Source organism: Microcoleus sp. FACHB-SPT15, assembly GCF_014849525.1.
Taxonomy (GTDB): Bacteria; Cyanobacteriota; Cyanobacteriia; order Cyanobacteriales; family Coleofasciculaceae; genus Symplocastrum; species Symplocastrum torsivum.
In genome coordinates, this window is sequence record NZ_JACJNU010000044.1 from 115,344 (window position 1) to 173,014 (window position 57,671).

Here is a 57,671-nt window from a genome sequence, read left to right on the forward strand (position 1 = left end):
TAATTAATCCATCAATCACTGGTTGAAGAATGAGGCGGATTTGAGTTTCAATCACATATTCTTTGGCTTGAGGTTTAACCAGAGCGTGACTCCTAAAGAGTTGAAGGTTATCAGGTTGAAAGTTAGCAAGTTTATTAGAACTTTCAACCTTTAAACATTCAACCTTTAACCCAATAATTTCTTCACAAATCTGCTCAATTAATCGAGTAATCACGTACTCCATGACTACAGGTTGTTGGGTAAATCGAGCGTTGTTTTTTTCAATTAATGACCGATGTTGCAATGAGCCTAGTGCCTGTAGGAGTTCGCTGGCTGATACGGGAGAGATAAAATCCTCTTGCAATTCCTCTAACAACACTGGTTCGCGATTGATGGCTAACCAGTACATAATCTCTTGTTCTATATCGCTCAGTCGCTGAAACTGCCGCTCTAACAAATCGCGGATATCATCAAAAATAAACGAACCTTGGTTTAAAAATTCTAAAAAGCGAGAAATACTGCTATCAAAAAAATCTGTTACCCCTGAAGCTACTATTTTTAAAGCTAAGGGATTCCCGCCATAGCGTGAAATCACGCTTGTCCATTCATCTTCTGACCCAGTAAAAGACCCCTTCGCAGAGAAAATTTTTCGTCCTTGAACTTCGGGTAAACCTGTCACTTGTAAGCAGCGAACCGGTAGTGTTTCGCCCTCTAAGGCGGCTAATCCTTGTGGTTTCTCGCGACTGGCTAGTATCAAGCTGCTGTGGTGATTTGTTTCCCCAACACATTTAAGTAACTCACCGTAACCTTCATATCCTTCTCGATAGTGTCCCGTGCGTGAAGCAAAGCTATGCCGCAGGGAATCGCCTGCTTGCAAAACTGATTCAGCATTATCCAAAACCAGCAGACAGCGCGAGGATCGTAAGTAATTTAGCAATCGTAAGATTCTGCTGTCCAGGTTAGTTGGTAGATTGGTTTCTTGTTGGTTAGAGAGAAATTGGATCAGTTCTACCAATATCTCTTCTACAGGGGGGGCATTGCGAAGACTTCGCCAAATCACAAATTCAAATCCTGATTGCAGCATTTGGGCTAGCTTGGCAGCCAAAGCTGTTTTACCAATCCCTCCCATCCCCAGCAACACTACTAAACGGCAATTATCCTGCACAATCCATTGTTCTAGAGTTGTCAATTCGTCACTACGACCGTAGAAAACCGAGACATCCGGTGCCTCGCCCCAATCTTGGTGTCTGTTGGTCATCAAGAGGGAGGATTTCACGTCTACAGACTCGGATGGAACCCGATCGCCTTCGTCAGAGATCGATCGCCAATCAAGCCCTAATTTTCCACAAATTTCCACAAATGTCGCATAATCAACGGTTTTTCCATTGAGGAACCTGCCAACAGTAGATAAAGCGAATCCTAATTCTTCAGAGAAGGCTCTTTGGCTGCGAAAGCCATTGCGCTGGATGGCTAATTTGGCTTGCTTAATGCAGTCGCTGCGAATTTGGAGCGATCGTGACATAGCCTATCCTCCGAAAGTTATGCACATTTTAGTCGGTTACGAGGAAGTCGGTAACAAGTCAGTACGTTCTCAGTCTCGATCTCGGTCATCTGCGTGTTTTGATGAATTTGTAGATGGGATTAGAGCAAAAACAACCTCTAGTAAGTTGCAAACCATCGGTTGCAAGAATTAGTAGCGCAAACATTGCAGTAAATAGGCAACGTCTTAAAAACATAGTTGAGGATTTTCACCATGAAAAAAAGTTTATTAGCGATCGCCATCATTGCAGCATTGTTTCCTTTCGCTTTCTCTATGGAGGCTAACGCCGCAAAAAACCCAAAAGAAGCCATAAAAGATGTCATCATCCTGGGTCCACTAGGAGGTGGTGGCGTCTGGCTCAACGGCATCCAGTGGAACGGCTGGAGTCTGAACGGCGGGCACAACGGCGTGAGATTGAAGGCTGTCGTGCTTCCGGGCACGAGTATGCAAGCCACAAAACTGCAAGGCATGGAATTGCAAAGCCTTAAAGTCGAAGGTGGACAGCTTGTAGGTGTAACGCCAGTTGCTGCTGAATAGTTGCTAAAAATAACCCAAAGCCAGATACCCGACTTCTTAAAGAAGTCGGGTATCTGAATCGTTGGCAGAAGTTGAAACTATGAAAAAAACATTTCTATACAGTTTTGTTGGCTTTTTCCCGGTGTTGCTTTTAAGCTGTGGAGTATTTACCAAAAATTCAAACACCAACTATACAACTAATTCAGGCACCAGAAGCAGCGCGACTGCCCAAAAGACTGAAATTGTTAAAGGCAAAGACTTAAAAGGCGCACAGTTTAACGCCGTTGACGAGCAGGGGAGAAAGCTGAACTTTCAAATCAAAGATGTCGAACTAGACCCAAAAGACTCCGAAAAAGAAACCTATCTTTACACAGTCTTTTATCTGGATTCAGCAGATTCTCAATGGAAGAATTTGTGTACTCCTGATGCAGAGAATGTTGCCAAGGCAATTCCACTAACGGGTTCGTGGGATGAGACAGGAAAGCACACAGAATCGAGCAATATTATCACATTTGGCTGTACCAGTGGAGTTCTCGCTAAGTGCGTTCGCATGGGTTACAAACCTTGGAAGACTGTTAAAGGAAAGTCCCTCCGAGACTATCACCAAGCTTGCACGCGCATGACACGCGCCGATTACTGCGGTAACGGCAAAAGCCACACACGAGAGCGAACTCCTATCGACATATATGACGAGCTTGGTATTCAACAGAAAACCCCCAACAGCGGGATGGTGTTTGAAGCAGCTTGGAGTCCCGATGGTGCGACTTTTATCAATCGACCGAGGTGGTTTGAAACAGTATCTGAAATTCGCCAAGAATGTCCTAACAAACTCAAGGGTCGCATTAATGAGGGCGGTAGTTGGACAACTGCTGAAAAAGTGAAGCAGAATCAGTCAGGCTCGTTGCTGTTCAATGATTCACTGGTAAGAAAACGCCTTTAGCGTATTGAGTAGGAGCTATTGCTGACCTTTACCAAGGCATCTGCTTTTCAGGACATTGAACGGGAAGAACACAGAAGTTCAGGAGAATCGTAAGCTCATAAACAACTAATAACTAACAACCAAGTCGGCTGGCAGCATTCCTCCCCACATTAAGAAGGATGGAGATTCCAGCCGACTTTTGTTGAACTTTGGACGAAATAGCTGATAGCTCCTCAAGTCAGTGATATATTGCTTAAGGAATTTCAAGAGCCATTGTTGAGTGAAGGATTTAGATACACGGGAATGGCTACTGACCAATGGCTTGGGCAGTTTTGCCAGTGGTACAGTTTGTGATGCTCGCACTCGCACTTATCATGGCTGGTTGATAGCAGCCTTAGATCCGCCGGGAAGCCGTACTCTATTACTCTCTCATCTTGATGCCAGCTTGGAGGTAGCTGGCTCGCTCTGGTCGCTCTCAACGAATTTTTGGCAAGGTGGCAAAATTGAACCCTCAGGCTACCAACTCATACAATCCTTTGGGATTGAGCCAGTTCCAACCTGGGTTTGGGGTCAGGAAGGCTGGCAACTAACGCGGCGGTTGGTGATGCCTTACGGATTGGTTGGGAGTGGTGAAGACTCAAGTCACAAACAACTGCCCCAATTCTCTAACCGCATTTTGATTCAGTATCGATATGAAGGCAACGAGACTGCAACGCTAAGACTACGACCGGTAATAGGCGATCGCGATTTTCATCATCAGCAATCAGCAGATGATGAGATCCAATTCTCCCAATTAGTAAGACCCAATCAAATTTACCTTCAAGGAATTCGTGCCGATCACATTGGGATGCCCTGGCAGTTGCGCTGGAGTGCTGGTCATTACAAACCAGAAGGGACTTGGTACTGGAATTATTACTATCCAGAAGAAAACAAACGAGGATTAATCGATCGCGAAGACCTTTACAGTCCTGGCTACCTAAGTGTCATTCTAAAACCAGGAGAAGCCATAACAATAGAAGCAAGAGTGGGATGGGTTGACTCGACGCTACCCGATAGAGACACACAAGCCCTCTCTACAGAGTCTTTTGAGGAAGCTGTCTTCTTAGAACAAGAACGCCTTGACCAACTGTTTGCTCAGGTGCCAGTTGCAGTCAAGCCTGAGCAAGAGTTGATCTGGCGTCAGCTACTACGAGCGAGTGATCAATTCATTGCCTACCGCGCTTCGATTGCAGGGCCAACAATGATTGCTGGTTACCCTTGGTTTAACGATTGGGGACGCGATACACTGATTGCTCTGCCTGGACTCGCTTTAACCACTGGGCGTTTTGAAGAGGCTAAGGGTTTACTCCGAACCTTTGGGAGTTACTGCCGTAATGGTTTAATCCCAAATACCTTTCCTGATGCTGGTGCCCAACCCATTTATAACAGTATTGACGCTTCGCTCTGGTGGATTGAAACACTAGGGCTTTACTTAGAGAGAACACAGGATTGGGAATTTTTGAGGGAGCAATATCCTGTAGTGCGAAAAATCTACAAAGCATTTACAGCAGGCACTCTCTACAATATCCGGGTTGATGCCGCTGATGGGCTACTGACTTGGGAGGCTCCAAATGTTGCCCTTACCTGGATGGACGTGGTAATTGATGGTGAACCAGTGACACCACGACAAGGAAAACCAGTAGAAATCAATGCACTTTGGTACTCGGCATTGTGCTGGACAACTCAATGGACTCAAAAACTTGCCGCTGATTCTACTACTGATCAAGAGCGTCTGTTGCAGCAAGCTCAACGTTATGAGCGACAGGCACAACAGGTAAAGGCATCGTTGCAGAAGTTTTGGAATCCAGAGAAAAACTACTGTTTCGATACGATTGAGCCAGATGATCGACGGGATGCTCGAATCCGTCCGAATGCGGTCTTAGCACTCTCGCTGTATCACTGTGGGTTTCCTAAAGGGCAGGCGCGTCGGATTTTGCAGGTGGCACGCGATCGCCTTTTAACCCCCTACGGTTTACGAAGTCTTGACCCTTCCGACCCTGACTATGTTAGTTACTACGCTGGCGATCGCTTGTATCGCGATCGGGCTTACCATCAGGGTACAGTGTGGAGTTGGCTGATTGGTCCCTTTATCCGGGCATGGCTGCGGTTCTACGACGAGACAGAACCCGTGCCCTGTAGTCGGCAACCTTTACTTGATCATGTGCAGCAGCAAGCCTGTATTGGTTCGATTTCTGAAATTTTTGATGGTGCTACCCCTTATGCTGCCCAAGGTACGATCGCCCAAGCTTGGTCAGTCGCTGAACTCATTCGCCACTTCTGGGATTTCTGATTAATGGTTCTAAGCTGATGTGCATTTTAATTTCATAAAGTTACCACTTGACTCAACGCCAACAACGTTACCTCCCAAACTAATCGTGGTTGAGCATAACCGAGGAGATAGTTTCGGGCTTGCTCTAGCTGTTGGATAATGCTGGGTGATAAGAATGAGTGCCAATAGCTGTGTTGTAGGTAGTCCAGTAGCCACAACTGCGCCTCAGTATCCAAGGCTTTATCAACTTTCTGCGCGAGTTCTAAGGCTTTTCGGGTTGTCTTAGGTAGCTTGGTTAGTTCCTTGAGCAATTCCTCTGGAATCGCTTGAAGTTGCTCAAAGGAAGCGATCGCTTCTCCTGGACTTCCTTGGGCGATCGCAAGTATTGATGGCTCGTTAAGAATTGCTTCATGACCTGTTCGCCGCAGCACCACTTCTAGATTGTCCTGCGACAATCGGGAAAAGGGAATCCGCTGGCAGCGAGACACCAACGTTGGTAATAACGACTCAACGCCAGGGGCAATTAAAATCAACGTCGCCTGTCCCGGTTCTTCCAGCGTCTTGAGCAAGCCATTTGCCGCTGCCTCTGCCATTGTTTCAGCTTGCTCCAACACAACTACTTTTCGAGACGCTTCTAGAGTAGAACGACTGAGGAACTGGGTAATCTCCCGAATTTGTTCTAAGCGAATTTGAGGAGGGGCTTTGCGCTTGAGGTTTTTTTCTGCCGCTTCTGTCGCTGACAAGCGTATTCCGTTGTGGAGGTAGGTTGGTTCTACCCACAGTACATCCGGATGATTCCCTTGCCGTAAGCGTTTTTGAATTGAGGCTTGCTTATCGGCACGGGCATCTGTACAAAACAATAGTTCGATAAATGCTTTGGCGGCTAGACTCCGTCCAACGCCAGGGGAACCCGTAAAGAGATACGCAGGTGCAATGCGATTTCTGGCAACCGCTCCCTCCAATAGCGCGATCGCGCGCTCTTGCCCTACTAGGGGCGCGAAAGCTTGCTGTACCATTGACTAAGTCGTTGACGCAAAATCTCCTGAATTGCCAAATGCACGTCTTCCTCGCTCTTACTACCATCAATCCTGACAATTCTTTGGGGATACGAGGTCGCTAGTTGCTGAAATCCCTGCTGCACTCGCTGGTGAAAGGCAAAGTCAGCTTGCTCAATTCGGTCAGCACGTCCCCGTTGTCGTGCCCGTTTTAACCCTGTTTCCGCATCAACATCTAGCCACAACGTCAGGTCACTCTCCAATCCACCTGTCGCAATCTCGTTAAGCTGCTGGATTAATGTTAAATCCAGCCCTCGCCCATACCCTTGATAAGCAATCGTGGAGTCGGTATAGCGATCGCACAAAATAATCATACCTGAAGCCAAGTGAGGCTTAAGAAATTCTTCAACATGTTGAGCACGGTCAGCAGCATACAGTAAGAGTTCGGCTCGGTCTTGGATTGGAATAGGGGTAGTGTTCTCGTAGCGACTCCCTTCCTCCAGTAATAGTTTCCGTAGTCCTAAGCCGAGTGATGTTCCGCCTGGTTCTCTTGTCGCTACTACAGACATCTCTTGGGCAAACGTTCCCAGGCACTCGGATACTCCCTTGTCTTGAAGCCAATGAAGCGATCGCTGTAACTGAGTTGTTTTACCACTGCCTTCAACCCCCTCAAACACAATCAGTAATCCCTGCATTCCCCAATTCCTCATGCTTTCTGAAGGTATGAGATTTTATCCTCAAGCGGCACAACGAGACATTACATTATGAAAATTTTTTACCTCAACCCTCTGTCCTCTAGCTTCTATTTCAGGCAATTAGCATTGCACGATACACTTTTTTGGTAATCTTTATCCGGATGAGTCGCTAATATGCTAGTAGCTGATAGCAGTTGAGCAACGGTTTGTCCTCTTTACCTCCTGTAATGACCCTCAACAGAGGTTCGATATGATAGGAGGGTCTAGCTATCTGACGCCCAGGGTTATATATGGCTCGCTATACTTGTTCCTTTACAGTTGCAGTTTCCCTAGATCACCTTCAGCACTCACTGATTGAGGTTTTACAATCCTGCAATTTCGACATTATCTATGACACTGGGGATTACCTAATGGCAAGGGAGATTCCTGGTCGCATCGCTTTTGCCAAACTGGTGACGGTGGAAGTGTTGATTGACAAATCAACAGCTACTTCCCAAGAAGTGCGGATGAATTTCGTCATCAAAAACGAAGAGTTGCCTCTCCAGGTTGACAACCACTGCCGTCAAATGTTTGAGATGGTGCAGGAAGCCGTAGCGGCAAATCGCCAGTGGCAACTTGTCGAAAGTGTCGCCGGATAATTTCCGGCGAATTGAGAAATCTCTAAAAAAATTTCTCCACCCTTTTAGCTATTCCATTCTTCTGGGTCCCCAATCATGCCAGGGCTGATCAGGGTAATATCAAACTCATCTGGTGGCCCAGTTGGATGAGGATCGGTCTTAAGCAGGTAGTATTTAGCACTGACTTGGGGACCGAAAATTACTTCGTCTTCATCTTGGAGATCGTGGGCTTGAAGCTTACGACCATTAATAATCAGCCCATTTGCACTGGGCTGACCTTTGAGGTTACCATCGACAATCCGGTAATAAGGGCTACCATCCTCACGCTGCCGTCGTACTAAGGTAGCGTGTCGGCGAGATACAAACTGCGAAAACAAGCGGATGTCAGAGTTCGGATCTCTGCCGATGGAATACACAGCTTCCTCTAAGGGAAATTCCTTGCGTCCCTTATCGTCTTCTATGATTAACAAATGATTTTGATGTGATTGTGGAGGCATCGAAAAATAGTGATAAAGAGTGCAATTTGTTAGGAAAAACGCTCTTGCTTACTCACATTGGCACGCTTCTCAACCAGCTTCCCTTAACTTTTAGGAAAATTACCCTGATTGCCGACCCTCAACCGGGTGACCCCTCAGTCTATCATCATAAACATTTGTAGAGCCGAGCGATATGCTCCATTCGTTAGAAGTTCTTGGAATCTGAAGAGGGACAAAAATGTCTGGTTACCCTGACTGGTGCCTAGCTTTAAGAATTTTCCACCATCTATTGTGACATATTGAGTTGGGCTGTCAGTAGTACAGGATTGGGTTTTGAGACAATTAGCAACTTAATACTCCTGACTAGCATTAGGGAAGGGAACATCATTGGTCGTTTCACCAGTCACCAAAATTTTACTTAAGCTTTGAAGGTACGACGTAGTAAAAGCGAATTTGTTACGACACTAACAGAACTGAAAGCCATTAGCGCCCCAGCCGCAGCAGGACTGAGGATAAAACCAAAGCTAGGTAAAAGCACACCACAGGCAGCGGGAATTCCTAGGGTATTGTAAGCAAATGCCCAAAAAAGATTCTGTCGGATTTTGTTGAATGTAGCCAAGGAAAGGGCAATTGACTCAACGACATCCAGTAAGCGATCCCGCATGAGAATAATTCCTGCCGTCTCCATTGCCACATCAGTACTGGCGTGCAGAGAAATACCGACATCGGCTTGTGCCAATGCCGGAGCATCATTAATGCCATCCCCTACCATTGCAACATGGTGTCCCTCAGCTTGCAACTGAGCGATCGCATTTGCCTTGCCATCAGGACGAACCCCAGCAATCACATCCTCTGGCGCAATCGAGAGTTGTTGAGCGATTGCCCTAGCTGGGTTAGGTTGGTCACCTGTCAGCATCATGACCTTTAATCCCAATGCTTTGAGCCGTTCAACAGTCTCTTTAGCATCTGATCGAATGACATCTGCCACAGCAAGCACTCCCAAGAGAATCCCATCCGCCGCCACATAAACCACTGTTTTTCCAGCTTCTGCCAACGCCTGAACCTCAGTTTGAGCGTTCTCACTAAGCGCCACACCTTGCCGACACAACCACTCAGCATTACCCAGTAACACCCGTTGATTTTCCACCCATGCTGATATTCCTAACCCAGGTTCGGTGTAAAAATCTTGAGCTGCCAAAATCGGTAGCTGCTGCTGCTGGGCTTCGGTACAAATTGCCAAAGCAAGAGGATGGGAAGTGCCACTCTCGGCAGAAGCGGCAAGTTGTAGGAGTTTTTTAGCGGTAGTCCCCTCCGATACCCCTTGAGCCAATTCTCGAAGCGGTACGCAATCCGTAACAGTGGGGTGCCCACTGGTGAGCGTACCTGTTTTGTCAAAAACCACTGTATCGAGTTGATGAACTCGTTCTAAAACATCCCCACCTTTGATTAACAACCCACGTTCTGCACCAATGCTAGTACCGACGAGAATTGCTGTTGGTGTTGCCAAACCAAGGGCACAGGGACAGGCGATTACCAAAACTGCGATCGCAAGTTTCAAGCTCAAGACTAACGGAGACGGCGACATGGGCATCATATGACCCATCGCGTCAGTCATTGGTGACAAGATATCTGGCCAGATTTTTGTCCCGGCAAGGTACCAGAACAGGAAAGTGAAGGAGGCGATTCCCAAAACGCCATAAGTAAAGTATCCAGCCACTGTATCGGCTAACTGCTGGATTGGTGCCTTCCGAGTTTGGGCATCCTCAACTAGAGCAACTATCTGAGCTAGTGTTGTCTCCGAACCTGTCCGAGTTGCCTTGAGTGCAATCACACCCGACTGATTCAACGTACCCGCCGTCACCGTGTCTCCAGGTTGCTTCAACACGGGTATTGATTCCCCCGTCAGCATCGACTCATCGACTGACGACTGCCCCGCCATCACTTCCCCATCTACGGGTACCTTTTCCCCTGGCAAAACTCGCAACCACTCCCCAACACGCACTTGCTCAACAGGAATTTCAATTCCTGGCTGTTCTGTTGTTGCCGATTTCCCAATCAAACGGGCAACCTGCGGCTGTAGTGCCAACAAGGACTCAAAGGCTGTTGAGGCTTGCCGCCTTGCCCGTTGTTCCAATGTACGACCCAAGAGAATGAAACCCAATAACATCACGGGTTCCTCAAAGAAGCATTCCCATCCCAGTTGCGGAAAAAGCAAGGCAATACAGCTAGTTGTGTAAGCCGTTAGTGTTCCTAAGGCAACTAACGTATTCATATTCGGGGCTTGATGCCACAACCCACGCCAACCATCCACCAAAATCGGACGTCCCGGCAAGAGCAACGCTAAGGTTGCCAGTCCCCAGTGAAACCAGATATTGCTGATTACAGGCAGCATCGGCGCACCGAGCCAATGACCGATATGCCCTAAGGTTGATAGAAGAATCAGGATGCCAGCAATTATCAAGCGTTGGACTTGTTCACGGCTTTCTTGTTCACGCCTTTGGGCTGGTGTCAGAGTATTTTGTAGAGCTAATGCGTCGTTGCCCTTGGCAGAACGGGGTTGAGAGGGAAAGCCTTTAGACGTCAATTCCATCGCTAGTGCCGCCGGGTCAACGGTTGCCGCATCACACTCTACAACAGCAACCTCCGTCACCAGATTAACGCGGGCAGAGATTACGCCGGGATGACCAGTCAGTTGCCGTTCTACAACACTGACGCAGCCCGCACATTTCATCCCTGTGACATCTAAGGCAATCATCTCTCTCGGTGAGTCTTTGGTTTGGGCAATATCTGAAGAAACTTGCATGAGAATAGCCAATAACTCTGCTAAAGCTTGTGATGCCTCAACGCCTAAGCGCAAGAAGTACCTATAATTCTGAGCTTAGGCGAAATTTTGCACTGTCAACTCCATAGTATTAAGTTTTTTAAATATTCAAGGGTTTGGCAGATTTTGAAATCGGACGGGATGCCTAGGAAAACGGGCTTCACAAAATGATCAAGTTGTAAAGCGGTTCAATTGGAGCCACTACCTAAGACGAATAAGCTTAAGAGAGTGCCAGCATTCCAAAGCCCGTGGAGGAGCATGGAAGCTAGGAGATTACGCGATCGCGAATATACGATTCCCAACACCATGCCCAATGTCGCCAAGGGGAGGACTTCCGAAAGGCTGAGGTGGGCGATCGCAAACAGCAAACTACTTGCCAGAATTGCACCCCAAACAGGTACATAACGAGTCAATGAGGGTAACAAAAAGCCCCGGAAGATAATCTCCTCGAATATGGGTGCAGCGACGCAGGCTGTCAAGAAAAATATTAAGAGGGCAACATTATCTCGCCCTTCCAGCGCTAGAGGCAGAATCGGGTTGCTTCCTCCCTGTCCATTCCACAGCCGTTGGTTAATTAGTGACACCAAAATGACCAAAGGCAATGCGACCAGATACCCTCCCAATCCCCAGAGAATCCAGTTACTGCGGAACTTAAAGCGAAACCAATCCTCTGGTACTGGTAAAAAAGGTTTGATCGAAAGGTACATAACTAGCAAGCCACCTGTTGCCATTAAGAGGTAGCTCACCAACACATAAAACGCCTTCATCCGTACCGTGAAACCAACAGGGTTTACGCCCAAAACACTGAACAGGATCGGTAGTGCCAATTGACCGATGAAGAAAAAGCCAAAAATCAGTACTTGCCAGATAATTTCCCAATCCCAAGGTGTCTCCCAAGCGACATCAGCATTGGTTGCCAAAAGCGATCGCTCACCTCGAAACAGTCGCTGACTTAACAAAAACAGCAAAAGAATCAGACCCAATAGACCACCAAAGCCTGGTATTCCGCCAATTACTCCTAATTTCAAAATTGCCTGTTCAGCTATCTTTTGTTCTTCGGTTTGCAGCGAGGCTAGAGCATCCTGACGTTGCTGCAATTGGTACAGCTTAGTTAAAGCACGATAGCGGAACCAGCTATCTAAGTTTTTTTGAATTTGTGACTCGGCATCGGGTAGCAGGCGCGGTGGTTCACTCCATAAACCTGTTAGTACCTGCGCTGTTTGGATTAAAGACTCTTGTGTCTGTTGCTCAGTAAATTTACTCCACGTTTGGAGGGCAGCGTCTGTTTTTCCTTGTTGGGATTGCAGAATACCAAGGCGTAAATCTAGCTCATCAATCAGTTGTCCTACTTGAGATAATGACATTTCCCATTGCTGCCGCTGTTGGGAGGAGCCAGGAGTATCCGCAACCGGAGCAACTTGTAGCTGTGGTTTGGCAGCATCCTCGGCTACCGCTACTTCGTTGGTTGAGAGTTTTTGGAGTTTAGCAACGATTTTCGATTGCGCTTCCTGAGCAGATTCACGCGCTTCTTGATACTGGTTTTGTGCCGTTTTAAGTGGGTTCGTACCGATTAAGGTGTTACGGGCACTTGTCAAATCTGGGTTTGACTCTGAGGGTGTTGCTGGATCGGCATTTGGCTGCCACTCGCTCGCATGGAGCAGCAGATTCGTTTGGTAAAGTTCCAGCCGACTTTGAATCTGAGGTTGACCCCAGCTTTCTACCAAGGACAGGCTGACTTTGGCGATCGCAAAAATCGTCAGTACAACCAAAATCAACCGCTTAATAGTCATTTTTTGTTACACAACTTGCGCTAATTACGTCTGTAGCAAGAGTTTCAGCTTCAGATTAACTTTATCTCGAATGCATCTGAATACACAGCACAATAAGAGACTACGGTTTCAAATTTTAAGGCATCTTAGCGCCGTGTCACGATTAAGGCTTTGGAACAATAGTTTCAACTAAGCGACACTCATTCCAGAAATGGTTCGAGAAGTTTGACAGCTTGTCTTTTGACATCCGTTTTCCTTTGACTGACATTAATTTCTGCACCCATGGCTCAACCAGTGATGGCAAAACAGTGCAGAGCTTTAGCTTACCTGGTATAGATAGCTTCAATCTGTTGCTCAATACCTCCCACTGTTTGAGTCAAGTACAGAGCAACAGGAGATAATACCCTCATCTATGGCATCTACATCTAACTCGTTAGTTGAAGTTCCCTCAGTTTTAGAGTCCCCCACCAATCGCTTCTATCGCACTATCTGGCGCTGGCACTTCTATGCAGGATTATTTGTCATTCCCTTTATGTTAATCCTCGCAACGACAGGCATCATTTATCTCTTCAAGCCTCAGTTAGATGCCCTAATGTATCATCATCAGATGTTTGTGCAACCTACAGGTGTGATGCAGCCATATACCCAACAACTGGAAGCTGCCCAATCTGCCTTTCCTGATGCAAAAGTCTCTAAATTCGCTCCTAATGTTGCGCCGAATCGCAGTGCTGAAGTGACATTAATGACATCTGATGAACGTACTTTAACAGTCTTTGTGAACCCTTACACAGATGAAGTATTAGGCGATCGCGATGAAAACAAGAACCTCCAGAGCATTGCCCGCAAGATTCACGGTGAACTAATGATTGGCAAATTCGGTGACTATCTGGTGGAACTTGCCGCGTGTTGGGGGCTAGTGCTGTTGATTACCGGACTGTATCTTTGGCTACCACGCAATCGGTTTAAGATTTTTGGAACTCTGATACCCCGTTTGTGGAGCAAAAATAAGCGAGTATTTTGGCGGGATCTGCACGCTGTCTCTGGATTGTATGGGACTTTGCTGGTTGCCTTTCTTATTCTTACGGGGCTACCTTGGTCTGGATTTTGGGGAGAAACGTTTGCTCAAGTTTCCAGTCATTTCCCTGCACAACTATGGGATGAGGTGCCTCAGTCTCAGGTATTAACTGGTTCACTGAATCAGCATGGAGATCATGTTGTGCCGTGGGCTGTGGAGCAGTTGCCGATGCCGCTATCAGGTACTTCTGGACATGAACATCATTCAGGGCAAAGTCGTGCTAGTTCTACAGCTTTCCCTAAGGGAATTCCTCTGGGTACACCTGTTAACTTGGACTCTGTAGTTGCACTGGCACAAGCAAAAGGTGCGTTTCCCGGATTCAGCGTCAGCTTCCCACAAGGCGAGACTGGCGTATATACCGTTTCGGTGTTTCCGGACAATCCAACCCAAGAAATGACTATGCATATCGATCAGTACAGTGGAAAAGTGCTGGCTGACGTGCAGTGGCAGGATTATGGTTTAGTACCCAAGGTAGTAGAGATGGGTATTGCGATACACATGGGTAAATACTTTGGAGTGGGAAATCAAATGCTGATGCTGTTTGCCTGCTTAGTAGTTATCGTTCTGTGTGTGAGTGGAATAGTGATGTGGTGGCAACGTCGTCCGAAACAGTCTGGACGGATTGGTGCCCCGGCATTACCACCCTACGTTCAGCAGTGGAAGGTTCCGATCGCAATAATTGCTGTTTTGGGTATCGTTTTCCCTCTCGTTGGTCTTTCATTGGTGACAGTGTTGTTACTGGATTATCTCGTGTTGTCTCGTTTTCCTGCACTTAAACGTGTTTTTAGTTGAGCTGAAATTGCTGTACCAAAGACTATTTTCAATATTTGCGTGCTGTGCAAGGCTATTTGTTTTCTATGACCGCAACTACACCTTACCTAGTGAACCAAATTAGTTAGGGTTGAAGTAGGTGTCCGGTTGCACGTTACAATGACCCTGGCAATTGGAGAGACACAAAGGACGCGCTTCGCTCTTTGTGTGAAACTGGGAACTGTCCACGCACTTGGTCATGGAGGATTCAAGATTGGCTACTCGTGTTATTATCGTGCGTCACGGTCAAAGCAGCTACAACACCCTGAAGATGATTCAAGGGCGCTGTGATGAGTCAGTCTTGACCGAAAAAGGTTCTGCGGATGCCCACAAAGTTGGTGCTACTCTTGCTAGCCTCCGCTTTGATGCTGTTTACTGTAGTCCTCTACAACGGGCGAAGCAGACAGCAGAGGTTATCTTGCCGTATTTGCAAAACCCTCCAGACTTACTGGCAATAGATAACCTAATGGAAATCGATTTGCCACTTTGGGAAAAACTGACTAAGTCAGAGGTTAAGGAAAAATTTCCAGACGAATACCAGTGTTGGAAAGAGCGTCCTCACGAGTTCTCTATGGGTTACCCGAAAGAAGGTTCAAGAGAACACTTTCCGGTGCTGGCACTCTACGAACAAGCACAGCAGTTCTGGCAGGACATTCTTCCTCGCCACCAGGGAGGAACAATTTTAGTCGTAGCGCATAACGGTATCAATCGCTGCTTGATTAGTAGTGCCCTGAAGATTCCTCCCGCCCGTTATCACTCGATCCAGCAATCAAACTGTGGCATCAATGTGTTGAACTTCGCTGGCAGATGGGGCGAACTCGTACAATTAGAGTCGCTTAATCAGACATCTCACTTGGGAGATGCCCTACCGACACCGCGAGAAGGACATCAAGGATTGCGTTTATTGCTCGTGCGTCACGGCGAAACTGAGTGGAATCGTGTCTCCCGGTTCCAGGGAGGAATTGATGTCCCACTGAATGATAATGGTCGAAGCCAAGCGCAACAGGCGGCTGAGTTTCTCAAGGATGTCCCGATTGATTTTGCGATCAGTAGCCCGATGCTACGTCCCAAGGAAACGGCTGAAATTATTCTCCAATCTCACCCAACTGTTGAATTAGAACTGCAAGAGACTCTTAAGGAAATCAACCACGGGCTTTGGGAAGGGAAATTAGAGTCGGAAATCAAACAGGAGTACGCAGATTTGCTGCGTCAGTGGCAAGTTGCTCCTGAAACGGTGCAGATGCCAGAGGGAGAAAATCTTCAGCAGGTGTGGGAGCGAGCGATCGCAAGTTGGAATGCAATCATTAAATCTGCTGCCTTATCTTCTACAGAACTCAACACTGGTTTAGTGGTAGCTCACGATGCTATCAATAAGGTGATTCTTTGTCATGTTCTAGGTTTGCAAGCAGAGTCGTTTTGGTGTATCAAACAAGGCAATGGCGCTGTTACGGTGATTGACTACCCTCATGGTTTAGAAAAAGCGCCGATTTTGCAAGCCATGAACATTACTACACATCTATCTGGCGGTGTTCTGGATAAGACAGCGGCAGGTGCGTTGTAGAAGTGTTGATGCATTCATTGACGTAGGCTTGCCTAACTAGGCGATTTCCTGCTACTTCAGGACTTACGCAAATCCACCCTTGAAACACCATTTGTAGGGGCGCTCTAAGGTGCGCCCCTACCAGATATGGCCCTTGTGCGTAAGTCCTATACTTGCAACGGTTATCGTGTTTCCCTCATCTTGTAGGATACTGCTGACGGATTGGGATTCAGAACCCCAATCCGTCAAAAGTGATTTTAGATGAGGCAAAGAGTGACAGTGCGGAGTCTTCAGATTAGGCTTGACCACTGCTCTGAGGGGTTTTGCCTGTGCCATGTAAGTGTGGATGGGGCGGTGGTGGTTCTACCGCTGGTCCTTGGGGTTGAGGGTTCGCTACATACTCAAACTCGCCTTTGCCGTCCATAGAAGGACCACTTGCCCAGCGACCTTGGGCACTTTCCTCGCCCTCAGACATATTCAAGAATTGATAAGCGACCTCACGCTTCTCCAATTCCAGTGGGAAGGAACTCGGAACAGGGGTTGACTCTAAGCCTTCAGCTTCTAAATCTTCAAGTGCGGCTAACCATTGGTTTTGATGCATGGTGTCACGGGCAATTAAGAAACTCAGCGTATCTTTTACCCCTGGGTCATTTGACATCTCATACAACCGCACAGCCTGCAATCGACCTTGGGTTTCGGCATGAAGATTAGACCGGAAGTCTGCTAAGAGATTGCCACTAGCAACAATAAAGCGACCATTCCACGGGAAGCCGACACTATCACTGGTTGTTGCACCTAAACCCGCCACAATAGCGTGCTGTGGGTTCATTGCTCCCATGATGATATCGCGTGGATTGGTGCCTCCCATAACTGCACCAACCACTGCATCTTTAGCGCCTTCCTCTTGCGCGGTTACAGGAGCCTTATCCAACAACTGGGCAATCATTGTAGCGAGTATCTCAATATGCCCAATCTCCTCAGTACCGATATCGAGTAACATATCTCGGTACTTAGCAGGTCCTCGGCAATTCCAGCCCTGAAATAGGTACTGCATCGCTACAGTCATCTCGCCAAACACACCACCGATGAGTTCCTGCATACTCTTGGCATAAATTGGATCAGGCTGCTCAGGAGGAGTGAAGTACTGTAATTGCTTTTTGTGATAAAACATTTAAATTTCCTGAATTCGACTTAGCGCTCAACCGTCAAATTGATAAATTACATCTTCCAAATTGAGCGCAGTTTGACACTGAATTTTTTAGTGCCTGTTACTCTTACTAGGTAACTAAAGTAATTTTTAATGAGCATCAGCCCCTAGGAAGGCAAAAAATATTTTAGTGACTATCTTTCTAAGTATTCCTAAGGTTTATGCAAGGCAGTAAGCTTTTAGTAGAGTTGAATATTTGGCAGTTTAATGTGGCTACTTTAGGATTTTGAGTATAAGATTTAACACCAAAGCTTAACAATCATGCTCAAAGTAGAAGAGCATGATTGTTATTTCTAAATTAAATTGATTTTGCTTTTAAATCTAAAGATTTTCTTCAACTTTATTACCGCAGGTTCCAAATGAATCCCACTGGAACTCAGCTAGCAGTAGAACACTTCCTCCTGTGATGATTCCAGTTGCAAGAAACTGCCAAGCACCGCAGTAGGGTAAAATCCAGATACTGAGCAGGTGGACTAATCCTGTGAGTGTTAGAGTACGCGATCGCATTCCTACTCCAGTACAAAAGTAGCCCAAGGCAATTAACCCTAACCACAAAGGACAGAGATTCATTAACACCTCTGGCCAACCCAAGAAAATACCTAAGTCTGTAATGACAAGACCAAACAGCATTAAAAATATCCAGCTATCGAGAATCCAGCCTAATCCTTCTTCTCTTATCCAAGAGGGTGTCAAAACCACCATACCTACCGTACCGATTAGACTCAAGCTTGACCACCAAATAGCTTGAGTAGTCCAACTAATAGGAAGAAACTGAGCTGCAATGAAAATTATGGCTGAAATTACACCCCAAACAATGCAAGCTTGATCGAGTCTTGTGTAAAATGTTGATAAAAGGGTGGTATTTCCAATTTGCAAGTGAAAGCGCCAAACTCCTGGAACATCTGGAAGAGCAAAAGCACTTTCTTTACGACACAGAAGAGGAGTATTCGGATTAAAAAAAGTCATCATAGCGCTGCTGAGAATAAAAGTATTTGAAACGTTAGTGGTTTTGTTCTAAGCTCTGGTTTGGAACTCAGAACGAAAGCAATAAACTGATTTAAATTAATTTAATTATTTTTCAATAACCTATATTTGCAATCTATCGGCGTAGATAATTTAAATGCAATACTAGTCTTTCTGTAGTAATAATTTTTACGAATAAAATTACTTTTTACTCAAAAAAGTAATTTTAGATACCAAAAATATTTTCTAGAAGTATGCGATCGCATTTTACTTCTAGGGAATAGCTTGCAAACAGAAGTTAACGAATTAACTATAGCAATCCTAAACGCCAAGATTCCCGACTTATTCAAGAAGCCGGGAATCTGAGCAGCAAAAGTTTGTAGCTCAAGTAGGATTGCTATATATCAAGAAATCGCATCTTCTACAGTTCGTTATCTTCCTGGAACTGCATCCTCAACTGTGTCTTGAACATCATTCAAAAACTCTTTCGTTCCTGGGTAAATCGGTTGGTCAAGATTCAGCTTTTCTTTGATATTTTCAGCAACCCCTTCAAGTGTTCCCTTCGCATTCTTGGCAGGCTTAGTCAAAGTTTCTCCAATTTCTTTAGTGGTTTCTGAAGGCGCTTGGGGTTGCTTATTCTGCTTGAAGAGTTCATTAGCACTATTTTGAAAATTCTCTTTTCCCCTATCCTGCTCAGCCTGGAAGGGACTACTATCACTGGCTACTTGATACTGAGTCGCTTCCGGAGTCAAGGGGTCAGCTTGTGCTTGGAATGAATTGCCGTAGCCAAGAGCTGCACTAGCTAAAAAGGCTACTCCTACTAAGGAAAGCGTTAAAACTACACGAACTAAAACGTTTTGTAACCAGAAAATTACTTGATTCATTGTTAAAAACTCCAATTCTGTTTCTAAGGTTTCAGCACAACTTTGATACAGTTGTCTTTTTTGTGTTTAAACATCTCGTATCCCTGCCTCGCTTCTTCTAGCGGTAAGCGATAGGTAACGACAGCAGACAGCTTTCATTGAATCGTTCTCCTAGATGCCACTACAGCTATTTGCGTCCAGAGGGTTGACCTTCTGTTGTGGCAATCTCTCCAGCTTCCATCAGCATCTTGAAGCGACGCAAGTCATCACCAATCTGTTGTTTGGGTTCTTCTCCAAAGAGTTTTGCGAGTGTAGCGGTAACTGCCCCACCTGGGGGATTATATTCAATTACAACTTTGACTTCACTCCCACGTCCTCCTGGAGCAGGTTGAAAGCGGACAAAACCAGAGTTGTCTATATCTGCCCCTTCGACTGAAGCCCAAGCAATCAAGCGGTTCTCTTGCTCGTTGATGATTTCTGCATCCCATTCAACGCTTCCACCCATAGGTGCTGTTGCAATCCAATGCGATCGCGTTTCATTAACGACGCTCACATGCTTGAGATGCTTCATAAAATGTGGCAGATTCTCAAAGTTGCGCCAGAAGCGATAAAGCTCCTCAGGTGACTTATTGCTAATCGTCACAGACTTTTCTACCCTGATGCTGTCGTTCATACCGAGTGTGTCCTGAATGCCAGTTTTTGCAGTTGCGCCACGATAAAGTAGTCCTCCACCTGCCAAGGCAGTTAGTGCCCCTCTCAAAGAGCCTTGTCTAAGCCCTAAAAGCACAAGTGCGCCACCACTAACTAATGTTCCCCAGCGTTCAGTATCACTGACGTTGCTCGTTTCACTCGGTTTGTTCGGCTCACTGGGAACGATATCTTGTCCTGATGTCATTTCCTTTTTTCCTCAAGTAGTTCTAGGTGCCTCATTTAGCTGTTAAGAGATGAGCAGTTATTCAAGGGACTAAAACCAAAAAAGGTTTGCCTAAGAGGTAAATCTCTGGCTGCTTCTCGTGTGGAATCTCACCAACCCTTGGCTAAAATTCCATCACGGCTTTGCCCTTGTGAGCAGTCTTTTTCCTAGTCTTCAGCCCCTAGCTCTATTCACTAGCTAACTGCTTGGGTTTCTTTGTTCTTTAGCCCCTCTTTCGAGTGATCTAATCGCAGTTCACCCTGCGGTGGTTGGCGTAGTGACTCCGGTGTTTGTTGACCAACAGCACCTTTAGCAACTGTGACACCTCCATCCGCTAGCCATAGTGCCCCAGTAACGTAGCTGGCTTCGTCAGAGGCTAAGAAAGCACAGACATTTGCCATTTCCTCTGGTGTGCCCCGTCGTGCCATCGGAGTTGCCATGACTAGCATTTCCTCCATTTCGGCATCCATTGGACCTGTTTCCTTATGAGTCCAAGCGGTATCAATTGCACCTGGGCAGAAACAGTTAGCACGGACACCGTACTTGGCTTGCTCAACAGCTACACCCTTTATAAATGAATGCATCCACCCCTTCGTCCCACTGTAGGGAGAGTTTTGCGCTACACCGTTGAAACCCGCTTCTGAACCAGCCGCCACGATATTACCCTGTGTTTTTTGAAGATGGGGCAGGGCGTATTTGGTCATCAGGAAGGCGGAACGGATGTTCATCCTGATGGTTTGGTCAAAAGCATCTATGGGGTAATCCTGCGTTTCAGCCGTTACCAGGAAAACACCTGCGTTATTTACGAGAACATCTAGACGCCCGTATTGGTCAATCGCAGTTTGAACACAAGCTTGGGCGTGAGACTCTTCTGAGATATCTCCGCCATAAGCGATCGCTTCGCCACCATATTCGTTGAGTGCCTCTACCACGTCCTGAATTGGGTCATCCGGCAACCCGTTAACAACGACTTTTGCCCCTTCTTTGGCAAACTTATGAGCGATCGCTTCACCGATGCCAGTACCAGCACCCGTAACAATTGCAACCTTTCCTTCCAAGCGTCTATCCACTCTCGAAACCTCTTAAAACCAACAAGTGCTCCTTCCTTAACTCTTCCGTAATTGCTTTTATCCGCCTCTATCTTCAGTAAGGGTTTAACTCCATTCACATTTCGTAATGTCTATGCCTTCTTGTAGGGGTACGAGATTAATATTTCGTTCACTATGGACAGTGGTTCGGGATCATAGAAAAAACAGTGAAATAACTGGATGAATCATGCTTGTTTAATGCATGAGCAAGTTAAAAAAAATTTTCTGAGCCACTGAACATCTATAACTTTTAATCAATCGGAGGATACATCTATGGCAATTGCCAATATCACAGATGACACGACTCAAGCTTTAGAAGCCTTCCGTCGCTTAAATGTCGATGACCAACTCGCTTTTCTTTGGTTTGTCTATACCAAGATGGGCGATTCAATTACACCTGCTGCTCCCGGAAGGGCTGCGGAAGAGGTTGCAGAGGGTTTGTTTAATCAAGTCAAGGAACTGTCCCACGAAGAACAACTGCAAGTGCAACGTGATTTGCTAACCAATGCAGATACGCTCTATTCCCGTGAGTATGGTTCTTTCAGCGCTAACACCAAGCTCCTATTTTGGTACCGACTCGCTCAAGGGATGGAGAGCGCAACGATTGTACCAATGCCTCCTAATTATGAATTGCAGGGTGAGGCTAAGGAGTTGCTAGGCGCTATAGAAGGAGCCGACTTTGAGCAGCAAATCACCTTCCTACGAGACAGCGTAGCGCCAACAGGTGCTGAGCCTAAGCCAGGTGCCGAAATCTAAAATTTTGTAAGTCTGACAACTAGTGCAAGAAGGCTCTTATGCAGAAGCAAGATTTCTTGTAGAGTAAGCCAATGTCCAACTGGATAGTTATTTCCTTTGCACTGCACTAAAGATACATTCTTGAAATAAGAATTTCTCTGGAGCAGACGAAGTCTATCATTAGCTCCTCAAGAGCAAGAAACGAAAAATACCTTCAGATGAGAGCTGTTGTGCATCTAAGCTGCACAATCTATATTTAGCGGCACTCTGAAGGTATTTTTATTATTAGCATCAGATAAATTGTGATAAGAACCTTCTCAGTTAAAGCTGATAGCTGACTGCCTAACCTCAAAGTCGCCCTCGTCTTATTTTTGCCTTCATAAACAGGTTAACGGCGTACTCATCATTCGGCTCAAGTTGGAGTGCCTTTTGGAGAGAAAAAATCGCCTCATCAACACGTCCAAGTTCTAAAAGGGCGGCACCCCGATCGCGCCAAGCTGCTGCTAAACCTGGCTTCAGTGCAGTAGCCTGATCATAAGCAGCGATCGCTTCTTCGGGACGGTTCAGTAGCAGAAGTGCGCCTCCCTGATTACTCCAAGCTTCAGCAAAATCTGGCTTGAGTGTTGTGGCTTGTTGGTAGAGTGCGAGTGCTTCCTGGTGTTGCTTCTGTTGATCGAGGGCAAACCCTTTACTCCAAAGGGCTTCTGGATAATTTGGATTGAGAGCAAGGGCTTGGTCACAAGCGGCGATCGCTTTTGCATACTGCTGCTGTATGTTCAGGTTGTAGCAACTGTTCCAATACGTTTGTGCATCCTCCTGCTGTGGCTCTGAACGAGGAGGGGCAGGGGTAGCAGGTCGCTGTGCGGGAGAGGGTGTAGGCTTGGCAGTTGGCTGAGCGGGGGCGGTGGTAGGCTTCGCAGTCGGCTGTGTTGGTGATGGTGTCGGTTTTGCTGAAGTTGAAGGGCTAGGAGAAGATGACGTTGGCTTGTCGGTAGAATTGGGTGTTGGGCTTTCGGTCGCTGAATTGTCGGGAGAAGATGACGTCGGCTTGTCGGTAGAATTGGGTGTTGGGCTTTCGGTTGCCGAGTCGTCAGGGAAACGTAGTGTGGGCTTCTGTGCAGAGCGATTCTCAGGATTGGTTCTCAACTCCCCAAGCCTAGTTGCGATCGCATCAGCAATTTGATTAGTAAATTCAGGAGATAAGAGCGTTTTTGCCAGTAGAGCGGTTGCACCTACAGCAACTAAAACACCAAGAATTGGCAAAAGCTTAATAGAACGTCTATGGGCGACACTAGGTGTAGTAACTGTTGGAGTAGAGCTTCCCGAATTCAGATGCTGAGATTGCTGACGCGAATTTGTTGAGCCTGTTGCTTCGCTAGTTTGTTGAGGCACAACAGGCGGTTCAGGGGGCACCCAAGAGTTTGTCGGTGTTGAATCTGAGCCAGTTCGCGTTCCTGTATTATTAGGCTGGAGTTGAACAGGTGGTTCAGTAGGCACCCAAATATTTGTTGGAGTTGAATCTCCCTCAGTACCTATCGCTTCACCAGTCGGTTGTGGTTGTAGGTGTAATCCTGATGTGGCTTCAAGCCACTCTTGAGTAGGAGGCTCAGCGTTTATTGGTGTTCCTGATAAGTTCCGCAGAGCTTCCAGTGCTTCGGCTGCTGTCGGGTAGCGAACACGGAAGTCATAGCGCACCATCTGGTCAAGAAATGCTGCCAGTTCTGGACTGACTTGTTCGGCATGGTTACGCCACTCGATTTCACCAGTCTGTGGGTTTTCCTGCAAACGCCTCGGATGAATTCCTGTCAACGCCTGGATGCCAATAATCCCAACCGCGTAAACGTCACTACTAAAGCGGGGATTTCCACCCAACTGTTCCTTCGGGGTGTAGCCTTGAGTCCCAATGGAGATTGTCTTCGTCTGCCCTGACTGAGGACTGACAACTTGTGTGCTGGCTTGTTTCACTGCACCAAAGTCAATTAGAACAATCTTGCGATCGTGTTTGCGGCGAATTAGGTTAGAAGGTTTGATATCGCGGTGAATGACATGCTGTTGATGGACAAAAGCTAAAACCTGTAGCAGGTCTTGCAACAAGGCAATTACCCGCTCCTCCTGCCAAAGCCTTCCTCCCACAAACTCCTGAGTCAGTGGCTCCCCTTCGATTAACTCCTGAGCAAGATAAAACTCTTGATTATCCTCAAAGTGAGCGAGTAACCGAGGGATTTGGTCGTGGTTACCCAGTTGATAAAGAACTTGAGCTTCAATGTCAAATAGACGTCTTGCTGTTTGCAGTCCTGCGGCATCACTGACTTGAGGCTTGAGCTGTTTAACCACGCAAGGGGGATGACCTGGCAAGTGTAAGTCTTCTGCCAGAAATGTTTGACCAAAACCACCAGCCCCTAGTTCGCTGACAATCTTGTAGCGTCCGCCTAGGGGCTTGTCTGGGTCGGTTGGTTGAAACAGACGTAAGAGGTTCAATCCCATGCTTTGCCCCTGAGTGAGAGAGCAGTTGCTATTATATCCACCTGCTTTCTCAAGTGTTTTCGACTATATTACTTTATGATCCCGTGACGATGGCGGAAGCCTCTGCTGCTCAAGAACTGCCTTAAGGGAGTAACCAGCCTCGCTAGCGAATTGACGTTAGACTAACCGTTAAGGTTCCCGTTTTTAGCCAAATTTTCAAAAAATTCTAGCGAACCAGATGTTCCTGACTGCCATGAGTTTTTACAGGAAAATAACATTGGAAGGCGTGGTATATCTACGGAGCCTATGTACGTTCAATTGACGTGGGAAGACCCAGTAACAGGTGATCTACAGCGACCGCTTTTGGCTCCCCCGATCGCACTTGGTCGCGATCTCCAGCAAATGCCGGAGCAGTTGGGAGAAAAGCCTGTCTCTCGTCTAGAGTTAGCGGATAGTCAGATTTCCCGATTTCATGCTCTGATTACGGTGGCAAATTCTCAGCTATATGTCACTGATCAGAGTACTAATGGAACATTTCTGAACGGGCGACCGATTCGACCAGGTATACAGCCCCTTTCTAGCAAGGATACGCTGCGTATTGGCCCCTACAAAATTACGGCGACCTTAGTCCGGGAAAATGACATTGATGCCACGGAACAAAACCGTGAGCAGACAAATATCCCCCAGCTTTCTCACTCTCTCCATAAAAATGTTTTGGTTGTTTGGCTAATCGGTGCGCTTGTACTAATGTTTATGGCGGTTGGTGCTTGGGTATTGGTCAGTACACTGCTAGAAAATTCTCGTCCTCGTGTACCAACAACGACAACACCAACAAGTCGTTTACTGTTACTTCACTCTCATACAGAAAAGAGTTGTTAGTGATTGGGGGAGCAAGACTTCAAAGTCCCTCTCCCACGGAGAGAGGGAGTTAGGGCGAGGGCTGACAAAGGTGACATGCTCCCACACTCAACCTCGTAGCTTGAGTGTATGGGTTTGCGATCGCTTACATCAACTCTCGCAGCCTCATAGCTAAAATCGAACAAAAAACTAGGGTTTTATCTACTTCTTGTTCCTCATCTAAACGGCTTAATTTTAGAGAATTCCTTCCAGGACATACTTCCGAACTATTAAATATCTCTAACTTGAAATACTAATAATTACAATAATCTATTTTGATGCCCATAGTCCGAGCTTGGCTTAAAGAAGCCTAAGAAATGTATTAGCTTCTTCACGTTCTCGCTACCTAAATTCTCAACTATTAGACTGAGATAGTCTTAGTCTGTATCCAGCAAGACCTTCTATTTTTAATATCATAGGCGAAAATATTAGTAGCCTGAAAACACTTTTCTCACTTTGTAGCAGCACTACTACAGATGCAATTCCTCTCTCAATATAAAATCCACTCTACTCTGCATGAAGGTGCCGAAACGATTGTCTATCGTGGACAGATACTAAGCCAGCAAGCATCGATAATTATCAAAATCCTTAAGGAGGAATATCCTACAATTGAAGCAATTGCCCGCCTCAAACACGAATATCAAAGTCGGCGTAATTTAGAGCATCCTAACATTGTCAAAGTTCTAAGCCTTGAAACATTTAACCATCGTCTAGCATTACTTTTAGAAGACTTTGGCGGTCAATCCCTTGCCCAATTACTGCAAACAGAAAAACTGACTCTTACTTCTTGTTTGAGCATTGCAATTCAACTTACCCAAGCCTTAGATTATCTGTATCAAAACCAGATTATTCACAAAGATATTAAACCCAGTAACATTATCATCAACCCTGAGACTGAAATTGTTAAACTAACTGACTTCGGCATTGCCTCACGCCTGTCTAAAGAAAGTCCTATTTTCAATACTCTTAATTCAGTTGAAGGTACTCTTGCTTATATGTCTCCGGAACAAACCGGAAGAATGAATCGTACCCTCGACTATCGCACAGACTTTTATTCGTTTGGTGTGACTTTATATGAAATGCTTACAGATCGTTTGCCATTTCAGAGCCATGAACCCTTAGATCTAGTTTACAGTCATATTGCTAAATCCCCCACGCCCCCGCAGCAACTTAGACCAGAAATTCCATCAGCTATCTCAGAAATTGTGATGAAGTTGATGGCAAAAAATGCTGAAGATAGGTATCAAAGTGCTGTGGGACTCTTAGCTGATTTAGACATTTGCCTGAACCAACTAACAACAACAGGTAAGATTACTGATTTTAAAGCTGGGCGTGTCGATGTCTTGAGTCAGTTGCTGATTCCCCAAAAGTTATATGGCAGGGAAACTCAGGTCAATTTACTTTTAGCAGCCTTTGAACGTGTAGGGGGAAAGTTAGCCAATATCTCATCAACCAAACTGGCAACTTCACAACAAATGCCTGTACCAAGAAAATGTGAACTTATACTAGTCAGTGGTTACTCTGGTATTGGTAAAACAGCCGTAGTTAATGAGGTAAATAAACCCATCACTCGCGAACGAGGTTACTTTATTTCTGGCAAATTTGACCAATTCAAGCGAAATATTCCCTACGCATCGCTAACTCAAGCTATTAGCTTATTGCTCGGTCAATTACTGACGGAAAGTATTGCTCAACTCCAAGAGTGGCGAACGAAAATATTAAACGCTGTAGGGTTAAATGGACAAGTAATTATCGACATAATTCCCGACGTAGAATTAATCATCGGTAAGCAGCCAGAAGTTACTCAACTTGGCTCAACGGAATCACAAAACCGATTTAACCGGGTATTCAAAGAATTTATCCAAGTCTTTACTCAAAAAGAGCATCCCTTAGTTATCTTTTTAGATGACTTACAATGGGCAGACTTAGCTACGTTGAAATTAATGCAACTACTGGTTACTGATCCAGACAGTAAATATCTACTATTTATTGGTGCCTATCGGGATAATGAAGTCAGTGCCACTCATCCTTTAATTCAGACAGTAGAAGAGATACAGAAGGCTGGCACAGTCGTTAATACTATTGTTCTACAACCATTAGACTTAAGCGATGTGACGCAGTTAGTCGCTGATACCTTGCATGAAGACTTAACTCCCAAATCTCCTTCTACAAACGAAAATTTTAGCCCTCACTCTCAATCTTCTCCTGGAATAGGACAAGAATCAGAAGGCAAAAAAATATTTTCCTCTTCTCCTAGAGAAGGAGTGAAACCTCTTGCCGCGTTACTCTGGAATATAACAGGGGGAAATCCTTTCTTTTTAACGCAATTAATTCAGGCACTTTATCAAGAAAATCTCTTAAGATTTGAATTTCCTTCTCTTAACGACGGAGAGAAAAAGGGAACAAAAGGAGGTTGGCAGTGGAATCTGGAGGAAATTCAGACAATTGGTATTACTGATAAAAGTGTAGTTGAATTGGTAGCTGATAGGATTCAAAAACTGCCAGACGCAACAGTCAGAGTCTTAAAATTAGCGGCTTGTGTCGGAGCCAAATTTACCTTAGAGGTTTTGTCAATTGTTAATGAACAGTCCTCAGCAACTACAGCAGGTGAACTCAATCCTGCTTTACAAGCAGGGTTAATCCTACCTTTGAACGAAGCTTACAAAATCCCCTTAGTGTTTGATGAAAAAGGGGATACCGAGGAGATAATCAAATCAAAAATTGCTAGGGTGGCTTACAAGTTCTTACATGACCGAGTGCAGCAAGCTACCTATTTGCTGATTCCCGACTTGCAGAAAAAAGAAACTCACTTAAAAATTGGTCAACTACTACTCAATGCTACCCCAGAGTCAGAGATTGAAGAAAACATCTTTGAGATTGTAAACCAGTTAAATATTGGAATTGAGTTCATTACTGACCCGATAGAAAAAGAAAAGCTAATTCAATTAAATCTAATAGCAGGTCGTAAAGCGAAAGCCGCATCAGCTTATGAAGGCGCTGTTAAGTATTTAAATCTTGGGCTAGAGTTGACCAATGCTGATAGCTGGACTGCTCAGTATGATTTGACGCTTTCTCTGTATGTGGAGGTAGTCGAAGCAGAATACTTAAACACCAACTTTGAGAGGGCAAAAGTACTTTCTGAAATTTGCTTGAAATACGCGAAAACTCTCCTTGATAAAGTCAAAGTTTATGAAATACAGATGCAGTTTCATATTCAACAGCATCAGATGCAGGCGGCATTAGATATTGGGTTGCAAGTTCTAGATATGTTGGATGTATCACTTGTGAGGAAACGCCCTAGGGAACTAAATGCTCAGGAGTTAGATACTCTACCAGCAATGACAGACCCAACTCAACTAGCAGCAATGCGAATTTTAATGAATTTATGTGCCCCAACTTATGTACTAGATCCTGGATTGAATAAGCAAGTTGCTTTTACTATGGTTGAGTTTTGTACCCAATATGGTCGTTCAGCACTTGCTGCATTTGGGTATGGACTTTATGATTTAATTGTCTGTGGGTTGCGGGATATTGAGGCTGGCTATCAAGCGGGTCAATTGGCTTTAAAACTGTTATCACAGTTTGATGCAAAAGAATTAAAGGCAAAGATATATGGTCTATTTTATGCTCATGCTAGCATCTGGAAAGACCCTGTTAAAGACACTTTAGTCCAATTATTAGAAGGAATTCAAAGTGGGCTAGAAACCGGAGATATAGAATGGGCTGGCTATAATTCTTTTTACTACTGCGATCACCTATTTTTTATAGGGAAACCACTAGATTCGGTTGCCAGGAAGCAGACGCAGCATTTTGATTCAATGCTGAAACGTAAACAAACCTTACAGAGTTATTACCTGAATATTTGGCGACGACTCGTATTAAAACTACAAGGGTTAGCCGAAGAACGGTACAGTTTTCATGGCGAGATTGTAACGGATGCAGAAATTTTGCAAGCTTTGCTTGCTGCGAAAAATAAAATGTTTACGTTTACCGCCTATCTTGCCAATGCAATTCTCTTTTATTTCTTGAAAGATTACCCTCAGTCTGTTAGCAATGCCTCTTTAGCGTCAGATTATCAAGGAGGTGTGACGGGGATGCTAATTAACGCTACACACAACTTCTACTATTCTCTGGCGCTACTTGCTCAAGCGACAAGCTTATCAGAACCTGAGCGATCGCAAGTTCTCCTGAAAGTGCGATCGCATCAGAAAATCATGCAAAACTGGGCGTTTCATGCTCCCTGCAACTTCCAGCATAAATACGATTTGGTAGAAGCTGAAAAAGCACGGATTTTGGGAAAAACTCTCAAAGCAATGGATTATTATGATCGTGCTATTCAAGGTGCCAGAGAACAAGGATACATTCAAGAAGAAGCACTAGCCAATGAACTAACAGCAGAGTTTTATCTCGCTTGTGGTCGCCAGAAGGTTGCCCAAGCTTACATAATCGAAGCTCACTATTGCTATATTCGCTGGGGAGCTACAGTTAAAGTTAAAGACTTAGAAACCAACTATCCTTTTCTAGCGACACACAGCCACAGACCAGAAAGCCCAAAACTCGATATCAATCGTACTACAACGGAAAGTAGCTCTAATAATAGTTTTAGTACCTCCTTAGATTTGGCTACTTTTATCAAGTTTTCTCAAGCCATTACCAGCGAAATCGTCTTGGAAAACTTGTTGAGTAAGTTAATCAAAATTTTGTTAGAAAACGCTGCTGCTCAAAAAGCAGCCTTACTCTTACTCAAAGATGATCAACTCTACATCGAGGCGATTGGAACGGCGGCAGAGGATGACGTAACTGTCTTAAAATCAATTCCCCCTACAGTTCAAGATGTACCTCTATTTATTATTAACTCTGTTTTCAGGAGTCAAGAGAATCTTGTTTTAAATGATGCAACGGCTACTGAACCTTTTAACAACTATCCCTATATTCAGAAATTTAAACCCAAATCACTTCTTTGTTTCCTGATTCTTTACCAATCTAAGCCGCAAGGAGTGATTTACCTGGAAAACACTCTGACAGTAGGGGCTTTTACGCAAGAGCGAGTAGATGTGTTAAAAGCCTTAGTCTCACAGGCAGCGATCGCAATTATCAATGCCCAACTTTACGCCCAAGTGCGCGAGAGCGAGAGCCGACTGAGGCAATTTCTCAATGCTATGCCAGTTGGTGTGTTTGTTGCTGATAAGCAAGGACAACCCTACTACACCAATCAAGCAGGACAACAAATTCTTGGTAAAGGGGTCGTTGATTCGCCTAACCTTGATCAACTACCAGCGGTTTATCAAACCTATGTTGCTGGAACCGATCAGATATACCCAAGCGATCGCACTCCTGCACTCAAAGCTTTGCAAGGGGAAAGTGTAAATCTAGATGATATGGAAATCCGCCATCCTGATAAGACAATTCCCATAGAAGCTTCAGGAACACCCATCTATGACCAAGAGAATAACATCATTTACGGTATCGTTACATTTACTGACATCACAGAACGTAAACAGGCAGAAGCAGAGCGAGAGAGGTTCCTCAATGAACTCTCGCAACTCAATCACAATTTAGAGCAAGCCAACCAGCAACTTGAAGACTATTCTCAAACATTAGAAGAGAAAGTCGAGCAGAGAACCGCCGCCTTAGAAGCCGCTCAAAAGCAGATCATTGCTAAAGAAAAACTTTCCTCACTCGGTGCTTTAACCGCTGGCGTTGCCCATGAAATTAGAAATCCGCTCAACTTTGTGAACAACTATGCCGAAGGTTCAGTAGAGTTAACCCAGGAACTGCTAGAAGAAATTGACAACCAAGCCGAACATCTCGATCCAGACACCCTGGACTACATCAAACAGATGTTAATAGATATTCGAGACAATGCCGCAGCAATTCACCAACATGGTCAAAGAGCGGAGAACATCATTCAGAGTATGATGCAGCACGCACGCACAGACAGCGGTCAACACCAACCGACTGAACTCAACTCACTGCTTGAGCAAGCCGTGCAGTTGGCGTATCACAGTAGGCGTGCGATCGACAATCGCTTCAATGCGACGATTCACAAGGACTATGACTCTAGCATTTGCCAATTGGAGGTGGTGTCCTCTGACCTTAACCGTGCCTTCATCAACCTGATCGATAATGCCTGCTACGCTGTTCAGGCTAAGCAAAAAAATTACCCACAAGAACTGAGTAACGAAGGAGAAGTCTTTACTCCCACGATGTGGATCAAAACATACAATCTGGGGGAAGCCGTAGAAATTCGCATACGTGATAATGGTATCGGGATTCAACCGGAGATAGGAGAGAAAATCTTCGATCCCTTCTTTACTACCAAGCCAACAGGAGAAGGAACAGGTTTGGGTTTATCTTTAACGCATGACATTATTGTTGGACAGCATGGGGGAACGCTGAAGATGGAAACCCAACTTGGAGTCTATACCGAATTTACCATCACGTTGCCGAGAGCTTTCTCTGTTTGATTTTCAAATGCCTTAAGTGATTGAGCTTACAGTTTGCCTGCAACAGCAGTGATACATGAACTTGTATGGTTTTTACCTCTTAATTAAGATGACACCAGCCAAAATCTTAATTGTTGATGACGAAATAGAGTTAGAGCGCCTGATAAAACAGCGGTTTAGAAAAAAGATCCTAGCTAAAGAACTCGATTTTGTATTTGCTCATAATGGTACTGAAGCTTTAGATAAATTGAGAACTGAACCCTCGATTGATGTGGTTTTGACCGACATCAATATGCCAGAGATGGATGGTCTTACCTTACTCAGTAAAATCCATGGAATTGACCCGAATCTTAAGGCTGTAGTTGTGTCCGCTTATGGCGATCTTTCTAACATCAGAATCGCGATGAATCGGGGAGCTTTTGATTTTATAACTAAGCCAATAGATTTTCAAGATTTAGCGATTACTATCGACAAAACCCTAGATTTTGTCCAAAAAGCTAAAGTACAACAAGAACAGCTTCAAGAAGCTCTTGAGCAACTAAGATACCAAGCCTTTCACGACCAGCTTACAGGACTCCCCAACCAAAACTTATTACTTAATCGGATTCGCCAGTGTCTTGATTCAGAACAACAGAATAATCTATTTGCTATTTTGTTTTTAAGCGTAGACTCTTTCAAAGCCGTTAAAGAGGGTCTAGGTCATGCCTTTAGCGATCGCCTTTTAGTAGAAGTGGCTCATCGCGTCGAGAACTGCCTACAACCAACAGATACAGTCGCGCGTGTGGCGACAGATGAATTTGCCGTCTTGCTGAGTAATCTCCAAGAATTTAAAGAGGCTCAAGAAAAAGCTGATTTACTTCGTCAAGCCCTAAAATCTCCTTTCCATCTTAACGAGTCTGTAGTCTCCTCAAATAGCTATATCGGTATTGTTCATAGCACCATTGGTTTTGACCAACCAGAGGACTTTCTCAGGGCAGCGGATACAGCGATGAATTACGCCAAAACACGGGCAACAGTGAGTACAGCTCTATTTGATACCAGTATGCAGGCTCGCATCCTAGAGCGCCTACAACTAGAAGCTGATTTACAATCAAGCCTTGAAGCCAAACAATTTCATCTAAACTATCAGCCCATTGTCTCGTTAGCTACCTCGAACGTTGTAAGTTTTGAAGCACTTGTGAGGTGGCAGCATCCTCAAAAAGGACTAATTTCTCCAGCGAAGTTTATTCCGTTTGCAGAAGAAACAAAACTAATCATTCCTTTAGGTGAATGGGTTTTGTCAGAAGCTTGCAAGCAGTTAAGTAAATTGCAAAAGCAATTTCCTAATTCTTTACCTCTTAGCATGAGTGTAAATCTATCGGGAGTGCAGCTAGAAAACCCGAATCTACTACAGTCGATTGATGAGATTCTACAGGCTTCCTTAGGCAGTGGGTCGAGCTTGAAACTGGAGATTACTGAAAGTATTTTGATGGACAAGTGTTCAGCCGCTATGGCACTACTAGAGGAACTAAAAGCAAGAGAAATCCAGTTTTCTATTGATGACTTTGGCACTGGCTACTCTTCTCTGGCATATCTACAATCTTTACCGATTGATACGTTAAAGATTGACCGCTCATTTATCAACGGCATAGAGCATCGGGCGAAAAACTTAGAAATAACCCAGACAATTATCACTCTAGCCCACTCTCTAAAATTAGATGTGATTGCTGAAGGGGTGGAGACACAAGCTCAACTAGACATCTTGCGATCGCTAGGATGTGATTATGCACAAGGCTACTTTTTCTCTCGACCCCTTGATGAACAAGCCGTTGTCGCCTTCATGACAGAAACCACATCCAGTCGAACTTCACTATTTCTCAACAGAGCATAACATCAGGTTCAAGGTAAACTTTTTCCTCAAATATAGGTCTATACCTGTAGATATCAAAAAGTAAAACTGTGCGCGGTGAAAATATTCTGGAGGATACCGCAATAACTCCCCATCTGAGTTACTCGATTAATTGACAGGGGACATTCTAAATTTAAATTGTTATGAACCCAGCCAAAATCTTAGTTGTAGATGATGAATTAGAGTTAGAGCGCCTGATTAAACAGCGGTTGAGGAAGAATATTAGTGCCAAAGAAATTCAGCTAATATTTGCCCGTAATGGTAAGGAAGCCTTAGAGAAGCTGCAAAACGATCCAGAAATAGAAATGGTGTTGACTGATATCAATATGCCAGAGATGGATGGTCTTACATTGCTCAAGGAAATTCGTGAAGTAGACCCAACTCTTAAAGCCGTAGTGCTATCGGCTTATGGTGATATGAATAATATCAGAACAGCGATGAATACAGGCGCTTTTGACTTCCTTACTAAGCCGATAAATTTTGAAGATTTAGCAGCTACTATCAACAAAACTCTCAAGTCGGTAAGATTAGTTCGAGAAAACCTTGACCAGTTACACCAAGCACAACTTCAACTTATTCAAAGCGAGAAAATGGCTGTCCTTGGTCAGTTTGTCGCTGGCGTGGGTCACGAAATTAATAATCCAGTTGGCTTTATTTCAGGTAATATTGACCTAGCGAGTGACTCGGTAAAAGATTTAATTAATCACTTAAAACTCTATCAAGAAAAATTCCCCAATCCAGGCTCAGAAATTGAGCAGAATGCTGAGGATATTGATTTAGAGGAGCTATTAGAAGATTTACCTGAAATGCTCATCTCGATGAAAATCGGCACAGAACGCATCATTAGTATTAGTGCCTCACTGAATACGTTTTCGCGTGCTGATACTGCCTCAAAAGTGTTAGCCAATATCCATCAATGTCTTGACAGTACATTGATGATTTTACAGCATCGCCTGAAAGCGAAGGACAAGCGTCCAATGATTCAAGTCATTAAAGAGTATGGAGAAATTCCGATAATAAAATGCTATCCAGGGCAATTGAATCAGGTGTTTATGAATATATTGGCAAATGCAATTGATGCTTGTGAAGAATTTAATCAAGATCGCACGTATGATAAAATTCAAGCTCATCCTAATACTATCACCATCACAACTGAAGTGAGCCAAGATAATCAAAGTCTCATGATTAAGATTAAAGATAATGGTAAGGGGATGTCAGAAGAAGTCAAGTCCAAAATGTTCGATCAGTTCTTTACTACAAAAGCTGTTGGAAAAGGTACAGGGCTAGGCTTATCTATCAGCCGCCGAATTGTGGTAGAAACTCATGGTGGTAGTCTCAGTTGTAATTCAGTTTTGGGGGAGGGAACGGAGTTCGTAATTAAGATTCCGGTTCACTAAGTATTAATTTCTTTCTGCCTCGGCTCTCCTTGCCTGTTTTCCTGGATATGCGATCGCTTAATTCCTTCTCTATGTCTTAACCAATGCCTTCCTCCAAGCAAACGTCTTTCACCGCCTCTAGTGGTGTTCTCAATTTGGCGGCTCGATGGTTCTGGCGTAGAAGTTGGAAAACGATTGAGCGCTTAGCATTACTAACAAAGCGACGCTGGACGTTGATATTGCTTGGGGCGCTGACGTTACTTTTGACTTTAGGCTTTCCTGGCTTGGCGCAAACCTCTAGCAGTGCAGCAGAAGCCCCTGTGGTGCTGGATGGTCGGGTATTGTTTCAGGTCAGAAATTCTGGTAACTTCTCTGCTGCTGAGCGGGCGGGGATTATTAACAACAATCTTGAACAAGAGGTGCGCTCTCGTGAACCCCTGAAAATTGAAGTGGTTCAGGAGAATCAGAGAAGCATCATTCGCTCATCTACAAGTAGTAACGGAGTGCCGCCGCAGGAAGGTCGAGATTTAGTCACCGTCACTGAGGGCGATGTCATTCCTGGTACTAGCCTCGCTCGTCAAGCGAACATCTGGCGAAACGTGATTGAAGATGCTTTGCAGCAGGGACGATTGGAGCGAACCCCAGCCTATTACCGTCTAGCACTGCTTTACAGTTTGGGTGGGCTACTAGGAGCGATCGCGCTTCACTTCATATTAGGATTTTTATGGCGATTGCTAGCTCACCGCCTGACGCGCTGGCTCGGTAATCCAGCTTCTCCTCTCCATCCGTGGGAACCGTCAGCAAAATTATTTCTACAACTAGCGCTTTTAGGCTTGCAAGCAGGTATGTGGATAGCGGTTGGCTTCTACATTACCGATATCTTTCCCAAAACTCGGATCTGGCGCTATAAGCTATTCAACTTCCTCACTTCCCCGATTGTCAGCTTGGGTGAGAGCAACTATTCTGCACTCCAACTTTTGCTTCTACTGGCTTTTACCGTTGGCTTGTGGTTTGCGGTTAGTGGAATTACCCGACTATTCCGGTTCTACATCCTGAGCCGAACTGGGGCGGAACTGCGGGTGCAGGAAGTGGTTGCGGTTCTAACACAATACATCCTCACGTTCCTGGGGCTAATTGTGCTGCTACAAATTTGGGGGCTAGATGTCCGTTCCCTCGCGATTCTTGCCAGTGTTCTCGGCGTGGGCATTGGCTTCGGTGTACAAAATATCACCAACAACCTAATCAGTGGCTTAATTATCACCCTGGAGCGACCGATTCAGCTAGGGGATTTTGTGAATGTTGGTCAGTTGATGGGAACTGTCGAGCGCATCGGGGCACGTAGCACTCAGATTCGTACTCTTGACCAGGTGACAATTATTGTTCCCAACTCCCGCTTTTTGGAGACGGAGGTTATCAACTGGAGCCACGGCGACCCAGTTTCCCGCCTACGGCTTCCGGTAGGAGTAGCTTACGGTTCCAATGTTGAGCAGGTACAAGCCGCATTACTAGAAGCGGCAAGGAGTCACCCAGAGGTACTAGTCAGACCTCAACCTCAGGTTTGGTTCCAAGGATTTGGTGATAGCGCTATCAACTTTGACCTCTTAGTTTGGACTGGTGAACCTAAGACACAAGCTCGTGTCAAGAGTGACCTCTACTACCGCATTGAGGCAAGTTTGCGCCGTTATGGGATTGAAGTCCCGTTTCCGCAGCGTGACATAAATGTGCGATCGCCTCAACTAGACGAGTTCATGGCAGCCTGGTTGCGGCAAAATGCACCGACAACTCCACAACAACAGCTTTTCTCTCCCAATGGCGGCAAGCTAAATCATCACCCACAAAATCCGTCTGTTGTTACATCGGCAGGACAACTATCTGAGCCGTCTTCGGATGCTCAAATTAGGGAAAAACTGGCAGCAGTGGACATTGAAGCCTTAGTAGTAGCGATGCGGGAACCAGGGGGAGTAGAGATTAAAGACCGTCGCGAACGCTTAAATCTCTATCCTGTCTGCTTCATCGGCTTAGAGGCAGTTGACTGGTTAATGCACAAACAAACTTGTACACGGGAAGAAGCAATCCAACTGGGGCAACTCCTAATTGAGCGGGGAATCATCCATCATGTCTGTGATGAACATCCTTTTCGTGATGGTTACGTCTTCTATCGTTTTTATACCGATGAGCGTAATTGATTTCCCTAACCCTTTTTCGGCAACCCATAAAACCTTGTAGAGACGTTTCGGCGAAACGTCTCTACGACTAGAACCCAAAGATGGGCTATAGAATCGGATTTGGTATCAAGCTTCCTTCTGAAACCAATCGATCCGAAGGAAGCACCTGAATAAATGTTTTTACTATTTACTGAACAACGGCTCACCGTCAACTTCCGGCTGACAATCAAAGACTACTTCAAAGGAGGCATTAGGCATCTGTTGGCGCAAAAACTGCAAGTGACCATCAGCATCTGAGCGACTGCGGAACCGACTAACGACAGTCCGTTGCATGTTGGGAAGAAGACGCGCAATTACCCAAGGACTGATACGTTCTTTGTAGGTCATAAAGTTGTTTAAGTTTAGAACAAATTCTGATGAGACACTGGGGAACAGGGAGACTTTAGGGTGACTACCTTGTTGTATTTCTTAAAAGACTAAATTACTCGACTAATCCAATCGTTTATTTTAATATACCATACCATGTCAACTAAAAAATCAAGTCAACAGCCACATGGAGAATGATTCTCCCTTAAGAAGACTGCGTGAACAAGCAAATTTAACTCAGGAACAGTTATCAGTACGGTTAGACGTTTCCACATCTACACTGAGGCGTTGGGAAAATGGAGGTGTTGAACCTGCAATGACTCGTGAACAGTGGGAAATATTTTGTGAGGCAGTCGGTGTTTCCTTCGAGAAACTACCGAAAAAACTAAATCTGCGATCGCAATAATGTTACTGAAGAAAGGATCGATGCATCTTGTGGTGCCGCTAACGCGATCGCTTCAAACATTCTGCCAAAATTAGGCTATCAGCGATAAGAGTCAGTCCAAAATGGAGACAATTGAGCGTTACCGTGGCAGTCTTTTAGGCTTGGCGGTGGGAGATGCAGTGGGAACCACACTAGAGTTCAAGCCACCCGGTTCATTTACACCCATTGAGGATATGGTTGGCGGTGGACCGTTCCAGCTACAGCCAGGGCAGTGGACAGATGATACTTCAATGGCTCTGTGCTTAGCTGAAAGTCTCATTGAGCAACAGGATTTTAATCCCGTTCATCAATTACAGAAGTACGTGCGCTGGTGGAGGGAAGGCTACCTGAGCAGCACAGGTCGATGTTTCGACATTGGCAACACTACGATAGATGGACTGAGACAATTTGAGAAGACACAGGAACCCTATTGTGGTTCCACTGACCCCCGAAGTGCTGGAAATGGCTCAATCATGCGCTTAGCACCAGTACCGTTGTTTTATGCCAAAAAACCTCTAGAAGCGATTGAGAAGTCAGCAGAAAGTTCGCGAACAACTCACCAAGCAACAGTCGCTGTCGATGCCTGCCGCTATCTAGGGGCGCTCATCGTGGGTGCTGTCAATGGAGTGAGTCGCGAAGAATTGCTTTCAGAACGATATAGTCCTGTTCCTGGATACTGGGAAGAAAACCCGTTAGTCAAGGAAATTGACGAAATCACCTTAGGGTCATTCAAACACCGCCAACCGCCAGAAATTCAGGGTTCAGGCTACGTGGTTAAATCTCTAGAAGCGGCATTATGGGCTTTTTATAACAGTCATTCGTTTCGGGAAGGATGTTTGCTTGCCGTTAACTTGGGCGATGATGCAGATACAACAGGCGCTGTTTATGGACAGTTGGCAGGAGCATTCTATGGGGAAAGCGGAATACCAGAATCTTGGCGTTCTCAGCTAGCTTACCAGCAGCGAATAGAGTCAATGGCTGACCGACTATTTACCCTAGCTCAATCTTCTGCAAATTCATGACGGCTGCATTTGCCGAAGCACTTGCCGAATCACATCGGCTGGCACTTGGTCAGTTACCGTTACCGCGCCAATTTGGGTAGGGAGGATAAATCGCACCTTACCCTCTTTGACCTTTTTATCCGTTTGCAGAGTATCAAGGATTGCTTCAATATCCAGTCCACTGGGTAACTGAGTCGGTAATCCCGCTTTCTGAATTAGGGCATCTTGACGCTGGGTGTCCTCTGGCTTCCACATTTTGAGTTGCACCGCAATTTGACCTGCTGCAACCATCCCAATTGCAACCGCTTCCCCATGATTAACTAACTTGTAGCCAGTCAAGCTTTCCACCGCATGACCAATTGTGTGACCATAGTTCAGAATCGCTCTTAAACCCGCTTCTTTCTCATCCTTGCTGACAACATCGGCTTTCGCTTGGCAGGAGTGAGAGAGAATAATTTCCAACAACTCCTCACTCACATACCGTAGTTGGTCGAGACGCTTCGCTTCTTCCAACTTGTTGAATAGCTCAGCATCCCAAATAATGCCGTACTTAATCACTTCCGCCATCCCTGCCCGAAATTCTCGTGGCGGCAAGGTTTTTAAGACGGAGGGGTCAATTAAAACAAATCGTGGTTGATAAAATGCACCAATCAAGTTTTTTCCTTGGGGATGATTGACACCAGTCTTACCCCCGACGGAGGAATCAACCATTGCTAAAAGTGATGTCGGCACCTGTACAACGTTAATCCCCCGCAACCAGGTAGCAGCAGCAAAACCAGTCATATCACCAATGACTCCACCTCCCAAGGCAACCATTGTGGAGGAGCGTTCTAAGCGCTGTTGCAGGGCAATATCGTAGATTTTTTGTAATGTCTTGAGGGTTTTGTAGCGCTCACCTGCTGGAAGGATGCAGCTTTCCACTTCATATCCCACTAACTTTAACGCTGCGATCGCTTTTTCCCCATATTTTTTGAAAATGACCGGATTAGACACGACTAAAACTTTCTTACCCAGCTTCAGGCGGCTCATCCAAACCCCCAAATCATCCAATCCGCCTGTCACAAAGGCAATATCGTAAGACTGCTCTGGTACATCCACACGAATTACAGACTTCATTACAAAAACCCTTTTTCCCAACAACCGTGGGCAGTATTCTATCCCACCAGATGTTTCAATAGACTCATATGAGTTTTTGTGGAGAAACGTAAATGTCTGGAGTAATCGCTTACTTCGTAATCCTTGGTGGCGCCACAGGCGTAGCTGTAGCCCTATACTTTGGGCTGAGGGCGGTCAAGTTGATCTAAAAACCTGATACGCGCAAGAGAAGGGGGAAAGAGTAATTCTTGACTCCCCCTTACTCAGTAGCCCTTTGTTGGTTAAACCCTTGAGCGTTGTGAGGCTTGTGGCACACTGTCTGGTTGAAAGTTATGGGCTTGACGTACCATACTGATGGTTTTTGGTAGCACTCCCACTAACTGAGCAAGAATCTCATCAGGTAGTTGCTCAACTATTTGCGGGTCAAAATACTTGTACAGTAAGCACAAGAAGTTCGTTGCCCGCTGCAACGGCACGTAACTTTCCATCGAATGGAGAGTAAAAAGCATCCACCGTTGACGCAAAGTATAGGCTTTGTGCCGCTCACTCCGAGATTCAGGATAGACTAACGAGATATTTCCGACTGGAATTACTCGACTACAATTGAGGTCAAAAACACCACCAACAGCAGCACCGGGGCCGGCTAACTCTGCATGGTGACGATGGCAAATAATAATAGCGTTGCCACGACAACCACTAACCCTAAGCAGTTGACCACTCTGCAATTGAGCCAGGATGTCAGTGGATTGAGTTATTGGTCTACGGGCAAGAGCTTGTTCTGTCATGGAAAATCACATAACCAGGCAGTTATGTTAATTGTTATTTATCTATTTACAAGGGATAGAACTAATATCTGTAAGCCTTTGAGGGATGCACACGGTTTTCTTCCCAAGCAATGCTGAACCAGGATAGGGTTAGTCAGCTATCTAGATTGGAAAACGCGCCCACCTACTATCTCATGAGGTGTTGCAATGCAGATTTGTAACTATCTAGTGGGAGAAAAGCCGAGCCTTCCATCAAAGAAGCTCACTATCGTTTTCTCTTTGGTTTTGTATAAACCTGATTTCATCATAAATGACGAAAACTAGTTGTTAAAGTAATTATTTAGCTTTAGCGTAAAGAGTTGATGAAAAATCAGTGAAGATAGCCTAAGCTGAACTCATTGAAGATAAATATTACTTTCGATAGCTCCCAGAGAGCGATCGCCTTAATACACAGAGTTAAGAAATATACGGATTAGCTTGTAACTTCAGTTAATCCTCAGGCGTTATGTTCTCAGAAAAAAACTTATAAGGTCGTATGACTTTGCTGAAGCGATCGCATGGCACCAACTTCAGATCATTGGCAACAAGTAAAAAGCGATCGCTCACGTAGTCCTCACTTGCTTAACTATCACTCACGCGATAGTTCTCACTTTCTTTTTCAAGAGCAAGTTACCATCAGCATCCACACTCAAATCCTGACCTGGCACAAATCCCTTTGCCACTAGCTGCTTATAGATTGTGAATGAAGTGATTCGGCGAATTTCCTGCATAATGTCCGCAGGAATCAGATTTTCTACCGCCCAAACAATTGCCTCTGTGTCAAACCAGACGACACGCTCAATACTTATAATCAACACACCAGCTACACATTCAGGCGTTAATTCCGTTCTCAAATGAGCGATAAGGGCTTCCACAATCAGACTGTTTCGAGCCATTATCGCTCTTGCCATCTTGCCAATTTCTTGATCTAAGTCTAAGAGATTCATGCTTGGCTATTGCATTTCCTGTCTAAAGGGTGCTTGCCTATGCCCTCCAGTAGAGACGCATAGTTTTGCCAAGTATACCCAAAGATAGAGAAGAATATTTCCTTAGACTGATGCTAAACAGCTTTTTGACACAAACTACTACTAGTGTGGAGCATCAGTAGCTTGACCTGAGAACGCCGTAAAAGTACGAAATAGCAACCTTTTGCTAGCGTGACTTGTAGGGAAACTGGTAAGCATGGTTCCTATGTGTAGATTTATTAAGGATTCATAAAGACTTTGTAAAGACAAAGGGAAGAGAACTACATCAGTGCCTATTTCAGTAACATAAAACACACATCTGTAGGGCACACGGCTGTGCGCCTATTTCAGGAAGTGTATGGTAAGCCATTAATTTGTATGCTTAAGCCAAACAACTTTCAATCGTCGCGGCAACTGACAAAGCAAGTGCTGCGAGATGGTAGCCACCTTCTAGACCAAAAACAATACGACGAGTTAATTGCAGACAGTACTTAGTAAATAGCCCATAATCTTCAGGCTGTAGTGCAATTCCTGCCAAAGGATCAGCGGCATTGGCATCATACCCTGCACTGACAATGAGTAAATCTGGCTGAAAATCTTTCAAAAACGGCATGACTTTCTGTTCAAATACGGGTTGATAGTCCGCCAGTGTGCTGCCCGTTGGCATGGGCAAATTCAGTACATTATTGTAGGCACCTTGCTCACTCGATGAACCAGTACCGGGATAGCAAGGAGACTGATGCAGTGAACAATAAGCAATTCGGGCATCGCTCTCGACAATTTCTTGTGTACCGTTCCCGTGATGGACATCCCAATCCAGAATGGCAACTCGTTGGATACCTGGTTTTTCCAGAGCATAGTAAGCTGCGATCGCAGCATTAGAAAATAGGCAAAATCCCATTCCCGTATTACGCTCAGCATGATGTCCTGGTGGACGTGCTAGCACAAAAGCCGGGTTATTAATTGAGAGAACTTCATCAACGCCATCTAACCAAGCACTCACTGCCAGTAGAGCAATGTCGTAACTGTTGGCAGAAATGGGTGTATCCGCATCCAGCATTCCACCCCCTCCTGTCGCAATTTCGCGAACGGTTTCGATGTAGCGCCGAGTATGAACTTGTTCCAATAGAGGCATCACTGGACGAGTTTCCAAAGGGGTCGGCAACTGCCACTCAATTTTGTCAGCCCAAGGCACAGCTTTTAGAGCCTTAACAACGGCTGTCAGGCGTTCTGACCGTTCAGGGTGAAAGCGACCAGTGTCGTGCTTGAGAAACTCATCTGAGTAAATAACTGGCAACATAGTCACGCGCTATATAGATGGCTATAGAGACAATGGAGGGTGTCTTATACTTTACGATAGCAATCTGACCTTATTCGTGATGGGGAGATGAGGAACTGGGACGATTTGCTGCAAGATTTGAGTTCACTGAAGCTAACGGCATCACTCTGCTGTTCAAATAATTGATACGGTTAGCAAAGACAGCCGTTTGCAAGTTTAGTATCCAATGACAATTATTCGTGTACCCAAATCCTGGGAGATCCCAGAACAAGAAGCAACTCCAGAATCCGTATACTTCAATCGCCGTCGCTTTCTCAAAACCCTGCTTGGCGCTAGTGTAGGAGCAACGATTATGCCTATTGTCGGCTGTAAGCAGGGTGAGCAAGTCAATAGCAAATTAGCCGATAGCCTGGATACGGCTAGTCTAGCCGCTGAACCTAATTCCACTTTCTCTGCGGTTGACCGACCGACGACCGATGCGATTCTGGCAGGACAATATAACAACTACTACGAATTTGGCAGTGGTAAGTCGATCTGGCAAGCGGCTCAAGCGTTACCGACTGAAGACTGGAAAGTTGAGGTGACGGGTTTAGTGAAAAATCCCCGCACCTATGATTTAGACGATTTGCAGAAAACCTTTCCCATAGAAGAACGTCTTTATCGGTTTCGTTGTGTTGAAGCTTGGTCAATGGTTATTCCCTGGATTGGGTTTCCAATGAAGTCGCTGATTGCAGCCGTTGAGCCAACTGATCAAGCTAAATTTGTGAGTTTTACGTCCTACTACGATAAGGAAATTACAGTGGGTCCCTTATGGTCATTGGGCAAAAAGTTGCCTTGGCCTTATACAGAAGGTCTACGCCTTGAGGAAATGGCAAATGACCTCGCGTTTTTTGCAATTGGTAACTACGGGCATATGCTACCAAAGCAGCACGGTGCGCCAATTCGAGCTGTGTTGCCATGGAAGTATGGTTTCAAGGGAGCAAAAGCGATCGCAAAAATTGAGTTTCTCGACACTCAGCCACCAACCTTTTGGAATACGATAGATTCCCACGAGTATGATTTTGAGGCGAATGTTAATCCCAATAAGCCTCATCCTCGCTGGTCACAAGCGACTGAAAAATTTATTAGCAAAGGACCAGGATTGAAATGGGAGAAACGCCCAACGCTTCCCTATAACGGTTATGGGAACTATGTAGCGAATCTGTATGTTTAATCGGGTTTGATTGGTTCTGCTGTAGTAGTGTATGGCGCGCTACTGACGCATGTTAAGGAAAATGAGCTGGGAAGCCCTACAGCGAGGGCAGATAGAACTCCTCCTTAACACCACAGGAGTGAGAATCTTATTATTCTTGCCGAAAATATCCCGACTGATATAGCTTAAATGAGTAAGTAATAACCTATATCTTTTCTACTATAGGTATTAGGACTTACCTGATTCCAGTTCACCATGCGTATTCTTGCCATTGGGGACATACATGGCTGTGCGATCGCATTTGATACGCTCATTGCCGCTGTGAAACCCCAACCAAACGATAAAATCGTCACACTCGGTGACTATGTAGACAAAGGCCCAGATTCAAAAGGTGTTATCAAACGATTGATCACACTACACGAAAATGAGCAGTTAATTGCTCTACGTGGCAATCACGAAGTGATGATGTTACAAGTACGCAACCACCGCCTGAAAAAGTCACACTGGTTAGAACGTGGTGGTGAGGCTACCCTAGCGTCTTATTCCAAATCTGGCAAAGTCGGTAAATTGTCGGATATACCTGACAATCACTGGGACTTTCTTGAGAATGTCTGCCTAGACTGGTACGAGACAAATACACACTTTTTCGTCCATGCTAACGCTCATGCTAATCTAGCTCTGGCAGAGCAACCCGCTTCTATGCTCTTCTGGAAAAAGTTTCGTCATCCAGATCCCCACGTTTCCGGCAAAACGATGGTGTGTGGACATACAAGCCAAAAAAGTGGTTTGCCGATTAATCTTGGTCACGCCATCTGCATTGATACCAGGGTTTATGGGAAAGGTTGGTTAACCTGCTTAGATGTGACAAGTGGTAGAGTCTGGCAAGCTAACCAGTTAGCTCAGCAACGAACAGCTTGGATTGACGATTTCATCCCACAATCAACACATTTTAGCTCTAGATTATTAGCAATGCTTGGCATTAATCCTCTTGATGCTTGAGTTAAAGCCAATTACGCTGATGGCTGATAGCTGAACGCTAACTGCCATAGTTGTGAAACCAATTCTATTAGTGATGGACAGAACTTCTTATGAGTTGATCAGGACAATTGAAGAGATATCTCTGAACGCTTGGCCATCCTTACAACAAATCCTCTACGATGGTTGGATTTTGCGATTTGCCAATGGACATACTAAACGAGCCAATTCAGTTAATCCTGTTTATAGAAGTACTGAAAATGTTCAGGAGAAAATCAAAAGATGTCGGGAAGTTTATTTGAGTAAAAATCTTGCCACGATTTTTCGGATAACACCACTTGCACATCCTGAAAATTTGGATGAAATCTTAGAAGCATCGGGATTTGAGAAGAAGGATATTAGCTATGTTCAAGTCAAGGATTTAGAAGTCTTTCAACCTCAACCTACAAGTGCAATCAGATTTTGGACAGAGTTTTCCCAAGAGTGGTTGGCAAACTTTGCTTACTTACGAGAAATCCCTCTAGAAGAACAGGAACCACTCAAAAGCATCTTGCATAATATCGCTTCCGAAAAATGCTTTTCTATATTAATCAAAGACAATCAAGTTGTAGCTTGCGGCTTAGGAGTCTTAGAAAATCAATATATTGGACTTTTTGAAATTATTACAGCTAAAGATAAGCGAAGAAAAGGATACGGAAGAGAATTGATATTAAATATTTTAAGTTGGGCTAAAAACAAAGGTGCAACAAAAGCCTATCTACAGGTAGTTGCAAGCAATGAAGCCGCTCTGAAGCTTTATGCAAATTTAGGATTTCAGGAAATTTATCAATATTTCTATAGAACTAAAAGTAATTGACAGAGATGTTATTGGTAATTCAATAGATTATCATTTCTCTTTTGCTGCTATTTCTTCCAAGGGAGTTTCGTACCCATCTCAGTCAGTGCAGAGAAGATGAGATAGAGGGCAAGTACACCAACACTAACAAGAAAAAGAACAATATCGTTTTCCATTCTTACCAAAGGTAACAGCCAATACAGGTCAATAGTCGCAAAAAACTGACCTAAAATATGCTTGAAACAATTATGCGGCTTCATGCACCTTCAAATGAAGAACAGGTTATAACGAGAGACCTGTTCATTAGCCGATTTTTAGACTTTACAGACACACCCGACTAAACTATGACTTGATGGCTTCTGTGCCCGTTAACTAATTCGCCGGGAAGTCCCCCGCTATAACCAAGGCGGACATATTGAGCGCAGCGAGTGCCGCCGATGGTTTAGCGGCGGGATGAAAGGCGGGAAATTGGAGGAACGGAAATTTCCAAATTTTCCTGATTACTTTACTGAAATATGTATAATGCAGTAACGAGGTATTAAGATGCTCTTGCAAGCGGTCAAGGTTCGACTTTATCCAACAACAGAGCAACAAGTCCTACTGTCTCAGCACTTTGGATGTGCTAGATGGTGGTGGAACTACGCGCTAAATAAGTCAATTGAGACTTATAAAGAAACGGGTAAAAGCCTTGGTCAGTCAGCACTTAACTCCTTTTTGCCAAAACTCAAGAAATCCGAAGAGACTATATGGTTGTCTGAATGCTACAGCCAAGTTTTGCAAGCAACGACGCTAAATCTAACCACCGCATACAAGAACTTTTTTGCGGGTCGTGCTAGATTTCCGCGTTACAAGTCAAAGCATGGCAAGCAATCGATTCAGTATCCTCAAAATGTCAAAGTACTTGATGGATTTGTTCAGCTTCCTGGCAAAGTTGGCAAAATTAAAGCCAAACTGCACAGGAACATAGAAGGAACAATCAAAACCGTAACAGTCAGTTTAGACCCATCTGGTAAATACTTTGCCTCAATATTGACGGAGTCTGAAGGTGACAACCCAGAAGTTTCAACTGATGGCAAAGTAATTGGGATTGACTTAGGATTGACTCATTTTGCCATTACAAGTGATGGCGGCAAAGTCTCTAAGTATAACAACCCTAGACACCTTGCCAAGCATGAAAAAAATCTCAAGTGCAAGCAACAAAAGCTAGCTAAAAAACAAAAGGGAAGTCATTCAAGGAACAAAGCTAAAAAGACTGTAGCTAAAGTGTACGAACGGGTAACTAAATCCCGTCAGGATTTCCTACATAAGCTTTCACGAAAGCTCGTCAATGATAGTCAAGTTGTCGTAGTAGAGAGTCTTCATGTCAAGGGCATGGTACGCAATCACAATTTAGCTAAAGCAATATCTGACGTTGGATGGGGAACCTTTGTTAATTTCCTGGCTTACAAGCTAGAGAAAAAAGGCGGCAAGTTGGTAGAGGTTGACCGATGGCTCCCTAGTTCCAAGCTCTGCTCTAACTGCTATTACCAGGTTGATGAGTTGCCACTTGCTATTAGGGAGTGGACTTGCCCTAATTGCGGTACTCGTCATGACCGCGATGGTAATGCTGCAACGAATATTAGAGCAGAAGGCATCAGAATGCTACAGACGGATGGAACAGCCGTCTCTGCTAACGGAGGGGAAGTAAGACCAAAGTTGGGACGCAAGTCCGTTCTGAGGCATTCCCCTACGATGTTAGAAGCCCACACTATAATCGCTTCGATTTAGTGTGGGTAGTTCACTCTGCTACCTTACCCCAAACGAACATGACTGGTACTGGCTCCGTTGTTACACCCGAAAAGAAGGTGAGTAAGCAACTCCCGACACTACGACGGTTGTTGCAGTACCTGAAACCCTATCGTAAAGAGCTTCCACTCGCATTTGGTTCAGTGGTACTTGGTGCATCTACTCAAGCGATTGGGCCTTTCTTAATCGGTTGGTCGATTGACAATCTCATTGCTCAAGGCAACCTGCGGGGGTTGCTGCTGATGTTGAGTTTACTGGTGATTGTGTACCTCATTGGTCTCCAAGCGTTCCGGAGTCAGATTTACCGAGTCGGTTGGCTCATGCAGCATCTGCTTGCCCAACTGCGTCAAGATATTTTTACGAAAATCCAAAGCCTTCCCATCAGCTTCTTTGACCGCAGCGAAGCAGGAGACTTGATGAGTCGTCTACTCAACGATGTGAGTGTGGTGAATCAGGTTTTTGGACAAACGATTTCTCAAGCGTTGGGCAGTCTGTTCAGCTTGGTTGGGATTATCATCGCGATGCTCCTGATGAACCTACGGCTGGGTTTATTGAGTAACTTGGTTGTGCCGTTAATGATTTTCACCACAGGCTTGTTTGCACGTTGGGCAAGAGCAAGATTTCGGGTGACTCGTCAGACGATTGGTGAACTTTCTACCAAGCTAGAAGAAGACATTGGTAGTGTCCGTGAAGCGCAGGCGTTCAATCGGGTGCAACTCAATATAGAAGAGTTCGCGAGTCTAAATGCTGCCAACCGTGATGCCAATGTCCATGCCGTGGCAATCACTGCTGCCTTTTTACCCTCAATCGACTTCCTCAATACCTTGGCAACCGCTGCTGTGTTGGCGTATGGGGGCTATCTCGCTGTTACAGGAGCCGCGACAGTAGGGACGGTGACTGCCTTTTTACTCTATGTGCAGCAGTTTTTCCGACCCATTCAATTCCTCAGCCAGTTTTACACGCAAGCGCAGGCGGCAATGGCTGGAGTGGAACGCATTTTCTTACTATTAGATGAGCCTTCACAACTCAACGATGCACCTGATGCTGGGGAGATGCCCCCACTCCGGGGCGAGGTTTGTTTTGAGGATGTCACTTTTGGCTATAACCCAGAGCAATTAGTTCTCAAAGGTGTGAATCTCCATGCCCTACCAGGGCAGATGATTGCGTTGGTAGGGCCAACAGGCGCTGGGAAGAGTACGATTATCAACTTGATTTTGCGCTTCTATGATGTGACGGGTGGTGTTGTCAAAGTCGATGGTATTGATGTTCGGAGTGTGACACAGGCAAGTCTGCGGCGGCAGATTGGGATTGTTCTGCAAGACAATATTTTATTTAGTGGCACGGTTGCGGAAAATATTGCGTTTGGTTGTCCTCAGGCAACACACGCAGAAATTGAAGCGGCTGCTCAAGTTGCTAATGTTCATGAGTTCATTACGTCTCTACCCCAAGGCTACTGTACCCTTCTCGGTGAGCGAGGGGCTAACCTGAGTCAAGGTCAGCGGCAGTTGATTAGTATTGCTCGTGCTGTCCTTGTAAATCCCCAGATTTTAATTCTGGATGAGGCGACAAGTAGTATTGATACACGCACGGAAGCACTGGTACAAAATGCGATCGCACGTTTGCTGGAAGGTCGTACTAGCTTTGTCATTGCTCACCGCCTCAGCACCGTTACTCAAGCTGATCAGGTTTTAGTGATCCAGCAAGGTCAAATTGTAGAGCAAGGAACTCACGCGCAGTTAATTGCTCAAAGCGGTGTCTACGCTAATCTCTACGCCCTCCAATTGGGTGCATCTACTCCAGCAAGGATCTAAAACTGCTACAACACAGAACCACACTTCAGCTCTGAGATAGATGAAGAGTTGAACAAGATTCCTAAAATAGATAGACACGACAATGTTAATTTAGCTACAATTCTTTGCTTCACAAGCGCTGAATTCAAAGCTGTCTTCTCAGTTCAATTATTTTTAGCGCCGCTGCAACCTGGATGGGTGAAACAATGCATCACTTTTGCCGTAAGAACCGAACTCAAATGCAATCAAAACTGATTCATAGCCTGAGTGTAGCGGCAGCGGCTGCGACACTTGTTGGTCTATGTGTTCCAGCCCAAGCAGCATCCTTAGCAGGGTCTTCTGACCTTAACTCTACAGGAGGTTTTTCCTTTAGCGACAATACTAAAGTCACGTTCACGTTCCTGCAATCTCAGGGGGAATATCTCTCTAATTTTGGCGTTTACGATGCCTCAAAGAATTCTCTTCAAACACTAATTTCTGAAGTTCAAGCTAGCGACAACGGTAGCGAGAATGACTGGCAGGGAACTTGTGGGGTATCGGTTGTTTCTTGTGAAGTCAGCTACACGTTTGAGGCGGGGGTAAACTACTTCTTGGGTTTAGCTGCCAATGCTGCCACTACAGTCTTCTCAGGCACACAATACAATAACCAACTGCCGTTTCGTTTTACGAATGACTCTGCTGCTGATTCAACGGTATTGATTGCTATAAATGACTCCTACACAGGCGACTCGGACTATAACGACTTCACGGTTTCCGCTTCAGCTAGCCGCGTTGAGTCTGTCCCTGAACCGGGTACGTTAGGGGCGTTAGCAAGTGTAGGCGCACTTGGTTTGATGGGGATTCGTCGTCGCAAACGTGCGAACACGTAAGTAGTCAAATCGAATGCCTTCTGCCCTCTCTCTTCTGCCTTTTGCTATATCATGCTCCCCTCCTGCTGACTTTTCTCAGGAGGGGATTTTATAGTGTTTCTCAGCTAAATGAGGTATTGCTAAAGGCTGCGAAACAAGTGCTACTTGACAGGAAAAAAAAAGCTGATGGCTGATAGCTGAGGGCTAACTGCTATATTGTTTTTTGCTGTCTAAAGAATGAAATCAGTTGAGAGAAAGTTTGATTTATGTTCTCTGACAATTTGGGTCAGCATTCCTTTATTAATGTCTGTCTGTTTCGCCGCTACTAAAGTAGGGAGAGAAAAGGCATACAATGCATCAGTAACAGAAAGTGTACCTTCAGCAGAGTCTTTTCTTGCGGTAAAGGGAAAGGTATCAGGACCACGCTGGCATTGGCTATTCAGGTTTACACGGGAGACTTGATTAACTAATGGGTCAACAAGTTTGGAGATTGTATTGGCATTATTTCCAAAAATGCTGACCTGCTGCCCATAATCAGACTCAACCATATATTGAATTGGAACTTCAATATCATCGAAGGGAACTATGGGGATTACAGGACCAAATTGCTCTTCGTGATACACCCGCATTTGTGAAGTAACAGGATACAGGACAGCCGGATAGAAGAAGGTTTTGTTGACAGTGCCGCCTGCTTCATTGACAACCTTCGCGCCGTAGCGTTTAGCATCTTCAACAAGTTCGGTGAGATACTTCGGCTTCTCTATATCTGGTAGCGGCGTAAGCGTGACACCTTTTTCCCAAGGCATACCAAATTTCAGATTAGCGATCGCATCACAAAAACGCTCAAGAAAGACATCGATAATTTGAGAATGGACAAATAGTATTTTCAAAGCCGTACAACGCTGTCCATTATAAGAAAGCGTTCCCAAAATGCATTCTTTAACCGCCAAGTCCAAATCAGCGTAAGGCAGAACAATACCTGGATTTTTCGCCTCTAAACCTAGGACACTCCGCAAGCGATGCGGCTTAGGATGCAGTTTTTTCAGGGAACTGGCTGCTTTACTTGAGCCAATAAATGCCAATGCATCAACCTTTCCAGAAGCCATTAGGGGAGGAGTGATGTCCCGACCCTTTCCATAAATGACATTGACCACACCTGGAGGAAATGCGTCTCGGAACGCTTCTAGCAGTGGACGATTGAGCAAAACTCCTAACCTTGGTGGTTTTAAGATCACTGTATTGCCCATAATCAGGGCAGGAATCAGTGTAGTAAAGGTTTCATTCAACGGATAATTTGTTGGGCCTAAACAAAGCGTTACCCCCAGAGGCGCACGGCGGATTTGACCAATGATTCCCTGTTCGAGTACAAACCGAGAATTGGTTCGATCCAGGTTCTTGAGGGCATCAATCGTGTCTTCGATATAAGCAATCGTGCGGTCAAATTCTTTCTCGGAATCTGGATAGGACTTGCCAATTTCCCACATCAAGAGATTGACAACTTCCTGCTTCTTCTCCTTCATCCGATAGGCGAAGTCTTGAATATGCTCAATCCTGCCACTGACAGACATTGTCGGCCAATGTCCTCTGCCGTTGTTATAGGCTACTACGGCAGCATCAAGCGCTTCGAGGGCTTCTTTTTCTGACAACATTGGAACGCTGCCAATCACTTTTTGGGAAAACCCATCTGCCGTTTTCACATAAATTGATGACGAGACTTCTTGCCTTGACCCCTCCCACTGTCGTAACAAGCCATCGATCAGATATTCAGTTTGATGTATCGGGTCGGGTAGCTGGAATTCTGTTGGAATACTAGATTCGTCCGGAAAAATTGAGTCAATCTTGGGTTGGAGTTGGGGTTTTTCTTGTAGTTGCATAGCATTAGCTCTCCTAATTTGCTTAAGCATCAACTTCCTTTGCCACCAAGATAAGCAATTGTTCTGAATAATTCTGTACTGAAATTAACCTAAATATTGCAATCGGCTATGTCTTAAGAGAGGTTTTTAATCTTTTAATAAACATACTTTAGAAGGTAGAAAAAACTGCTATTTGTTTATCTAAAATTTAGGATAAAAGTTAGTAACACAGAAGACAAACAAATATTAAGTAGGTAGACAAAATTAAACGTAAGGTGGACATTTCCCACCCTACGAGTTGCTTGCAAACAAACTATCCTTTGAAGAAGGTTTCTCTAAAGGGATGAACGCGATCGCCTTTTGTGGAGTCAGCGCAAGGAGTGGGGGTGTATTTACTAAAACCGATAGTTACGAATCTTCTGGTCTGAGGCTTCGCCAACCCGCGCCCAAAGGCTTACTGGCACAGCATCACCTTGAGCATTCACCTTGATTTCCATAACAACTGGTGGTGTCTGTGATGACTGAGTTGGGTTGGTTTGGGGTGCCGTCGGTGGAGACTGTGTTGAGTTGGCTTGCCGGGTTGCCCCTAAGTCAGCGTTAATCTGCTGTCGCTGGTCTTCAGGGATGTAGTAAGTTTCCAGCCCATACTGAATAAAACCTTTTTCAGCCAGCCCTTTAAGGGCAACCTGATTTGCTGGTAGTTGGGAGGGGCGCTGGGTACTAACTGCGACAGGTTTCCAAGCTTGTGGGAGTTTACCTAGGGTTGGCTTGGTTGGTGCTGCCAAAATTACATAAAAACGAGTACCCGGTTCAATCAAAGCAAAGTTATTTCCGTTAGGCTGTTGCTTGGGCAATTCCTCCCAACCTGGGAGCTTGCTTAAGCTGTTTTGGCGGGAAATATCATATCTTAGTGTCTGGGAGTAGCCTCGCAACAGTTCGTAAGGGTCTACTGGTACAGTCTGGAGGATAACGGTTTTACCAGTTAGCTGGGTGTAAACGGCTTTGGCTGGAACAGCGAGAATCAATGCTGTTTGAAAGACGATAGGTACCCAAAATCGCCATCTAGGTGTGGGCTTAGGAGATTCAGAATTTAAGGTCATTCGAGTTGGGACTTCGGATTGATTTCGAGGTGGACTATTTAGCCAATGTCTAACTGGATAGTTATTTCCGCCGCGCTGCACTAGTGCAAGAAGGCAGAAGTAAGGAGGCAGAATGCAGAAGGTAAGAAAGTTTGTACAGTAAGGTTTTTAACCTTTTTTCAGTGGTGGGTTATTTCTGCCGCGCTGCACTAGCACTATTTATTTTCACCCATCTACTTGTGAATGCCTGGTTCGGTAACGCTCAAACCATAGTCCAGCAGCAATGACACCAAGTCCGCAGAGGAACAGGACTAATGATTTGAAGAGTAAGTCGGTGTTGTACTCCAGCATCCGGCTAAAAATTTGTAGGGTTAGCAGTACCATACCTCCCCAGAAAAAGCGGCGCTGACTCTGTGCTAATCCTTCACGGATTAAACCAGTGGAGAGCAGGAATGAGAGCAAGTTGAAGATTAGCGTAGCTATAATTGCAAGCCTACCGCTACTCAGATGCCAAAAGGGAATTAAAGCACTGACGGTAATCATACTCGCGACAAGAAGGTTGGTTAAATCGACTCGACGCAATAGTTGTACCCATTCCCAAACTGTCCAACCCGCTAAGAGCAGTATATCGACTGGAGGAGGAAGGGTTAGTGAAGTGTCATTGGCTGAAGGCACCAATGAGGTACTCCATAATCCATAGAACGATGCGAGAAAGAACAGAAGGCTGAGGAAGGTGATAGCAAGACTACGGGCTGTACTGTCGAATGATTGAGCCTTCGGTGAACACTGGCCCCATAGAGAATCCCTGTATCCCCATAAAAGTGCAGGTGGTAGCGCACAGGCAACTGCAGCTGTCCAAGGTGGAGAACCTAATAGATTCAATCGGATTAAATTCGCTTCTAGAAAATATATAGTTGCGATCGCACCAAGGCGAAAAATCCAGCGAGAACGGCACCAGTAAGCCAATGGGATAAACATTAAAGCGGCTAACACTGGCATATGTTGCACTACAAACCGTAGCCAGGGAAACTCACCAATTGCAACAAATTCTGGCTGTCCCTGCACATACCCAAGTGCAATTAAAAGAATTGCCAAAATTCCCAACATCGTTAGCCGTAGGCTGTACGCCATTGTCAAAACGCCGAATCCCCAAACCAGATACAACTGATAAAGTAGCCCACTCTGATGAAACATCTGAGACATCAGAGCCATATTTGCCCCTAAAATCAGCGCCCCTAAGAGTAATAATCCCTGTCCAAAACGGCGTTGCCATCGCTCAGTTGGATGCCGCCAGAGGTAGAAACCCGCTGTATTGACACCAATAAAGCCACTCAGGAGCAATGTCACCTTTACCCCCCGTGACCACGCTTGCCAGTTCGCCGCGACGAAAGTGATAATCGCTAAGCCCAACAGGACACTACCTAGCCCCAGCAAAATCACGATGAATCGGCTACGGGCAGAGGTTTCAAGGTCATTAAATTGATAGCGATCGCATAATTGTTCATACACAGAATCATCAATTATTCCCTCGGTTCGCCATTGTTCTGCTTCTTGACGCAACTGGCGACGAAACTTATCAGAAAGCATAACCACCTCAATACTTGAGTCCGTATCAGTAGGAGGACTTGTCGTTTGTGAGACACTAGGAAAAAATCTACCGGAATCAGCCCTAGAGGAGAACAATGACGACGGCTGTAGATGTACTGGGAAGAGCAGCACGAGAGATTGGTTACACCGAGTCGCCGCCTAACAGCAACCGTAACAAATTCGGTGCCTGGTATGGAATGAATGATGTACCGTGGTGTGCCATTTTTGTCTCATACTGCTTCTACGATGCTCAGTTGCCATTAGAAATCACTACACCAAAAGGCTTCTCATATTGTCCGTCTGGTGTCAAATGGTTTAAAGAGCAAGGTCAATTCTTTAAAGCACCGCAAGTTGGTGACCTTGCCTTCTTCGATTGGGATGATGACGGAACGACTGACCATGTTGGTATCGTTGAGGTTGTTCATGATAAGGCGAATGTGACCTGTATTGAAGGGAACACAGGCAGTAATAACAACTCCAATGGCGGACAGGTCATGCGCCGTAAGCGTTCTATCAAGAATATCTTAGGCTTTGGTAGACCCCTATATACAGATACATCTCGCCCTCAACCTGAGCTTGGATACCCTGTATGGCCAGGACGTTATATTACGTTAACAAGTCCTCTGATGAGTGGTAATGATGTTTTGACATGGCAGTTGCGAATGATTTCCAGAGGCTGGAATTTTGGTGATACTGGCTCAACGGGAAAAGGAGACGATGGCAGTTTCACAGAACGTTGTCACGAAGTCCTGATCAAATTCCAACAGGAAAAAGGGCTAAAGCCTGATGGATTGTTAGGGCCGATGACATGGAATGCTGCATGGGAGACACCGATTACTTGAGGTAATGTTCTGGGTTTTCGGGAATTGGGAATTGGGTTTTCGGGAATTGGGAATTGGGAATTGACAGGAAAATAAAGGTCTTCTCGTCGCTTTCTGTGAGTTTGTATAGACTGATGCAATTTTGACTTAGGCTTTATCAGCAGGATAGATGTTCACTCTAAAGGACAACTGGATGGTGCTGCGGCTGACCATTCCCACATAGAACCTGGATAATTTTTGACATTAGTAAAACCTAAATCAGCTAATACAGCAGTAAAGAATGCTGAGCGGACTCCACCTGTACAGTAAGTAGCAATTGGAGTATCAAGCTTTATCTCAAAGTGGTTGAGTTTATCAATAATCTGATTACGGGGAAGTAAGTATCCTTTAGTATCTATTAAGTCTTTAAAGTAGAACTGGACAGCGCCAGGTATATGTCCTCTACGTTGTTCACCATAGGGAGTAGCTCCAGCAAATTCACGGAGTGAACGTGTATCAATTACAATCAACTTCTTAGAGGCACTTTGAACAGAAAGATGAGCTTGAAGTTCATCACGATGGATTGACCACAAGGCAGTTGCCTTAACAACAAAGTCTCCAGCAATGGGTTGGTTCAAGCCTAATGTAGTAGGAACACCAGCTTGGGTAAGAGCTGTATAGCCTCCATCCACAAAGGCGGCTGATGGATGTCCGAGGGTGCGTAACATCCAAACGATTCGTCCCTCCTCACCAAAATACCAAGGGTGAGTCGGATTACCAATGACAACGACTGGTCTAGTATTGCTAATACCAAGGTTACGAAGCTTTTGTTCCAGAATTTCTAGGTTCTCAAGTAGTTTGCCCTTATCAGGTGATTGCTGTTGGGAAAAGTGCTTCCAATTGACATGAACTGCCTCCAGGACATGACACATCAGCCATTCCAAGTAAGTGCGAGCATCAAGAATAGTTGCTCCTTGCTCAATACGTTGCTTGGCTTGTGCTGCACTGACTACCCACTGCTGATTTCGACTATCTTGAGCTGGGCTGTTCAAATCCTTACTCTGATTGGCGATCGCATTCTAGTTATTTAACCCTAATCCCAGTTAGCTAACACTCAACAATTAACGGTCAACGGTAAACAAAGAAGGGCTTACCTTCATCAAGCAACTTAGAATGCCGCTACCGCTTATTACTATTCTCTTAACAAATATTTAACAGTATTGATGAGTTCTTGAGGATGACAAAGCTTGGAAACATAAGCATCAGCGCCTTGCTTGCTTCCCCAATAGAAGTCACATTCTTCTGTCTTATTGGAATACATCAGTACAGCAGGCTTAGGAGTTGTGTTCTTCGACTTGAGACGCCGACAGACTTCGTAGCCGTTCATTCGAGGCATGATAATATCCAGAATCACCAGTTCAGGAGAATGAATTTCTGCTAGGGACAAGGCTTCAATGCCATCTTCAGCAAAAATCAAATTTAGCCCAATCTTTGTCAGGTGTTTGGAGATTATCAACTGTTGGGTCTGGTCATCCTCTACCACTAGAACTGTAGTCACAACCCTTTACCTCTAGTGTCTTTAGGGTGAACTACAACTGGCTCAGGTTAAATTCCGAAAGTTTTTCAATGTAACTGGAGTAGATTGCGATCGCTTTCTTACATACCCATGTAGGAGGCTTCCTGACATTTACCCATCTTGTTCTGAGAAAAGACAAATCGACCTATCTTGAAAGTCTATTTTCAAGATAGACACCATGCGCTGTGGCTCACAACGAATGAATGAAAATCCTTATTTCTTCTGCCCTCTACCTGATGCCCTCTGCCTTTTGCTATAAGTTAATTGTTCAACTCTCTAGTTGCTGAGTTAGGCGCTGCTGTAACTGTTCTAGTAATGTATCGACATCCTTAGCAACTTGCTCAAAGCAAGCAG

45 protein-coding genes (2 of these 45 cut by a window edge) are annotated in these 57,671 nt (G+C 45.0%); 22 read left to right on the plus strand and 23 right to left on the minus strand.

The features are described 5' to 3' along the window. On the minus strand, positions 1 to 1,501 hold the beginning of the coding sequence (locus H6F98_RS14905; protein ID WP_192219483.1) for an eIF2A-related protein. 2,150 nt of this gene lie to the left of the window's left edge; the window shows 1,501 of its 3,651 coding nt (coding positions 1-1,501); the start codon lies at positions 1,499 to 1,501; its stop codon lies off the left edge, out of view. 231 nt (positions 1,502 to 1,732) lie between these two features. On the opposite strand from H6F98_RS14905, the gene H6F98_RS14910 reads away from it, so the two are divergent. From H6F98_RS14910 to H6F98_RS14920, 3 genes are all read left to right on the plus strand, one after another. Continuing rightward, the gene (locus tag H6F98_RS14910) at positions 1,733 to 2,056 is read left to right on the plus strand and encodes a hypothetical protein (RefSeq protein ID WP_192219484.1); all 324 of its coding nucleotides are present in this window, start codon (positions 1,733 to 1,735) and stop codon (positions 2,054 to 2,056) included. 79 nt (positions 2,057 to 2,135) lie between these two features. Next, complete coding sequence (locus tag H6F98_RS14915; RefSeq protein ID WP_192219485.1) at positions 2,136 to 2,975, plus strand: ADYC domain-containing protein; 840 nt, start codon at positions 2,136 to 2,138, stop codon at positions 2,973 to 2,975. 259 nt (positions 2,976 to 3,234) lie between these two features. After that, positions 3,235 to 5,283 (plus strand): amylo-alpha-1,6-glucosidase, encoded by a 2,049-nt coding sequence (locus H6F98_RS14920; RefSeq protein WP_192219486.1) that lies wholly within the window; start codon positions 3,235 to 3,237, stop codon positions 5,281 to 5,283. A 32-nt stretch (positions 5,284 to 5,315) separates the two neighbouring features. On the opposite strand, the gene holB is transcribed toward H6F98_RS14920, so the two are convergent. Together holB and tmk are read right to left on the minus strand one after the other, a co-directional pair. Next, positions 5,316 to 6,278, minus strand: coding sequence for a DNA polymerase III subunit delta' (holB, locus tag H6F98_RS14925; protein WP_192219487.1), 963 nt, complete (start codon positions 6,276 to 6,278; stop codon positions 5,316 to 5,318). Further along, the gene (gene tmk / locus H6F98_RS14930) at positions 6,251 to 6,952 is read right to left on the minus strand and encodes a dTMP kinase (protein WP_192219488.1); all 702 of its coding nucleotides are present in this window, start codon (positions 6,950 to 6,952) and stop codon (positions 6,251 to 6,253) included. Before tmk ends, holB begins: the two co-directional genes overlap by 28 nt. Before the next feature lie 290 nt (positions 6,953 to 7,242). On the opposite strand from tmk, the gene H6F98_RS14935 reads away from it, so the two are divergent. Continuing rightward, on the plus strand, positions 7,243 to 7,590 hold the full coding sequence (locus H6F98_RS14935; protein ID WP_192219489.1) for a hypothetical protein: 348 nt from the start codon (positions 7,243 to 7,245) through the stop codon (positions 7,588 to 7,590). A 44-nt stretch (positions 7,591 to 7,634) separates the two neighbouring features. Here H6F98_RS14935 and H6F98_RS14940 read toward each other — a convergent pair whose 3' ends face one another. From H6F98_RS14940 to H6F98_RS14950, 3 genes are all read right to left on the minus strand, one after another. Next, positions 7,635 to 8,066 (minus strand): FHA domain-containing protein, encoded by a 432-nt coding sequence (locus tag H6F98_RS14940; protein WP_192219490.1) that lies wholly within the window; start codon positions 8,064 to 8,066, stop codon positions 7,635 to 7,637. Positions 8,067 to 8,463: 397 nt separating this feature from the next. Beyond that, entirely contained in the window at positions 8,464 to 10,848 is a 2,385-nt protein-coding gene (locus tag H6F98_RS14945; protein ID WP_192219491.1) for a cation-translocating P-type ATPase, read from the minus strand. A gap of 206 nt (positions 10,849 to 11,054) precedes the next feature. Continuing rightward, the gene (locus tag H6F98_RS14950) at positions 11,055 to 12,656 is read right to left on the minus strand and encodes a CPBP family intramembrane glutamic endopeptidase (protein WP_192219492.1); all 1,602 of its coding nucleotides are present in this window, start codon (positions 12,654 to 12,656) and stop codon (positions 11,055 to 11,057) included. 391 nt (positions 12,657 to 13,047) lie between these two features. Between H6F98_RS14950 and H6F98_RS14955 the strand changes: the two genes are divergently transcribed. Next, complete coding sequence (locus H6F98_RS14955; protein WP_192219493.1) at positions 13,048 to 14,502, plus strand: PepSY domain-containing protein; 1,455 nt, start codon at positions 13,048 to 13,050, stop codon at positions 14,500 to 14,502. A 232-nt stretch (positions 14,503 to 14,734) separates the two neighbouring features. After that, positions 14,735 to 16,081 carry a histidine phosphatase family protein gene (locus H6F98_RS14960; protein WP_192219494.1) on the plus strand — a complete coding sequence of 449 codons (1,347 nt, stop codon included), beginning with the start codon at positions 14,735 to 14,737 and terminating at the stop codon, positions 16,079 to 16,081. Between the two features lie 274 nt (positions 16,082 to 16,355). Here the strand turns inward: H6F98_RS14960 and H6F98_RS14965 are convergent, their stop codons facing one another. From H6F98_RS14965 to H6F98_RS14985, 5 genes are all read right to left on the minus strand, one after another. Continuing rightward, entirely contained in the window at positions 16,356 to 17,231 is an 876-nt protein-coding gene (locus tag H6F98_RS14965; protein ID WP_192219495.1) for a manganese catalase family protein, read from the minus strand. A 357-nt stretch (positions 17,232 to 17,588) separates the two neighbouring features. Continuing rightward, on the minus strand, positions 17,589 to 18,236 hold the full coding sequence (locus H6F98_RS14970; protein ID WP_242058540.1) for a hypothetical protein: 648 nt from the start codon (positions 18,234 to 18,236) through the stop codon (positions 17,589 to 17,591). Positions 18,237 to 18,661: 425 nt separating this feature from the next. Continuing rightward, a complete protein-coding gene (locus H6F98_RS14975) occupies positions 18,662 to 19,114 on the minus strand; it encodes a hypothetical protein (RefSeq protein ID WP_192219496.1) in 453 nt (150 codons plus the stop codon). Between the two features lie 166 nt (positions 19,115 to 19,280). Further along, positions 19,281 to 19,988, minus strand: coding sequence for an SRPBCC family protein (locus H6F98_RS14980; RefSeq protein ID WP_192219497.1), 708 nt, complete (start codon positions 19,986 to 19,988; stop codon positions 19,281 to 19,283). A gap of 212 nt (positions 19,989 to 20,200) precedes the next feature. Further along, positions 20,201 to 21,076: an SDR family NAD(P)-dependent oxidoreductase gene (locus tag H6F98_RS14985; protein ID WP_192219498.1), complete on the minus strand. Its 876-nt coding sequence runs from the start codon at positions 21,074 to 21,076 to the stop codon at positions 20,201 to 20,203. 291 nt (positions 21,077 to 21,367) lie between these two features. On the opposite strand from H6F98_RS14985, the gene H6F98_RS14990 reads away from it, so the two are divergent. After that, complete coding sequence (locus H6F98_RS14990) at positions 21,368 to 21,850, plus strand: orange carotenoid protein N-terminal domain-containing protein (RefSeq protein WP_192219499.1); 483 nt, start codon at positions 21,368 to 21,370, stop codon at positions 21,848 to 21,850. A gap of 327 nt (positions 21,851 to 22,177) precedes the next feature. Here H6F98_RS14990 and H6F98_RS14995 read toward each other — a convergent pair whose 3' ends face one another. Further along, positions 22,178 to 24,313 carry a tetratricopeptide repeat protein gene (locus tag H6F98_RS14995; protein WP_192219500.1) on the minus strand — a complete coding sequence of 712 codons (2,136 nt, stop codon included), beginning with the start codon at positions 24,311 to 24,313 and terminating at the stop codon, positions 22,178 to 22,180. A 285-nt stretch (positions 24,314 to 24,598) separates the two neighbouring features. Between H6F98_RS14995 and H6F98_RS15000 the strand changes: the two genes are divergently transcribed. The 5 genes from H6F98_RS15000 (at position 24,599) to H6F98_RS15020 (ending at position 37,085) form a co-directional block, all read left to right on the plus strand. Then, positions 24,599 to 25,171 carry an FHA domain-containing protein gene (locus H6F98_RS15000; RefSeq protein ID WP_192219501.1) on the plus strand — a complete coding sequence of 191 codons (573 nt, stop codon included), beginning with the start codon at positions 24,599 to 24,601 and terminating at the stop codon, positions 25,169 to 25,171. Between the two features lie 494 nt (positions 25,172 to 25,665). Beyond that, entirely contained in the window at positions 25,666 to 31,656 is a 5,991-nt protein-coding gene (locus H6F98_RS15005; RefSeq protein ID WP_192219502.1) for an ATP-binding sensor histidine kinase, read from the plus strand. Between the two features lie 55 nt (positions 31,657 to 31,711). After that, positions 31,712 to 33,505: a bifunctional diguanylate cyclase/phosphodiesterase gene (locus H6F98_RS15010; RefSeq protein WP_242058541.1), complete on the plus strand. Its 1,794-nt coding sequence runs from the start codon at positions 31,712 to 31,714 to the stop codon at positions 33,503 to 33,505. Between the two features lie 161 nt (positions 33,506 to 33,666). Beyond that, complete coding sequence (locus H6F98_RS15015; RefSeq protein ID WP_192219503.1) at positions 33,667 to 34,920, plus strand: response regulator; 1,254 nt, start codon at positions 33,667 to 33,669, stop codon at positions 34,918 to 34,920. Between the two features lie 83 nt (positions 34,921 to 35,003). Beyond that, positions 35,004 to 37,085, plus strand: a complete 2,082-nt coding sequence (locus H6F98_RS15020; RefSeq protein WP_192219504.1) for a mechanosensitive ion channel domain-containing protein — start codon at positions 35,004 to 35,006, stop codon at positions 37,083 to 37,085. A gap of 162 nt (positions 37,086 to 37,247) precedes the next feature. On the opposite strand, the gene H6F98_RS15025 is transcribed toward H6F98_RS15020, so the two are convergent. Beyond that, positions 37,248 to 37,451: a hypothetical protein gene (locus H6F98_RS15025; RefSeq protein WP_192219505.1), complete on the minus strand. Its 204-nt coding sequence runs from the start codon at positions 37,449 to 37,451 to the stop codon at positions 37,248 to 37,250. A gap of 166 nt (positions 37,452 to 37,617) precedes the next feature. Here H6F98_RS15025 and H6F98_RS15030 point away from each other — a divergent pair, with 166 nt between their 5' ends. Together H6F98_RS15030 and H6F98_RS15035 are read left to right on the plus strand one after the other, a co-directional pair. Next, positions 37,618 to 37,836, plus strand: coding sequence for a helix-turn-helix transcriptional regulator (locus tag H6F98_RS15030; protein ID WP_192219506.1), 219 nt, complete (start codon positions 37,618 to 37,620; stop codon positions 37,834 to 37,836). Positions 37,837 to 37,937: 101 nt separating this feature from the next. Next, positions 37,938 to 38,876 (plus strand): ADP-ribosylglycohydrolase family protein, encoded by a 939-nt coding sequence (locus H6F98_RS15035; RefSeq protein ID WP_192219507.1) that lies wholly within the window; start codon positions 37,938 to 37,940, stop codon positions 38,874 to 38,876. Here H6F98_RS15035 and aroB read toward each other — a convergent pair. Then, positions 38,871 to 39,971: a 3-dehydroquinate synthase gene (gene aroB, locus H6F98_RS15040; protein ID WP_192219508.1), complete on the minus strand. Its 1,101-nt coding sequence runs from the start codon at positions 39,969 to 39,971 to the stop codon at positions 38,871 to 38,873. The two genes, H6F98_RS15035 and aroB, sit on opposite strands and share 6 nt — an antisense overlap. A gap of 92 nt (positions 39,972 to 40,063) precedes the next feature. Between aroB and H6F98_RS15045 the strand changes: the two genes are divergently transcribed. Next, positions 40,064 to 40,159 carry a cytochrome b6-f complex subunit PetL gene (locus H6F98_RS15045; protein ID WP_192219509.1) on the plus strand — a complete coding sequence of 32 codons (96 nt, stop codon included), beginning with the start codon at positions 40,064 to 40,066 and terminating at the stop codon, positions 40,157 to 40,159. Positions 40,160 to 40,231: 72 nt separating this feature from the next. On the opposite strand, the gene H6F98_RS15050 is transcribed toward H6F98_RS15045, so the two are convergent. From H6F98_RS15050 to H6F98_RS15060, 3 genes are all read right to left on the minus strand, one after another. After that, complete coding sequence (locus H6F98_RS15050; RefSeq protein ID WP_192219510.1) at positions 40,232 to 40,735, minus strand: hypothetical protein; 504 nt, start codon at positions 40,733 to 40,735, stop codon at positions 40,232 to 40,234. Between the two features lie 611 nt (positions 40,736 to 41,346). Next, entirely contained in the window at positions 41,347 to 41,700 is a 354-nt protein-coding gene (locus H6F98_RS15055) for a hypothetical protein (RefSeq protein WP_192219511.1), read from the minus strand. 400 nt (positions 41,701 to 42,100) lie between these two features. Next, entirely contained in the window at positions 42,101 to 43,018 is a 918-nt protein-coding gene (locus H6F98_RS15060; RefSeq protein ID WP_192219512.1) for a histone deacetylase, read from the minus strand. A 205-nt stretch (positions 43,019 to 43,223) separates the two neighbouring features. Between H6F98_RS15060 and msrP the strand changes: the two genes are divergently transcribed. The 6 genes from msrP (at position 43,224) to H6F98_RS15095 (ending at position 50,443) form a co-directional block, all read left to right on the plus strand. Beyond that, the gene (gene msrP / locus H6F98_RS15065; protein ID WP_192219513.1) at positions 43,224 to 44,210 is read left to right on the plus strand and encodes a protein-methionine-sulfoxide reductase catalytic subunit MsrP; all 987 of its coding nucleotides are present in this window, start codon (positions 43,224 to 43,226) and stop codon (positions 44,208 to 44,210) included. A 234-nt stretch (positions 44,211 to 44,444) separates the two neighbouring features. Then, positions 44,445 to 45,188 (plus strand): metallophosphoesterase family protein, encoded by a 744-nt coding sequence (locus H6F98_RS15070; RefSeq protein WP_192219514.1) that lies wholly within the window; start codon positions 44,445 to 44,447, stop codon positions 45,186 to 45,188. 73 nt (positions 45,189 to 45,261) lie between these two features. Continuing rightward, positions 45,262 to 46,020: a GNAT family N-acetyltransferase gene (locus tag H6F98_RS15075; RefSeq protein ID WP_206759654.1), complete on the plus strand. Its 759-nt coding sequence runs from the start codon at positions 45,262 to 45,264 to the stop codon at positions 46,018 to 46,020. A 522-nt stretch (positions 46,021 to 46,542) separates the two neighbouring features. Next, positions 46,543 to 47,766 carry an RNA-guided endonuclease TnpB family protein gene (locus tag H6F98_RS15085; protein ID WP_192219516.1) on the plus strand — a complete coding sequence of 408 codons (1,224 nt, stop codon included), beginning with the start codon at positions 46,543 to 46,545 and terminating at the stop codon, positions 47,764 to 47,766. Between the two features lie 38 nt (positions 47,767 to 47,804). After that, a complete protein-coding gene (locus tag H6F98_RS15090; protein ID WP_192219517.1) occupies positions 47,805 to 49,595 on the plus strand; it encodes an ABC transporter ATP-binding protein in 1,791 nt (596 codons plus the stop codon). Between the two features lie 218 nt (positions 49,596 to 49,813). Further along, positions 49,814 to 50,443 (plus strand): PEP-CTERM sorting domain-containing protein, encoded by a 630-nt coding sequence (locus H6F98_RS15095; protein WP_199348501.1) that lies wholly within the window; start codon positions 49,814 to 49,816, stop codon positions 50,441 to 50,443. 209 nt (positions 50,444 to 50,652) lie between these two features. Here H6F98_RS15095 and H6F98_RS15100 read toward each other — a convergent pair whose 3' ends face one another. The 3 genes from H6F98_RS15100 to H6F98_RS15110 form a co-directional block, all read right to left on the minus strand. Further along, positions 50,653 to 52,296, minus strand: a complete 1,644-nt coding sequence (locus H6F98_RS15100) for an NADP-dependent glyceraldehyde-3-phosphate dehydrogenase (RefSeq protein ID WP_192219519.1) — start codon at positions 52,294 to 52,296, stop codon at positions 50,653 to 50,655. Positions 52,297 to 52,670: 374 nt separating this feature from the next. Next, complete coding sequence (locus tag H6F98_RS15105; protein WP_192219520.1) at positions 52,671 to 53,375, minus strand: GDYXXLXY domain-containing protein; 705 nt, start codon at positions 53,373 to 53,375, stop codon at positions 52,671 to 52,673. A gap of 204 nt (positions 53,376 to 53,579) precedes the next feature. Then, positions 53,580 to 54,941 (minus strand): DUF2157 domain-containing protein, encoded by a 1,362-nt coding sequence (locus H6F98_RS15110; RefSeq protein WP_192219521.1) that lies wholly within the window; start codon positions 54,939 to 54,941, stop codon positions 53,580 to 53,582. A 95-nt stretch (positions 54,942 to 55,036) separates the two neighbouring features. Here H6F98_RS15110 and H6F98_RS15115 point away from each other — a divergent pair, with 95 nt between their 5' ends. Beyond that, the gene (locus H6F98_RS15115) at positions 55,037 to 55,783 is read left to right on the plus strand and encodes a CHAP domain-containing protein (protein ID WP_192219522.1); all 747 of its coding nucleotides are present in this window, start codon (positions 55,037 to 55,039) and stop codon (positions 55,781 to 55,783) included. Between the two features lie 152 nt (positions 55,784 to 55,935). Here H6F98_RS15115 and H6F98_RS15120 read toward each other — a convergent pair whose 3' ends face one another. From H6F98_RS15120 to H6F98_RS15130, 3 genes are all read right to left on the minus strand, one after another. Continuing rightward, entirely contained in the window at positions 55,936 to 56,793 is an 858-nt protein-coding gene (locus H6F98_RS15120) for a sulfurtransferase (RefSeq protein WP_242058542.1), read from the minus strand. Between the two features lie 140 nt (positions 56,794 to 56,933). Further along, positions 56,934 to 57,299: a PleD family two-component system response regulator gene (locus H6F98_RS15125; protein WP_192219523.1), complete on the minus strand. Its 366-nt coding sequence runs from the start codon at positions 57,297 to 57,299 to the stop codon at positions 56,934 to 56,936. A 286-nt stretch (positions 57,300 to 57,585) separates the two neighbouring features. Beyond that, a protein-coding gene (locus tag H6F98_RS15130; protein WP_192219524.1) for a hypothetical protein crosses the window boundary here: on the minus strand, positions 57,586 to 57,671 show its final stretch. Its footprint extends 346 nt past the window's final position; 86 of the gene's 432 nt are visible here — the last part of the coding sequence; its start codon lies off the right edge, out of view; its stop codon occupies positions 57,586 to 57,588.

Bases quoted from the DNA above. Each gene is read 5' to 3' on its own strand.
- H6F98_RS14910 (WP_192219484.1), top strand. From the start codon at position 1,733: ATGAAAAAAAGTTTATTAGCGATCGCCATCATTGCAGCATTGTTTCCT.
- H6F98_RS14915 (WP_192219485.1), top strand. From the start codon at position 2,136: ATGAAAAAAACATTTCTATACAGTTTTGTTGGCTTTTTCCCGGTGTTG.
- holB (WP_192219487.1), bottom strand. From the start codon at position 6,278: ATGGTACAGCAAGCTTTCGCGCCCCTAGTAGGGCAAGAGCGCGCGATC.
- tmk (WP_192219488.1), bottom strand. From the start codon at position 6,952: ATGCAGGGATTACTGATTGTGTTTGAGGGGGTTGAAGGCAGTGGTAAA.
- H6F98_RS14935 (WP_192219489.1), top strand. From the start codon at position 7,243: ATGGCTCGCTATACTTGTTCCTTTACAGTTGCAGTTTCCCTAGATCAC.
- H6F98_RS14940 (WP_192219490.1), bottom strand. From the start codon at position 8,066: ATGCCTCCACAATCACATCAAAATCATTTGTTAATCATAGAAGACGAT.
- H6F98_RS14945 (WP_192219491.1), bottom strand. From the start codon at position 10,848: ATGCAAGTTTCTTCAGATATTGCCCAAACCAAAGACTCACCGAGAGAG.
- H6F98_RS14950 (WP_192219492.1), bottom strand. From the start codon at position 12,656: ATGACTATTAAGCGGTTGATTTTGGTTGTACTGACGATTTTTGCGATC.
- H6F98_RS14955 (WP_192219493.1), top strand. From the start codon at position 13,048: ATGGCATCTACATCTAACTCGTTAGTTGAAGTTCCCTCAGTTTTAGAG.
- H6F98_RS14965 (WP_192219495.1), bottom strand. From the start codon at position 17,231: ATGTTTTATCACAAAAAGCAATTACAGTACTTCACTCCTCCTGAGCAG.
- H6F98_RS14970 (WP_242058540.1), bottom strand. From the start codon at position 18,236: ATGATGACTTTTTTTAATCCGAATACTCCTCTTCTGTGTCGTAAAGAA.
- H6F98_RS14975 (WP_192219496.1), bottom strand. From the start codon at position 19,114: ATGAATCAAGTAATTTTCTGGTTACAAAACGTTTTAGTTCGTGTAGTT.
- H6F98_RS14980 (WP_192219497.1), bottom strand. From the start codon at position 19,988: ATGACATCAGGACAAGATATCGTTCCCAGTGAGCCGAACAAACCGAGT.
- H6F98_RS14990 (WP_192219499.1), top strand. From the start codon at position 21,368: ATGGCAATTGCCAATATCACAGATGACACGACTCAAGCTTTAGAAGCC.
- H6F98_RS14995 (WP_192219500.1), bottom strand. From the start codon at position 24,313: ATGGGATTGAACCTCTTACGTCTGTTTCAACCAACCGACCCAGACAAG.
- H6F98_RS15000 (WP_192219501.1), top strand. From the start codon at position 24,599: ATGTACGTTCAATTGACGTGGGAAGACCCAGTAACAGGTGATCTACAG.
- H6F98_RS15005 (WP_192219502.1), top strand. From the start codon at position 25,666: ATGCAATTCCTCTCTCAATATAAAATCCACTCTACTCTGCATGAAGGT.
- H6F98_RS15010 (WP_242058541.1), top strand. From the start codon at position 31,712: ATGAACTTGTATGGTTTTTACCTCTTAATTAAGATGACACCAGCCAAA.
- H6F98_RS15015 (WP_192219503.1), top strand. From the start codon at position 33,667: ATGAACCCAGCCAAAATCTTAGTTGTAGATGATGAATTAGAGTTAGAG.
- H6F98_RS15020 (WP_192219504.1), top strand. From the start codon at position 35,004: ATGCCTTCCTCCAAGCAAACGTCTTTCACCGCCTCTAGTGGTGTTCTC.
- H6F98_RS15025 (WP_192219505.1), bottom strand. From the start codon at position 37,451: ATGACCTACAAAGAACGTATCAGTCCTTGGGTAATTGCGCGTCTTCTT.
- H6F98_RS15030 (WP_192219506.1), top strand. From the start codon at position 37,618: ATGGAGAATGATTCTCCCTTAAGAAGACTGCGTGAACAAGCAAATTTA.
- H6F98_RS15035 (WP_192219507.1), top strand. From the start codon at position 37,938: ATGGAGACAATTGAGCGTTACCGTGGCAGTCTTTTAGGCTTGGCGGTG.
- aroB (WP_192219508.1), bottom strand. From the start codon at position 39,971: ATGAAGTCTGTAATTCGTGTGGATGTACCAGAGCAGTCTTACGATATT.
- H6F98_RS15045 (WP_192219509.1), top strand. From the start codon at position 40,064: ATGTCTGGAGTAATCGCTTACTTCGTAATCCTTGGTGGCGCCACAGGC.
- H6F98_RS15050 (WP_192219510.1), bottom strand. From the start codon at position 40,735: ATGACAGAACAAGCTCTTGCCCGTAGACCAATAACTCAATCCACTGAC.
- H6F98_RS15055 (WP_192219511.1), bottom strand. From the start codon at position 41,700: ATGAATCTCTTAGACTTAGATCAAGAAATTGGCAAGATGGCAAGAGCG.
- H6F98_RS15060 (WP_192219512.1), bottom strand. From the start codon at position 43,018: ATGTTGCCAGTTATTTACTCAGATGAGTTTCTCAAGCACGACACTGGT.
- msrP (WP_192219513.1), top strand. From the start codon at position 43,224: ATGACAATTATTCGTGTACCCAAATCCTGGGAGATCCCAGAACAAGAA.
- H6F98_RS15070 (WP_192219514.1), top strand. From the start codon at position 44,445: ATGCGTATTCTTGCCATTGGGGACATACATGGCTGTGCGATCGCATTT.
- H6F98_RS15075 (WP_206759654.1), top strand. From the start codon at position 45,262: ATGGACAGAACTTCTTATGAGTTGATCAGGACAATTGAAGAGATATCT.
- H6F98_RS15085 (WP_192219516.1), top strand. From the start codon at position 46,543: ATGCTCTTGCAAGCGGTCAAGGTTCGACTTTATCCAACAACAGAGCAA.
- H6F98_RS15090 (WP_192219517.1), top strand. From the start codon at position 47,805: ATGACTGGTACTGGCTCCGTTGTTACACCCGAAAAGAAGGTGAGTAAG.
- H6F98_RS15095 (WP_199348501.1), top strand. From the start codon at position 49,814: ATGCAATCAAAACTGATTCATAGCCTGAGTGTAGCGGCAGCGGCTGCG.
- H6F98_RS15100 (WP_192219519.1), bottom strand. From the start codon at position 52,296: ATGCAACTACAAGAAAAACCCCAACTCCAACCCAAGATTGACTCAATT.
- H6F98_RS15105 (WP_192219520.1), bottom strand. From the start codon at position 53,375: ATGACCTTAAATTCTGAATCTCCTAAGCCCACACCTAGATGGCGATTT.
- H6F98_RS15110 (WP_192219521.1), bottom strand. From the start codon at position 54,941: ATGCTTTCTGATAAGTTTCGTCGCCAGTTGCGTCAAGAAGCAGAACAA.
- H6F98_RS15115 (WP_192219522.1), top strand. From the start codon at position 55,037: ATGACGACGGCTGTAGATGTACTGGGAAGAGCAGCACGAGAGATTGGT.